The following is a 54,774-nucleotide window of genomic DNA, read 5'->3' on the forward strand; positions in this document are numbered from 1 at the left end:
TTTTTTTCGCCGCCTCGCGTCGACCGGGTATGGATATCGGAGTTGTCGGCGACGGGCCCGCGGTCGAGGCCGTCGAGGCCGCGCTCGCCGACGTCGACGTGAACGCGATGCCCGTCGAGGCGGACCTGCTCGACGGGTTCGACGCCGCGGTCGTCGTCGACACCGCCGGCTCGTCGACGTTCGCGGCCGCGAACGAACTGCTCGACCGGTGGGTCGCCGTCGAGGTCGGCGGGCTCGGCGCCGTCCCCCTCGCCGACCTCGACGCCGCCGTGACGGTCTTCGACGACGCCTGCTACGACTGCCTGCGCGCCCGCGTCGAGAGCGGCGGGGCGGAGCCGGCCGACGCGCCGGCCGGCCGCCGGTCCGCCGTACGCTACGCCGGCGCGGTGGCCGGCCGCCGGACGATCCGACTGCTCGCCGGCGACCCGGTGGCGGACACCGTCGTCGAGGTGCCCGGCGGCGAGCGGCACCTCCTGCCCGCGCCGGGGTGCGGCTGCGGCGTCGAGCCCGGGGACGCGCTGCCGCGCGAGCACGTCGACCGCGGGCTCGACGAGACGCTCGACCGGGCGGAGCGCGCCGTCGACCCCCGGATCGGCGCGCTGAGCGAGGTCGGCGAGCAGGAGTCGTTCCCCGTGCCGTACTACGTCGCGCGGGTCGCGGACACGACGCCCTTCTCCGACGCGGACGCGGCCGACTTCGGCGGCGGCGCGGCCGCCGACTGGGACGCCGCGTTCATGAAGGCGCTCGGCGAGGGGTTAGAGCGGTACGCGGCGGGCGTCTACCGCGAGGCCGAGTTCACGCGCGCGCCGGCCGCGAACGTCCCGAACCCGGTCACGCCGGACGCGTTCGTCCGCCCCGACGACGCCGAGGCGTACGACCGCGGCGACCGGCTCCCGTGGGTCCGCGGCGAGCGCCTCGGCACGGGCGAGCCGGCGAGCCTCCCGGCGGAGTTCGTCGGCTTCCCGCCGCCGGAGCGGCGGTACCGCCCGCCGATCACGACCGGGCTCGGGCTCGGGAGCTCCGGGCCGGACGCCGCGCTCTCCGGACTGTACGAGGCGATCGAGCGCGACGCGACGATGACCGGCTGGTACTCCACGACGGAGCCGCTCGGGCTCGACGTCGGCGACCCCGAGTTCGCCGAACTGGAGAAGCGGGCGCGGGCGGAGTCGCTGTCGGTGACGCCGCTGCTCGTCACGACCGACGTGGACGTGCCCGTCGTCGCGGTCGGCGTCAGCCGCGAGGGCGACTGGCCGCGGTTCGCCGCGGGGTCGGGGGCCGACCTCGACCCGACCGCGGCGGCGCGGAGCGCGCTCGCCGAGGCGCTCCAGAACTGGACCGAGCTCCGCTCGATGGGGCGCGAGACGGCCGACGAGCAGGGGGCCGCGATCGGCCACCACGCCGACCTGCCCGCGGAGACGGCCGCGTTCTTCGACCCGGACGCGACCGTCTCGGCCGAGGGACTGGGAGAGCCGGCGCTGTCGGGAACCGAGGAGCTGGCGGCCGTCGTCGACCGCGTCGAGGGCGTCGGGCTCGACCCGTACGTCGCCCGGGTGACCACCCGCGACCTCGCGGCGCTGGGCTTCGAGGCGGTGCGGGTGCTCGTGCCGGGCGCGCAGCCGCTGTTCACCGGCGACCCGTTCTTCGGCGAGCGCGCGAGCACCGTACCGCGCTCGATGGGGTTCGAGCCCGCGCTCGACCGCCCGTACCACCCGTTCCCGTGACGGCCCGCGGCCGGTGACCTCGGCGGCGAGGACCGGCCTCGGCGTCGGCTGCCCGTGCCCGCGGATTTAGGTGGCTCGGGGTCGCGGGAGACCGTATGGACGTCGTACCCGACGCGGACGTGGAGGCGGTCGAGGCGGTCGACGGCGTGTTCCTCACGCAGGGGGCCGTCGGCGAGGACGTGAGCATCCAGCGCTTCGAGATCGAGCCGGGCGAGACGGTGCCCGAACACGACCACCCGCACGAGCAGATCGGGCTGGTCGCGGCCGGGACGCTGACGTTCGCGGTCGGCGGCGAGGACCGCGTGGTCGAGGCCGGAGACACGTACGTGATCCCCGGCGGCGAGCCCCACGCCGCGGCGAACCGCGGCGACGAGCGCGTCGTCGGCTACGACATCTTCTCGCCGCCGCGGGCGAACCCGGACTGGCAGGAGTAGGCGGGGGCGGGAGCCGGTTGGGGCGAGTCGGGTTCGGGGCGCGAACCGCCGTGGACCGGCCGATATGGCGCGTCCGCGATACCCGCAAGACGTACCGGACCGAAGGTGTGTTAGTGCTCGGGGCCCGACAACGGGTAATGGGAGTTCAAGGACAGTACCCGTTCGACGTGGAGGCGCTCCGGGCCGATTTCCCGATCCTCGACCGAAAGGTCGGCGGGGATCCGGAGACGCCCGGCGAGGGCGAGGGCGACGACACCCCGCTCGTCTACCTCGACAACGCGGCCACCTCGCACACGCCCGACCCGGTCGTCGACGCCATCTCCGACTACTACCGAAGTTACAACGCGAACGTTCACCGAGGTATCCACCAGCTGAGTCAGGAGGCCTCCGTCGCCTACGAGGAGGCCCACGACGCGGTCGCCGACTTCGTCGGCGCGGCGGGCCGCGAGGAGATCGTCTTCACCAAGAACACGACGGAGGCGATGAACCTCGTCGCGTACGCCTGGGGGCTCGAGGAGCTCGGCCCCGGCGACAACGTCGTCCTCTCCGAGATGGAGCACCACGCCTCGCTCGTCACCTGGCAGCAGATCGGTAAGCGGACCGGTGCCGACGTGCGCTTCATCGACGTCACCGACGGGGGGCGACTGGACATGGACCACGCGGCGACGCTGATCGACGACGACACCGAGATGGTGTCGGTCGTCCACGTGTCGAACACGCTCGGGACGATCAACCCGATCGGCGAGCTGGCCGACTTGGCGCACGATCACGACGCGTACGTCTTCGCCGACGGCGCGCAGTCGGTGCCGACGCGCCCGGTCGACGTCGGCGACCTCGGCGTCGACTTCCTCGCCTTCTCCGGCCACAAGATGTGCGGGCCGACCGGGATCGGCGTCCTCTACGGCCGCGAGGAGGTCCTCGACGAGATGAGCCCGTACCTCTACGGCGGCGACATGATCCGCCGGGTCTCCTTCGAGGACTCCACCTGGGAGGACCTGCCGTGGAAGTTCGAGGCCGGGACGCCCTCGATCGCACAGGGGATCGGTCTCGCGGCCGCGATAGAGTACGTCGAGGAGATCGGCATGGACCGGATCGAGGCCCACGAGGACCTGCTGGCCGAGTACGCCTACGACGAGCTGGCGGCGCTCGGCGGCGTCGAGATCTACGGCCCGCCGGGCGACGACCGCGGCGGCCTCGTCGCGTTCAACGTCGACGGCGTCCACGCCCACGACCTCTCCAGCATCCTCAACGACTACGGCGTCGCGATCCGCGCCGGCGACCACTGTACGCAGCCGCTCCACGAGGAGATGGGCGTCGCCGCCTCCGCGCGCGCCTCCTTCTACTTCTACAACACCGTCGAGGAGGTCGACGCGCTCGTCGACGCGGTCCGCGAGGCCCGCGACCTGTTCGCCTGAGACCCCTCGGGCGGCGGCGGTCGGCTCCGACCGTGCGCCCGCCGACGGCGTCCGACTTCGCTTACGGTCGCCCGCGCCGAACCGCGCGCCGTCCGCAGCGTTCCATCTCGGTCTCAGTGCCCGTCGCGTCCGGGTATCAGTCCTGAATACCACCGGATAATCGCGTTTGAGGGGCGTGACAACGGTGATCGCGGAATTATTATTCCCTTCCCGCGGCAACCATTGTGCGAAGAAGAATTACAACCGCCGTAGTGAGTTGCTCCCTGCCGAGCCGTCGCCCGCTCCAAACCGCATGACCGATCACACACCGCCGCCGACCGACACGCGCGCAGACGCGAACGCGGCTCCGAACGGGGCCGACGCGACCGCAGACGGGTCCGTAAAGCCTCGCGAGGCCCCGATCGCCGTTCTCCAAGTCGAGCCGGACGCGCGCTCCGCCGAGCTCTTGGAGGCGTTCGCGTCGCGACACACCGACCGCGTCCGCGTTCGCTCCGTCGAGAGCGCGGGAGCCGCGCTCGACGCGCTCGAAGCGGGGGTCGACGTCGGCGGCGAGCGGGTCGCGGTCGACTGCGTCGTGACCGAACAGCTGCTCCCCGACCGCGACGGACTCGCCCTCACCGAACGGCTGCGCGAGGCGGGCGGCGGGCTGCCGGTCGTCTTCCACACCACGTGTCCGGGCGAGGAGCGCGAGGCGGCGGCGTTCGGGGCCGGCGCGGACGCGTACTTCGAGAAGGGGGCCGACCGCGGCCGGTACGACGCGATCCTCGACCGGATCCGCGCGCTCGTCGACGAGCGCCGCGACCGCGGGGGCGACGCGGGGCGGGCGGCCGCGACGACGCCGGCGTCGCCGCGCTCGGAGGAGTGACGCCGGCGTCGCCGGGCGGCGGGGAAAGAGCGCGACGCCGCGAACGCCGACCGAGTCTGTTACCGCTTCAGATCGACCGTGAGGTCGGTCGCGATCCACGCGTCGGTGTTGCCCTGTTCTGCGAAGACAGTCCGCTCCTGCGAGCAGCGGGTCGCGGCGACGGTCGGTCGGTCGTCGGCCGCCGGCTCGGCGTCCCGCTCGATCCGGTCTCCCGTTGTCATTACACCCCGCTCGGGGACCGGCGGTGTTATAGATTTCGGTCGGCCTAAACCATCGGCGGCGATCCGCGCGGGGGATCGGAGGGCCTTACCTCGCTGCGGTCGTTCGCCGAGCCGTGACCGACACGCTGTTCACGCCGCTCACGCTCCGCGACACCGAGTTCCGAAACCGCGTGATGCTGTCGCCGATGTGCCAGTACTCCGCCGAGGACGGCCTCGCGACCGACTGGCACCGGGTCCACCTCGGCTCGCGCGCCGCCGGAGGGGCCGGGGTCGTGATGACGGAGGCGACCGCGGTCGAGGCCCGCGGGCGGATCACGCCGGACTGCCTCGGGATCTGGTCCGACGACCACGCGGAAGCGATCGAACCGATCGTCGAGTTCGTCCGTTCGCAGGGCGCGACGCCGGGGATCCAGCTGGCCCACGCCGGTCGGAAAGCCTCGCACCGTCCGCCCGCCGAGGGCAGCGCCCCGATTCAGGCGGACGAACCGGACGGGTGGGAGACCGTCTCCGCGACCGACGAGCCGTATCCGAGCGGCGACCGCGGCGGCGGGGAAGGCGAATCCGGCCGGCCGGCGACCCCCCGCCGGCTCGACACCGACGAGGTCGGGGACGTGGTCGACGCGTTCGCGGCCGCCGCGGAGCGCGCACGCAACGTCGGGTTCGAGGTCGCAGAGGTCCACGCGGCCCACGGCTACCTGCTCCACCAGTTCCTCTCGCCCGTCGCCAACGACCGCGACGACGAGTACGGCGGGAGCTTCGAGAACCGCACGCGGCTCCTGCGCGAGGTCGTCGCGGCCGTCCGCGACGTCTGGCCCGACGGGAAGCCGATCTTCGTCCGCATCTCGGCGACCGACTGGCTCCCGGACCGCGACTCGTGGGACGTGGACGACTCGGTGCGGCTGGCCCCCCGCCTCGCCGACGCCGGGGCCGACCTGATCGACGTCTCCGGCGGCGGCATCCACCCAGACCAAGAGCTCCCGAGCGCGGGTCCCGGCTATCAGGTGCCGTACGCAGAGGCGATCCGCGAGGGGACCGACGTGCCCGTCGCCGCGGTCGGCGGGGTCACGGAGCCGACCCACGCCGACGCGCTCGTGCGGAACGAGCGGGCGGACCTCGTGGCGCTGGGCCGCGAGCTGCTCCGGCACCCGCACTGGCCGCTGGAGGCCGCCCACGAGCTCGACGCGGACGTCGAGTGGCCGGTCCAGTACCGTCGCGGCCGCTTCGACTGAGCGGGCCGCGCGGTCCGTCGCGGCCGGCGGTGGCGTGAGAACTTCACGCAGAGACCGAGAACACTTATGCGGCTCCCGGATGCCGACGGCGTATGGGCGACCTCGACTACCGGCCGTTCCCGGAGGAGCGCGAGGACGAGTTCAGCGCGTTCATGCGGTACGCCTTCTCCCCCGAGCAGGGGCCGTACGACCCGGAGGCCGACGACGACGACCGCGAACACCTCGCCGAGTACCGCGGGCTGTTCGACGGCGAGGAGCCGGTCGCGGTGTGCGGTCACCACGATTTCACGCTCCGGATCCGCGGGCGGGACCGCGACGCCGCCGGTCTCTCCGCCGTCGCGTCCCCGCCGGAACACCGACGCCGGGGGCACATCGAGCGGCTCCTCCGCGAGTCGCTGACCGAGTACCGGAGCGACGGCGTCCGGTACTCCGTGCTGTGGCCCTTCGAGCACCCGTTTTACCGTCGGTACGGCTGGGCGACGGTGAACCGGTACCGGTGGGCGAAGACGCCCCCCGAACAGCTGGCGTTCGCGGCCGACGCGGCCGACGGAAGCGACGAGGCGGGCGAGTTCAGGCGGCTGGACGCGGACGACCACGAGCGGGCCGCCGACCTCCTCGCCGCGACCGCGGACCGGTACGACTTCACGATGGCGCGGACGGCGGCGTGGTGGCGCGAGCGCACCCTCCGCGGGTGGCAGACGGACCCGTTCGTCTACGGCCTCGACCGGGACGGCGACCTCCGCGCGCTGCTGTCGTACACGTTCACCGAGCGCGACGACGGCGACGGGAAGGCGATGGTCGTCTCCGACGCCGCCGTCGCCGACCCGGCCGCGTGGGACGAGGTGTTCCGCTTCTGTCGGGACCACGACTCGCAGGTCGAGCGCGTCCGGCTCCGCCTCCCCGCCGACGTGAGCCTCCTCGACCGCGTCGACGACCCGCGGGCGGTGACGGAGGAGGTCCGCGCCGGTCCCATGTTCCGGCTCGTCGACGTCCCGGCGGCGCTGCGAGAGCTGGCCCCCGACCCGGACCTCGACGCCGCGTTCACGCTCGCGGTCGACGACCCGCTCGTCGACTGGCACGACCGACTGGTCCGGGTGACCGTCGCGGACGGCGAGGTCGCGGCCGAGCGGGTCGGCGGCGGGAACGACTCCGGAGGGGTCGACGGCGACGCGGACGTGACCGCCGAGATCGGCCCGCTCTCGCAGCTGTACGCCGGGTACCGCGACGTCGACGACCTCCGGGCGCACGCCGCGCTGGACGTCGACGGCGGTCCCGGGGAGGACCTCGCGGCCGACCTCGCCGCGCTCTTTCCGCCGCGACGGACGTTCCTGCGCGAGGGCTTCTGACCGGCGACGGTGCGGCCGGTCCGGGCCGGCCGGAGGCGGGCGCGAGCCCTGCCGGGCTTTTTATCTGCGCGCGCCGTAGCGAGCGGTATGAGTTCCCGCAACCGACGCGACGACGACCTCGAGGAGCGGCTCGACGAGCTCGAGGACGTGCTCGGCGAGCTCCGGACCGACCTCCGAGAGAGCGAGCGCGACCGTCGCGGCCCCCCGCGACCGCCGCGGCTCTCGGAGCTCGTGCGGTTCACCGAGCAGTACACCATCCCGACGATCATCGCGCTGCTGGAGACGACGATCAAGTCGCTCGAACTGTTACGGGGGACGCTCCGGCTCGCGGACCCCGGCCGGAGCGTCGCCGAGGGGACCGAGGGGGCGGGCGACCGCCTCGCGGACGTGCGCGACGGGGCGACCGCCGGGCTCTCGCGGTCGCTCTCGGAGCTCCGGACCGCGCTCTCTGAGGCCGACCTCCCGGAGGAGGCCGCCTCACGGTCGATCATCGCCGACGCGCGCGACCTCACCGCGGAGATCGAGTCCCGCATCGACGAGGGGCGACGGGAGGCGGACGCGGCGCGCGACCGACGACCGGGCGGCGACCGCGACGCGCGGCGTCCTGAAGACGACGAGAGGCGGTCCGAGCGCGACGAGGGGGCGAGTCCCGTCCGGATCGACGTGACGGAGCCGGGCGAGGACGACGCGGACGGGCAAGACGATGCCGGCGACGACGCGGCCGACGACCCCCCGGAGGTCGACGTCGAGTCCGAGCTGGAGTCGATAAAGCGACAGATCGACGGCGACGAGACCAACGCGGCCGACGCGGCCGGAGACGCGTCCGAAGCGGACGACACGGGTGACGGCGACGCGGACGACGCGGGCGACGCGAACGCGGACGACCGGTCGGCCTGAACGACTATTAAAAGGCGACGCCGAGCCGGTCGGCGACGCGCTCGGCCGAGTCGACGAGCAGCGACTCGTCGTCGGTGAACACCTCCAGAGCGACCGTCCCGTCGAAGCCGTCGAGTTCGGACGCCACGACCCCGTAGTCGACCTCGCCGGCCCCGACCGGGAGGTGCGTGTCGCCCCGGCGGCGCACGTCGTGGCAGTGGAGGTGCGAGACCCGGTCGCCGTGGCTCCGGAGGAACCGCCGTATCGCCTTGTTGCCGCCCTCCATGTACGCGTGGCCCACGTCGAAGCAGACCGGGGTGCCGGTCTCGCGCGCGAGGTCGCCGAGGACGGAGAGCTGGAGCCCCGCGTGCTGGTGCCCGACGTTCTCGACGACGACCTCGACGCCCGCCTCGCGGCCCGCGTCCGCGACCTGGCGGAGCTGGTCGGCGGCGGTCTCCCGGAAGTCGACGTCGTCGCGGTCGGCGGAGGTGGCGTGGAGGACCGCCTTCTCCGCGCCGAGGTCGCCGGCCGCGCTCAAGAGGCGGCGCTGGTAGCCGACGATGGCGTCGTTCACCTCGGGGACGTAGCTGGCCAGCCGCTGGCTGTACGGGAGGTGAACGAGCAGGTCCCGACCGGCGAGCGCGTCGGTCAGGCGGCCGGGATCGATCTCTCCGGGGACGAGCGTCGGCTCGCCGACGCCGAGTTCACAGAAGTCGAACCGCGCCGGCGACGTCGCGAGGCGGTCGAGGTCGTCGCCGACGGTCACGCCGATGTCCATGTCGGCTCTGGGGTCGGCGGGGTGTATAAATGCTGGTCGCCGAGCCGGGTGGGGCCGTCTACTCGCTCGCCTTGATGACGAACGTCGCACCGAACGGGTTGAGTCGGTACTCGTACGTGTTGTAGAGCTCGTCGTTGTCGCTCCCGGTCGTGACGGTGGTCTCCGACCCGGCGGGCACGCGGGCGGAGAGCTGCGCGTTCCCCTCGAGTAGTCCGTCCCACTCCCCGCTCGTACCCTCGCGCCACTCGATCTCACCGCGGAAGGTGCCGACGCCGTCGCCCGCGTTGCGGATGGTGAACTCGAACTCCTGCGTCCCCTCCGCGCGCTCGGAGGGAACGTCCATATCCACGAGCTCGAAGGCGGGGAGATCGACCTCGCCGAGCGCGACGTCCCAGATGACATCTGCGGGTGCGGCGGTGGAGTCGCGGTGGAACGCGAGGGACGCGTCGTCGAGGGCGTCGCGAGGGACGTTGAACAGGAGCCATCCGCTGACCGAGCTCCCGGGGTTTACCGACGCGCCGTCGAGGGGAGAGCCGTCGACGTCGCGGACGCTGTCGAGCGACGAGCCGCCGAGGTCCCGTAGCGGCCTCTCGCCGGCGAACGTGAATTTCCCGCCGTCGAGTGTTGTTCCGTTGTTTCCGGCGTTTTCGACCGTCGCGTGGACGAGGGCCAAGGTCTGGTCGTTCAGTGCGCTGTGGACTCCGACCCGTTCGTCGCTGCTGAAGAAGCCGGTGCGGACGGTGGTGTAGTGGAGGTGTTGCTCGAATGTGACCTCCTCGACGGTGAGCCGGAGTTCGTTCCCTAACTGCTGTGTCTCTTCCCCTGACGCACGTCGGGGAAGGATGTCGATCTCGGTGTCCCCGTCCGCGGTGTCGGCCGTCGGGATCCGGTCGTCGGACCCGTCCGCACCGGTGACCTCGTACCGACCGGCGTATCCGAAGTCGAGGGTCTCGGTCGTCACCGTGACGGTGTCACCGCTTCCGATCGGCTCTTCGATCGTGGAGGTTTCGGCCCGAACGGGCGGCGCGGCTTCGCTTTCTAGGCTCTCGATTACCGCCTGAAACTCCAGTTCGCCCGGCTCGCCGCCGCGGTTTCCGATGACGATATCGAGGGTGGCACCCGTGTCGACCGCAACGTCGGTGCCGTCGCTCCAACTGACGTCGTACACCGCGAACTCGGCCGGACCGTCCGTCGTTTCGATGTCGGGCTCGGCCGCTTCTCCAGACGTGTCGTCTCCGCTACATCCGGCGGTCGAAGCGAGCACACTTGCGCCCGCCGCAGCGACGAAATGTCTTCTTCCAACTATCATATTATTCTTGATAAGTTTGTTTATAAGCATTTGGATCGAGCTATCGGAGACAGTACCGGACCGACGGATCGGGCGGCACGCCCGAGTTCATCGGGCGGGGGGTTTGGGCGTCGATGCGACCGACCGCGCTCGGTAGTTCGTATACCCGACGCGCGCTCGCGTCCGGGCGACGGGAGGGCCGGTCGCCGACGGGGTGCTCGTCGCGGACACGTAGGGAGAAACGAGCGGCCGGCGCGGCGCGAGGTGCGCAGACCGAGTTCGACGGCTCGGGCTCAGTCGTCCGCGAGCGGGTCGTCGAGGTCGATCGCGCCGGAGTCGATCGCCGCCTCGACCTCGCGGACGGCGGTCACCATGTTCTCGGTCTTGCCGTACGCGACCTCGCGCGGGAGCAGCTTCAGGCCGCAGTCGGGCGAGATCGTGAGCTTCTCCGGCGGCACGACGCGGAGCCCCTGCCGGATGTTCGCTTTGATCTCCTCGACCGGCTCGACCTCGGCGGTGTGGGCGTCGACGACGCCGAGCGCGAGGTCGGGCTCGAACTCGGGGTCGGTGAACGTCGGGATCTGCTCGAAGTCGCCGTTACACAGCTCCACGTCGAACTCGTCGATCGGGTAGTCGTTGATCTCGGGGTAGATCCGGGAGTAGTCGCCGTAACAGACGTGGAGGCCGATCCGGACGTCCTCGTCGATCCCCGAGACGATGCGTTCGAGCGCCTCGCCGACGATGGCGTGGTCCTCCGGCGTCGTCGCCAGCGCGGGCTCGTCGATCTGGATGTAGCGCGCGCCCGCCTCGACCAGCTTCTCGACCTCCTCGTTGACGAGGTCCGCGAGGTCGTACACCAGCTCCTCGGTGGAGGGGTACGCCTCGTTGAACGCCCAGAAGCCGAGCGTGTACGGGCCCGTGATCGGGACCTTCACCGGGCGCTCGGCGGCGTTCGAGGTGAACTCGAACTCGTCGACGAGCCACGGCTCGTCGTACTCGACCTCCTCGACCACGCTCGGCTTGTCGAAGTAGTTGTGGCCCCACACTTTCACCGGCCCGTTGAACTCGTAGCCGTCGATGCGGTCGGCGAAGAACTCCACCATCTCGCTGCGGCGCATCTCGCCGTCGACGACCGTGTCGAGGCCGGCGCGCTCGTGTTCGTGGGTGATGAGCCGGCAGGCGTCGTCGTGCGCCTCCTCGAGGTCGGCCGCGTCGAACTTCGAGTCGGGGTCGTCGACGAGCTCGTCGGCGCGGTTGAGCCACTTCGGCTTCGGGTACGAGCCGACGACGGTCGTCAGCAGGAACGCGTCGTTCGGGTGATCGGTCGGGCGGAACTGGTCGCGGTTGGCTTCGGGGTTTCGGACCATCAGTCGAGCACCTCCGCGGCGGCGGCGAGCGCGTTCAGCTTCTCGCGGTACTTGTTCGTCGGCAGGTAGAACAGCTCGGTGTTCGGCGTGAGGTATGTCCGGTCGAACCCCTCCAGCGGGATCTGCGACTCGAACCACTCGACGCGCTCCGCGATCGTCTCCGGCTCCTCGACGAGCGTGTTCTGTCCGTCGACGAGCCCGAGCGACAGCGAGTCCGTGGAGCCGAACTCCTGGACGTTGTAGACGGTGTCGTCGCGGTCGCCGGCGACCAGGTCGAGGCCGAGCGCGTCCGCCCCCGCCTCGTCGACGAGGTGCGCGTACAGCTTCTCGCCGAGCGCGCCGTAGAACGTCTGGACGACCACGTCGGCGTCGGTGGCGTCGGCGACAGTCGATATCGCGTCGGTCGCGGTCGACTCGTCGCCCTCGGCGGGCGGGTTCGTGACGAGCGACGGTTCGAGGAGGAACAGCGTCTCGTGTTCGGGGAACGCCTCGACCTCGCCCGCGAGGAACTCGGCGATGGCGGCCTGGAACTCGGCCGCGTCGCCGTAGCGCTCGTCCGTCGCGAGGTCCGCGAGCGAGTACGGCCCGGGGAGCGTCGCCGCGAGCGACGCGTCGTCGGCCTCGTCGGCGTCGGCGAGCAGGTCCGCGGCCTTCGCCAGTTCGCCGGCCACGTCACCCGAGAAGTCGAGGTCGTCGACGACCCGTGGGTCGCGGTAGAAGTTGTTGTTGTCGTAGTACCGGACGATGCCGCCGGTCTCGACGGCGTCGCTGACGGTCAGCGGGTGCGCGATCACGTCGTCCCAGCGGCCCTGGCCCTCGCTGATCAGGTCGAGGCCGGCGTCCAGCTGGTCGTCGACGTACTCGGCGCGTACCTCGTCGTACTCCACCACGATCGCCTCGCTCTCATCGCCGCTCAGGAGGTCCCCCTTCTGGTGCCCCTTCAGGTCCGAGAGCGTCTCTTTCGCCCGGTCCGGGAGCGGATACAGCCCCGGCGTCGCCGCGACACGTTCGGTCATCACCGATTGTTGGATATACCGTCGTATAATATTTGCTAATGTCTGTTATGTCCTGTGGTAATCCGACGCCGTGGGACCTCGCTACGCCCGGCGCAGCGCCAGCACCGTGAGCGTCTCGAAGGGGAACGACTCCTCGACGACCGGGTCGGCCGCGAAACCGGCCTCCTCGATCAGGGCGAGGACCTCGTCGTACCCGGTGAGCGAGGAGACGAGCAGGAGGACGACCCCGTCGGGCGCGAGGACGCGGCCCACGTCCGCGAGGAACGGCTCGATGAGCTCCCGCCCGGACTCGCCGCCCGAGAGCGCGCGTTCCATCCAGTCGCCCCACTCGTTCTCGGGGTCGGTCGGCAGGTACGGCGGGTTGAAACACACCGTGTCGAACGCGTCCGCGCGGAACGGCGAGAGGAGGTCGGCGACCGCGGCCTCGACGCCGCGGTCGCGCGCCTGTCGCGCGGCGTGCGGGTTGAGGTCGCTGCCGACCACGTCGAGGTCGCGCTCGGTCGCCACCCGCGCGGCGACCCACCCCGACCCCGTGCCCACCTCCAGCACGCGGCCGTGCGCCTCCGCGACCGCCGCCTCCGCGAGCAGGCCGGAGTCCTCGGCCGGCTGGTAGACGACGGCGTCGTCGAGGCCGCGGCGCGCCGCGAGGTCGCCCTCGCTCGCGTCGCCGGTCATCGGTCGGCCCCCCCTCCGTCGCCCTCGCTCGCGCCGCCGGACTCGCCGGTCGTCGGTTCCGCGTCACCGTCCGCGCCGGCGGAGCCGGGACGCGTCGCCGCGCGACCCTCCACCGACGCGTCCAACTGCGGCCCGGAGGCCCCCTCCGCGCGAGCGGAGAGCGTCTGCTGCGGGAACGGGATGACGATCCCCTCGGCTTCGAGCGCGCCCTTCACCGCGTTCATCGCGGCGGTCTGGGTCCGCCAGCGCTTCCGCATGCTCGGGTTGCGGATCCAGTAGCGGAGCCCGAGGACGACCGCCGAGTCGCCGAACCGCTTCGTCACGGCGTTCGGCTCGGGCATCTCGGCGACATCCTCGACGCCCGCGGCGGCCGCCTCGACGACCGCGGCCGCGCGCTCGACGTCGGTGTCGTAGTCGACGCCGACCTCGACTTCGATCCGGAGCCGATTCCGGCGCGAGCGGTCGACGATCGACCCCGAGCGGACCTCGTCGTTCGGCATCGTGATCACCTCGCCGTCGAACGACCGCAGCCGCGTGCTCATGATCGATATCTCCGTCACCGTCCCCTCGTGGTCGCCGACCTCGACCCAGTCGCCGACCTCGAACGGCCGGGAGAACATCAGCACGAACCCGGCCAGTATCGCGCCGAGCGTCTGGCGGGCCGCCATCCCGACCACGATGCCGAGGAACCCCGCGCCGACGAGGAGGCCCCCGACGTTGTCGGTGAACAGGCCGACGACCGCGACCAGCGCGGTCGTGTAGACGGTCAGCTGCGTGATCCGGAGGATCACCTCCTGTTGGTGTTGGGAGATCGACGCGCTCTCGCCGCCGATCTCGCGGATGACGCCCCCGAGGAAGTCCGTGAGCGCGTACGCGATCGCCAGGAGGATCACGCCGAGGACGACGTTCGACAGCTGGTTCGCGGTCAGCGCCGACCGGGCGGTCTCGAAGAGCGCGCCGCTCTGGTCCCACACCGCGATCAGCGCGATCGCTCCCGCGGCGGTGGCGACGCCGACCGCGGTCGACAACAGGAGCCGCTGCGTGGAGCTGAGGTCGCGGTCGCCGCGCTTCAGCCACCGGGTGAGCAGCCGGACCGCGACGACGCCCGCGACGATACCCACCGAAGCGGCGAACCGCCCGAAGTTGCCCGCGAGCGCGCGCTGAAAATCCGCCAGCAGCCCGATCCACCCGGTCATCGTCACGCCTCCGTGGGGGAGCCGTGCTCGCGGGCCAACTCCGCCAGCGCGGCGAACGCCGCCGGGTCCAGCGTGCCCGGCCGACTGCTCAGCAGCTCCTCGTCGGCCGCGTCGACGACGGCCTCCGGCTCGTCGAGCCCGGAGATGTGCGCCGTGTTCCGCACCGCGTTCCGCACCGTCTTTCGCCGCTGGGTGAACAGCGCCTTCACGAACCGGAGGAAGAACGCCTCGTCGCCGACGACGTAGTCGGGGTCCCGCGGCGTACAGCGGACGACGGCGCTCTCGACGGCCGGCTGCGGGTCGAACGCCTCCTTGGGGACGCGCTCGACGACCTCCACGTCGGCGTAGTGCTGCGCCGACACCGAGAGGCGGCCGTACTCGGACTCGCCCGCCGACGCGACCATCCGGTCGGCGAACTCGGCCTGGAACATCAACACGAGCGGCTTCTTCTCGGGGAGCAGGCGGAAGGCGATCTCCGAGGAGACGCCGTACGGGAGGTTGGCGACGCAGGCCGAGAACGGGGGGAGGTCGACGTCGAGCGCGTCGCGCTCGACCACGTCGAGGAGGCCGCCGTCGACCGCGGCGGCGAACTCCTCGCGGAGGAAGTCGGCGAAGGTCCCGTCGCGCTCGATCACGGTGACGCGGCCGGGGTCCGCGGCCGAGTCGGCCGTCGCCGCCGCCAGCAGGCGGTCCGTGAGCGCGCCCGCGCCGCCGCCGATCTCGAGGAGGTGGCTCCCGTCGGCGTCGGCCGGGAGGTAGCCGGGGATCCGGTCGAGGACCCGGTCGTCGACGAGGAAGTGCTGGTCGCGGTCGGGGTCCGCCCGCGCGCCGGCCCGCCGCGCGAGCGCGTCGGGGTCGCGGCTCCCGTAGCCGGCGGCTTCACCCGTCGGTGAGTCGGTCATGGCCGAGATACGCGCGGTGTTCGGGTAAAAGTCTCGTTTCGGGGGCGTCGCGGCGGCTCCCCGGTCGTGTCTCCGCTCGCGAGGGGCGCGAGCCCGCAGTCGGTCAGTCCTCGCGGCCGACGAACGTCCGGTATTTCAGGTCGGACTCGCGGACCTCCTCGACGATCCGTTCGAGGATCACCTCTCGGGGCCGGTGGAGGCCGGCGATGCGCTCCTCGACGTCCTCGAAGCTCTCGAACGGGCCGCGCTTCCGCTCGTCCAGCAGGTCGTTCCGCAGCTTCTTGCCGATCCCCGGCAGCAGGTTCAGCTGGTGGAGCCGGAGGGTGATCGGTCCAGCCTCGTTGTAGAAGTCGACGAACCGCCCCTCGTCGGCCTCGACGATCGCCTCGGCCGCGTACTCGATCTCCGCGGCCGCGTTCCGGGTGAGGTCGTCGAAGGCCACCTCCTTGTATCGCCCGACGTCGGGGCCGTCCAGCCCGATCCGGTCGCCGACCGAGACGTCCGCGCCGTCGGCGAGCATCAGTTCGTACAGCGCGAACGAGTCGGCACCGAGCCCGTACGCCACCGGCGACTTGCGGGACTGCGGGCGGTCGTCGTCCGGACGGCCGTTGACCAACACGTCGAGCAGGACGGCGGTCGGCCCGTCGTCGCCGTCGCCGCCCGCGTCTTCGTCCGGCGTCTCCCCGGCGTCCGCGGCGGCGTCGCCGCCCGTTCGATCGTCCTCCGGCGTCCCGCCGCCGTCGGCGTGGTTCATGTATCGTTTAACGCTCCGAGCGGTGAAAAAACCGCTGGCGAGCCCGAGGCGACCGCGACCCCCGACGGGCGGATTCAAGAGCGTCGAGTGCCACATGGTACCATGGCGAAACCGGAGCCGGCGGCGGTGGTGCGGCTCGTCGAGGCGTTCCCCGGAGCGACCGCCGAGACGGGCGAAGCGAACGGGGCGGGCCGCGGCGGGACGGGCGAGGCGGATCGCGGCGAGGCGAACGGGGCAGCGGACCTCGGACGGGTCGACGACCTCCTCGACGGCGCGTACGGCGCGCTGATTCGGGACTGGTACCCCGAACTCCGCCGACGCGCCGCGGCGCACGCGGACGGCGACTGCCTCCGCGAGCGGGTGCTCGAACACGTCGAGGCGGTGCCGTCGTTCCGCCTCTCCGACGGTCCCACGGCCCTGACAGAGCGGCGGGCAGCGCTCGCGGAGGCCGCGGCGCTGCGCGACGACGTCCGCGAGATAGCGGAGTGGTACGGCACCCTGCGGTCGCGGCTGGAGGGGGAGCGGGCGTCGCTGACGCGGGGCGAGCGGCTGCTCCACGACTTCGGGTACGCGCTCGCGCACGGGCTGTTCCTCGGCGCGTCGTCGCCGAGCGCGGTCGTCCGGCGGCTCCGGCTCGCGTACCGGGCCGTCGGCGTGCGGATCGACGAGACCGCGTCGGAGAGCGGGGCCGAACGCACGACGTTCACCTGCCCGTACCGGAACGTCGCGGCCGGGACGTGCGGCGACCGCTGGGTGTGTCACGAGAAGCTGGACCGCGTCGACGACGGGTACGTGTCGTACCTGGCCGAGCGGGGGATCGCCTACCAGCGGCCGCGGGGCTGTACGGACTCGGAGCAGTGTCACTCGACGGTCGCCCGCGACGGGCCGGCGCGGTGGTGGCCGAAGACGCCGCCGGCGGCCCTCGGCGTCGACTCGTGACCCCCGACGGCGGCTCAGGGGACACCGCGCCGCGAGATGGGACGCGACTGCGCCGGATCCGCCGCAGCTACGACGCGTGGGCCCGCGCCTACGACTGGTTCGCGCGGGCCACGGCGTCCGTCGGCGGCGTCCGCGCCGCCTGCGTCGACGCGCTGGATCTCGCCCCGGGCGACGCGGTCGTCGAGTTCGGCTGCGGGCCGGGAGTGAACCTCCCCGCGCTCCGCGGCGCCGTCGGCCGGCGCGGGCGCGTCGTCGGCGTCGACGTCTCGCCGCGGATGCTCGACCGCGCGGCGGGGCTCGTCGAGCGGCGCGGCTGGGAGAACGTCTCGCTCGTCGAGGCCGACGCCGAGCGCCCGCCGGTCGCGGCCGCGGACGGCGTCCTCGCGACGTTCGTCACGTCGCTCTTCGCCGACCCGTACCGGGTGGTGAGCCGGTGGTGCGACCTCGCGGACGCGGTCGTCGTCGCAGCGTTCGTCCCGGAGGGAAACCGGGCGGCGAACGCCGCGCTCCGGACGTTCGTGGCGCTGAACGGTCGCCTCTTCGACGCGCGGACCGACGATCCCCTCGGCGAACTGGCGGCGCGGACCGCCGCGGCGCGGCGGGCGCTCGACGACCGCGCCGCGGTCCGCGAGCGCGAGCGGCGCGTCTTCGGGACGATCGCCGTCGAGGCCGGTCGCGACCGATGACGGGCGCGGGTCCGGGGCGTGCGACCCGCTCTGCGGGCGGACGTCTGAGAGAACGCGTCGGCGAGCCGCCTCGCCCCGTCGGGCCGGAGGGACCCGCGGTCAGGCGTACTTCGCGACGACGTCGAGGATCTCGTCGAGCTCCTCGCCGTCGAGCGAGTAGCGCTCCTGCGCGAACACCGAGCGGAGCTCCGTGCGGTCCTCGGGGAGCAGGTCGGTGATCTTCACGGCGGTCGGCACGTCGACCTGATCGAGGTCGGTCAGCTCCTCGACGAGTTCGCGGGACTCGTCGGCGTCGAGCTCCGCGAAGCGGTTGACGTGTTCGATCGCGCGGGCCAGCTCGTAGCGGAGATCGCGCTCCTCGTCGGCCGCGCGCTCGTCTTCGATCTCCACGAGGATCTCCTTGGCCTCGGAGGTGGTGACGTACTCCTCGTCGATCTTCTCTTTGAAGATCGTCATCTCAGTTCTGCTGGGCCCGCATGTGGGCGGCGGTGACGATGAGGGTCTTCGTCTTGCCGCCGTCCGGAATCTCGACTTTGAACGCCGACCCCTGCTTGCCGACGACGGTGCCCGTCCGGCCATCGAAGCGCGGGTGGAAGCGGCCCTTGGGGACGCTCGGGTCGATCTTGAGGTGGACCTGCGACCCCTCGTCGAACTCCTGGATCGCTCGCTGCGGCGGGGAGGTGCCGCGGTTGCGGGGTTTGTTCGAGAGCTTGTCGCGAGTCGCCTTCTGTGGCCCATTGGAACTCGGCATGGTCTTGGGACACCTTCCGCTGCCGCCGTTATAAATCGTGCGTTACGACCCGCGGAACGTGGGCGTCTCACACGCGGGAACCGGCGGTGCGTCCGGCTCGCACGCGCGACCGGAATCGCACGCGCGACCGGAGCGCACGCGCGCGACTACCAGACGTACCTCCCCCTTTCGAAAGGGCTAATCCCGAGAGTCCCTATCATGTTGGTAATGAGTCATCAGCTGCCGGACGTACAGGCGTCGTCCCCCGACGTCACGGTCGGGCTCTCGCAGGTCGGCGTCACCGGCGTGGAGAAACTCGTCAAGCTGGCGCGCGGCGACAAGCGGCCGATCGTCCTCATGGCAGAGTTCGAAGTGTTCGTCGACCTCCCGAGCGGTCGCAAGGGGATCGACATGTCGCGGAACCTCGCGACGGTCGACGAGATCCTCGAGGACATCACCCGGGAAGAGGCGTACCGCGTCGAGGACGTCTGCGGCGACGCCGCCGAGCGGCTCCTCGAGAAGCACGACTACACCACCACCGCCGAGGTGTCGATGACGGCGGAGCTCGTCACCCGCGAGAACACCCCCGCCTCCGACATCGAGACGCAGAGCACGGCGACCATCGTCGCCAGCGCCGAGGCGACGGAGGACGGGACGCGCGAGGAGATCGGCGCGGAGGTCACCGGGATGACCGTCTGCCCCTGCTCGCAGGGGATGAGCGAGTCGCGAGCCCGCGACAAGCTCGCTCAGCTGGGCGTCGACGAGGAGACGACCGAGGAGTTCCTCGACGCCGTCCCGCAGCCGGGCCACTCCCAGCGCGGCCACGCGACGCTGACGATCACGACCGACGGACACCCGGACGTCGACCTCCGAGACGTGATCGACATCGCCCGCGACTCGATGAGCGCGCGCATCTACAACATGGCGAAGCGGCCCGACGAGGACCACATGACCTACGAGGCCCACGCCGACGCGAAGTTCGTCGAGGACTGCGTCCGCGCGCTCGCCGAGGGGACCGTCGAGGAGTTCGGCCACCTCTCCGACGACGCCGTGATCCGCATGAAACAGTCGAACGACGAGTCGATCCACCAGCACAACGCTCACGCGGAACGCGAGGTCACGATGGGCGACCTCCGCGGCGAACTCGACCGATAAGTGCGTCCTGTCGCGGTCGCTGAGCGTTGCTGAGTAAGTCGACGCGTTTCCGGTGGTTGGTTATAAGCAGCCAGTAGCGCTGGGGAGAACAGTTCCAAAGCCCCAGCCGCGAGGCGGGCGCACGCTCGTTGCGCGCTTCAGTCGCTCACTTCGTTCGCTCCTTCCAGTGCTTACGTCGTCATCAGAACGCAAAGCGTTCTGATTGGCTCACGAGAGCTTCGCTCTCGTGAACGCCTGCGCCCGCCTCGCGGCTGCCCATTTGAGTCCCGCCCCGCACAGCACCGCGACCGCACCTCACGCCTCCCCAGCCTCGTCAGTCGCCCTCGCTTCGCTCCGGCGACTGACTCCAGCAAGAATCGAAGATTCTCTGGCAGTCGGGCGCAGCCCGACGACCTCGCGCGTGCGACTCGCAGCCTCCGGCCGCTCGTCGGCACGCGCCGCCGCACCCTCGTTCATAAACAGTCGTCGCCAGTCGCTTATCCGAACGTTAGCGGCTCCGCCTCGGCCCACCGCGGCTCAAACTGCTCTTTCACGCTCGTCGCAAACTCCACGTCTTTCACGTCGATCATCGCGAACGGCTCGTCGGCCGACAGCGGGTGCGGCACCTCGATACACACCTCTATCTCGTCGAACACGTTGAATGTCCCGTCGACGCCCGGCGACGTGCGGACCTCGAACCCGTCCACCTCGGCCAGCTCCGAGGTGTACCGGCGGCCGACGCTCCGCGGGAGCTCGTCGACCGTCGCCGGCGACAGCAGGACGCGGATCTCCACGCCGCGTTCGAGCGCGGACTCCAGCTCGGCGGTCACGCGCTCGCCGACCGTCCCGAGGTCGAAGCCGGTCGCCGGCGCGCCCGCGACCACGACCACGCGGCGCTCCGCCGCGGCGATCCGCTCCAAGAGGAGGTCCGTCGCCTCCTCCGCGCCGACCGCCGCGGTCCAGAACTGGCCGTCGACGGGCTCGCCGGCGTCGAGCTCGGACGACAGCTCGTCGACCACCGACTCGTACTGCTCGGCCTGCGTCCGGAGCTCCCGCTTCTTCTCGTCGAGCAGGCGGTCGAGCGCGGCGTCCGGCTCGACCGCGACGTACTTCTTCGGCCGGCTGGCGGCCTGGCTACGGACGAGGTTGTGCTGCTCCAAGCTGTTGAGCACGTCGTATATCCGGCCCATCGGGACCTCGCTGGCCCGCGAGAGGTCCTTGGCCGTCGTCGGGCCGGTCCGGAGGAGCGCGCGGTACGCCCGGGCCTCGTACTCGGAGAGCCCCAGGTCGCGGAGAGATGCCATACACGGGGATGCCCCGGCACCGGTATAAACGCGTCGCCCGTTTACGATCCGAGCCGACACGGACCGGGCGAGCCGCCGTTCGACGTGGAGCCCGCCGACGGGTCGGCGGGGCGCCTCCGCGACCCTTACCGCACCGCGTCGCCGACCCGGTCCATCAACTCGGCCGGCGTTTCCGCCGGCTCGGAGGCGGCGTCGCCCGCGAGGACGACCGCGGTCCCCTCGGGGACCGTCCGCGGCGCGGGCGCGTCGGCCTCGTGGGCGCTCGGCGCGACCACCTTCTCGTGGTCGGCGACCCGCCACGCGGCGCGGTGGAGGTCGCTGCCGGGCTCGGTCCCGACCGCGATGACGGTCGTGCCCCGCCGGAGCCGACCGGCGAGGCTCCCGTAGGCGGCGACCTGAACGCCGAGCCGCTCGGTCGCGCCGGCGAACGCCTCGGCCGTCTCCCGGGCGACCTCGCGGTAGCGGTCCTCGCCGGTCAGCGCCGCCAGGTCGAGGAGCGCCGTCGCCATCTCGACGTTGGCGTCGAGCGGGCGGAACGCCCGGTCGAGCAGCCCCGAGCCGGAGCGCGGGCCGTCGACGAACGAGCCGTCGACGCGCAGCCGGTCGATCGCTCGGTCCGCGACCGCGCGGGCGACGTCGACGCCCTCGCCGCGGACGCCGGCGGCGCGGACGTACGCCCCGACGACGCGGGCGGCGTCCTCCAGCAGGTCGGTCTCGCCGGCGTCGTCGCCGCCGCGGTAGTGGGTCACCGCGCCGGTCTCGACGTCGATCAGGTCGCGTTCGAGCCCGTCGAGGATCCGGTCCGCGTACTCCCGCGCCGCCTCGTTGTCGGTGTAGGCGGCCACCGCGAGCAGCGCGTCCGCGGCGAGCGCGTTGCCGCCGGCGAACACCGTCAGGTCGCGGCGGGGCTCGTCGAGGTCCGCGCGGTCCGCGGCGGGCGCGGCGTAGTAGGCGCGACCGAGCCCGGGGCCGAGGCTGCCGCCGACGCCGTAGCCGGTCCAGAGGTCGTCGGTGAGGAAGCCGACGGCGTCGAGCGCGGGGTCGAGATAGACCTCGTCGCCGGTGTAGAGGAAGGCGTTCGCGAACGCGCGAGTCACGGCGGCGTTCGTGTCGAGCGGCTTCTCGTAGGCGACGTCGCCCCAGTCGGGCGTCCCCGCGTAGCGGAAGAACCCGCCGTCGACGTCGTCGGTGAGGTGGTCGCGGACCGCGTCGAGCGTGCGGAGCGCGCGGTTCCGGTCGCGCTTCAGCGCGAACTCGACGGTGCGGGGTACGGGGAACTTCGCGTCCGTCCCCCAGCCGGCGTGGTCCGCGTCGTACTTCACCTCCAGCTGCCCGGCCAAGTGGCTCTCTATCTCGTCGGTCAGCTCGCCGCTCGGCGGCAGGTCGGCGTCGAGCGCGCGGGGGACGCGCCCCGCGTCGCGACCCTTGTCGGTCCACATCTGTCGGACGGACTCCAAGACCTGCCGCATCCCGTCGACGTCGAGGTAGCCCGCGCCCGTCAGCAGTTTCCCCCCGGGCGTGAGGAAGGCGGTGGTCGGGAACCCGCCCATGTTGTACCGCTCGCGCACCCGCGGGTGGCGGTCGACGTCGACGCGGACGGGGACGAACCCCTCGTTGACGTTGGCGGCGATCCGCGGCTCCGCGTAGGTGATCGCGTCCATCTCGTGACAGCCCTCGCACCACGTGGCCGACAGCGAGAGCAGCACCGGGCGGTCGCGCTCGTCAGCCTCGGCGAACGCCTCCGGGCCCCAGTCGCACCACTCGACGCGAGTCTCGTCGCTCATACCCGTCGTCGGACCGGGGCCGGGGTAAGCGCTTCGAGAGCGGAAGGGAACGGCGCGAGAGGGACACAGAGGAACTCCGCGAAGACGGCCCGGAGGGGCGGCGAAACGCGGCGGCGGGGCCGCGGAGAACGGGCCGAAGGAGGGCGGGAGGGCGCGGCGTCGGTGTCCACGCGACGCCTCGGCGGTCGGACGGGCGGGCGGGTCGGGCTCGGCGCGGGTCTCAGCGCTTGTGATCGTGGCCCAGCGCGAGCGCGAGCGCGTTCGCGAACAGCAGGGCGACGAACAGCCGTCCGGTGCCGCCGTCGAGTCCCGCGTACAGGAGGGCCGGGTACGCGGCCGGGATGGCGATGGCCGCCCAGAAGGCGGCGGCTTTGACGGTGCCGGTCATCAGCCCGGCGAGTCGTTCGCCGGAGGCGATCTGCGTGGGAGCGGGGGTTGACATGGACGCTTCTGCGTACAGCGGGGGACCACATATACCCCGCCGAGGGTTCGACGAATTTCACGGCGTTTCTCGACCGATCGGGTCGTTTTACAAACCGTTCAGAGACGTTTTAACCGTTTATCGAGTCAGCTAACACTTTGTTTCGAGATCCGCCCCGATCCGCTCGGTTCGGCGCGGTCCGGCGGCCGCGCCGCGGCGGACCCGGGGTCGAGCGACTGCCGCGGCACCAACCGCTTTGTCCGTCGGCGGTGAGGGTGGACCGTGACCGACCCCGACAGCCGCGATCGACGCGAGGACCGAAGAGACCCAGACCGCCCCGCCGCGCGCGCCGACGGCGGCCGCCCGCGGGTGGCGGTCGTCGCCTGCGGCGGCACCATCGCCTCGGAGCCGAGCGCCGACGGCGCAGCTCCGGAGAAGACCGGCGACGACCTCGTGGCGGCGGTGCCGGCCGTCTCCGACCACGCGCGGGTGACGACTCGGGAGGTGTGTTCACGGCCCGGGTTCGACGTCCGGTGGGAAGACGTGCTCGCGACCGCGGCCGCCGCGCGCGAGGCGGTCGACGGGGCGGACGGCGAGCCCGCGGACGGCGTCGTCGTCACGCACGGGACCGACACCCTCGCGGACACCGCGTTCGCGCTGGACCTCCTCACGGACCTCGACGCGCCGGTCGTCGTCACGGGGGCGCAGCGCCGGCTCGACGAGCCCGCCAGCGACGTGCCCGCGAACCTCGCGCTCGCGGTCCGGGCGGCCGCCGACGGCCGGTTCGCGCCGGGCGTCCACGTCGCGTTCGACGACGAGCTCCACGCCGCCCGCGACGTGGTGAAGGCCCACAGCAACGCGCTGTCGACGATGACCTCGCCGGGGACGGGACCGGTCGCGACGTTCACCCGCGCCGCCTCGCGTCTGGTCCGCACGCCCGAGCGCGGCGTCTCAGTCGACCCGCTCGCGGACGCGGTCGAGTCCGCGGCGGCCGTCCCCGAGGTGCCAGTGATCCACTCCGGGACGGGCGTCGGCGCGGGCGCGGTCGAACGCGCGCTCGACGCGGACGTGGGCGGGGTCGTCGTCGAGGGCACCGGACTCGGAAACGTCACCGGCGCGCTCGGCGACGCGCTCGGCGAGGCGGTCGAGTCGGTCCCGGTCGTCGTCGCCGGGCGTCCGCCGGTGGGGCCGACGGAACCGGTGTACGGCACCCCCGGCGGTGCCGTCACGCTCGCGGAGCACGGCGTGACGTTCGCCGGCGACCTCCCGGCCGCGAAGGCGCGCGTCGCGCTCGCGCTCGGCCTCGCCGCCGGGCTCGACGGCGGCCGCAACGGCGAGGCGATCGAGGCGCTGTTCGCTCCGGCGTAACCGGTCGTCGCCGGCCGAACGCCGCGGCATCGCCCGAGGCGATTGGTGAGACAGGCGTTTACGCCTACACGAAGTCCTTATGTGTCGGCCGCGTACCCCGTGGTATGACCGATATCACGCGACGAACGACCCTCTACGGTATCGCGACCGGTAGCGCCGCCGCGCTCGCCGGGTGTACCGGGGCCGGCGATCCGGGTACGGACGGGAGCGGGACCGACGGCGGCGACGGAGGCGGGGGCGGAAGCGACGGAACCAACGGCGACGGGACCGACGGCGAGGTCGAGACCGCGGTCAAGCGGGTCGAGACCGCGCTCCTCCGCGAAGAGTGGAGCCGGACGGAACGGCGCGGCTACTGCGTGGTGATCGCCGAGGAGGGCGACGCGGAGTGGCTGCTCGCCGAGGCGTCCGACCCGGTCCGCGCCTTCGTCGAGGAGACCGATTTCGAGGAGTCCGTGCTCTGTTACCTCGAGTCCGTCGGGCCGACCACCTGTCACGACGAGGTCGCGTTCGGCGGGGTCGCCGTCGAGGACGGAACCCTCGTCGCGGACGCGACGGTTCGGGGGCCGCAAGACGAGGAGGTGGCCTGCGGCGAGGCGATCACCTACCCGGCCGCGCTGCTCCGAGTCACGAGCGACCCGCTCCCGGAGGCGGCGCGGCTGTCCGTCACCGACGGCTGGGGCGAGACGGGGACGGTGCGGAACGACGACTGAGTCCGCGGCGGCGGGCGACCCCTCGGCAGCGGCGTGGCGGACGCCTCAGGCGCGGACCTCGATGAGGAGGTCCGTCTCGGGTGACTCGCCCATCGTCTCGCGGACGCGGTCCCACGAGAGGTCGGTCCGCGCCGTCACGGACTCGGTCGCGACCGCGCCGCAGGCGTTGCCGACCAGGATCGGCACCTGATAGTCGCGCGGGTCGTGCGAGAACCCGTCGGCGGTGATCTCCGGTTCCCGCAGCGCGGCCGCGAGGAACCCGGCCGCGAAGGCGTCGCCCGCGCCGGTGGTGTCGACCGGGTCGACGTCGAACCCGGGGTGCGAGACGCTACCGTGCGGCGTGCGGACCGTCGCCCCCTCGTCGCCGAGCTTGATCGCGACGACGCGGTCGTCCGGCTCCCACGGGTCGACGTCGGTCGCGGCCGCGAGCGCGTCGGCCTCCCGGTCGTTGAGGAAGAGCACGTCGCTGGCGTGGAGCGCGGCGTCGAACTCGCGGTCCGCGACGCGCCGCCCGGGGTCGAAGCTCCGGGTCGCGCCCGCCTCGGCGGCCGCCGTCGCGAGCGCCGCGGCGGTCTCCGGCTGCTGCCCGGTGAGGTGGAGGTGGTCGGCGGCCGCGAGCGTGTCGCGGTCGAGCCCGGCCGCGGAGAACGACTCGTTCGCGCCGTCGTTCGCGAGCATGAGCAGCTCGCCGTCGCCGTCGACGACGACGTACTTCACCGAGGTCGGCTCGGCGGCGTCGACGAGCACCTGCCCGGGGTCGACGCCGGCGCTGGCGAGCTCGCGCAGCGCCAGCGCGCCCGACTCGTCGCCGCCGACGCTGCCGTAGACGACCGACTGGCCGCCGAGGTCGACGAGCCCGACCGCGACGTTCGCGGCGCTGCCGCCGCCGGACTGTTCGAGCCGGTCGATCCGCGTCTCGCCGTCCGGTTCGGGGAGCCGGTCGACGTGGATCGTCACGTCCCAGTTGATGTGGCCCGCGGCGACGACCTTCGGCACGCGGGCGTCGCCGGGGCTGAGGTCGGGGTCGCGGTCGACGGCAGGGTCCGCGTCGTCGCCCCCGAGCCCCTCGTGGGCGGCGTCCGCGTCGTCGTCCGCGAGTCCCCCGTTCGCGGCGTCCGCGGCACCCGCGTCGTCCGCGGCGTCGGGGGCGTCGCCCTCCCACTCGTCGACCTCGCGGTCCCACTCCGCGACGGTCTCGTCCCAGTCGTCGACCCCGCCGTCGTCCGGGGACCCCGCGTCGCCTCCTCCGCCCTCGTCGGGGGCGGCGGAGCCGTCCGCGGGACGCTCGCCCTCGCTCATGGTTCCGCCCACGGCTCGGCGGCGCCCTCGCCGAACAGCTCCCGCATCAGCGTCACGATGCTCTCCGGCGGGAACTGCCCCTGTTCGGTGACGATCGCGTCCATGTACCGCGGCGGCGTCACGTCGAACGCGGGGTTCTCGACCGCGATCTCGCCGACCTCGTCGCGGGTCTCGGGCGCGATCACCTCGCTCTCGTCGCGCATCTCGATCTCGACGGTGTGGCCCGTCAGCGTCTCGGGGTGGAGCTTGATCGTCTGCGCCGCGGTCATGATCGGCACCCCGCGCTCGCGGGCGTTGACCGCGAGCCCCGACGTGCCGATCTTGTTTATGACGCCGCCGTCGGCGGCGATCGAGTCCGCGCCGACGACGACGTGGTCGACCTCGTCGAGGTACCGCCGCGCCGCGGAGTCGACGATGAGCGTGACGGGGACGCCCGCGTCGCGGAGCTGCTCGGCGGTGATGTGGCCCTGCTGTCGGGGGCGCGTCTCCTTGACGACCGCCGAGATCGACTTCCCCTGCTCGACGGCCGCCTCGATACACGCGAGCGCGTCGGTGGAGTGACAGTGCGTCATCACCGTGTCGCCGTCGGTGAGGCGGTTCGCCCCGACCCGCCCGAGGTCCTCCTGCGCGCGGTCGAGCTGCCGGACGAACGCCTCGCTCGCGTCGACGACGCTCCGGCGGAGCCGGTCGACCGAGTCGCCCTCCATCCGCTGGAGGACGTACCGGAGCGCGTTCGGCAGCGACACCGCCGTCGGGCGCGTCTCGCGGAGGGTCCGGGCCGCGGCGCGCATCGAGGCGCGGAACGCCTCGGGGTCGGCCGCGGTCGCGTCCGCCTCGGCCGCCGCCTCCGCCTGCTCGGCGAGCGCCTCGGCGGCCGCGGAGGCGATGGTCGCCGCCCCGCGGATCTCCATCGTCGCGATCGACTCGGCGGTCTCGGCGACCGCCGGTGCCGGCTCCGTGTCTGTCATACCGATCCCGTAACCTGCCCCTGTATTTATAAGGCCGGTCGACTGCCGGAGCGGCCGGGATCCACTCCGCGTCCGGCTGCCCTACTCCGCGTCCGGCTGCTGCCCGTAGCTCTCGAAGCGCTCCTCGACGGCCGCCATCTGCTCGTCGGAGAGGACGTGCGGCTCGCCGACGGCCGACGCGCGCAGGTAGAGCCGGCAGATGTCCTCGACGTGACGGGTGTTCTCGACCGCCGTCTCGACGTCCGGCCCCGTGACGACCAAGCCGTGGTTCGCTAAGATCGCGGCGTCGGAGTCGGCCTCGGCCATCGCGGCGACGACGTTCGCGGCCAGTTCCTCGGTCCCGTACGGCGCGTAGTCGGCGAGGGGCACCTCCCGGCCGACCGCGGCGATCATGTAGTGGACCGGTGGGAGCTTCCGGCCGAGCGTCGCCATCGTCGTCGCCCACGGCGAGTGCGTGTGGACGATCGCGCCCGGTCGGTCGTGCTGGTAGATGCCCGTGTGCATCGGGACCTCGCTCGACGGAGCCATGCGGCCGGCGAGCCGCGCGCCGTCCAGCGACACCACGGGCACGTCCGCCGCGTCGAAGGAGTCGTAGGGGACGCCGGTCGGCGTGACCGCCACCCTATCGCCGTCGCGGACGCTCAGGTTTCCGGTCCGGGCGGGCGTCAGTTCGGCGAGCGCGGGCGCGTGCTCGACGACCGCCTCGCGCGCCCCGCGCAGGAGCTCCGGGTCCGCGTCCGGGTCGACGTCCGCGTCGGAGTCGTCGCGAGTCACGTCGCCACCTCCGTCAGGTCGGCGAACGCGTCGAGTCGGTGGTCCGAGCGCTGCCGCGCGGTCAGGTCCGCCTCCGCGGGCGCGTCGCCGTCGGCGACGAACAGCGCCGAGTCGATCCCGAGGGCGTTCGCGCCGACCACGTCCGTCTCGACGTTGTCCCCGACCGCCAACACCTCGCTCGGTCGGCGGTCGAGTTCGGCGAGCGCGGTCGTGAAGGGGAGCGCGCTCGGCTTCTCGCGGCCCACCTCCTCGGAGGTGACGAGCAGGTCGATCCGGTCACCGACCCCGAGGCGCGTGAGCTTCCGCAGTTGGACCCGAGTCGTGTGGTTCGTCACGACCGCGACGTCCGTCCCCGCCGCGTCGAGCGCGTCGAAGACCGCCTCGACGCCGTCACAGAGTGACATGGCGTCGAGGTAGCCGTCCCAGTAGGCGTCGCCGGCCGCCAGCGCGCTCGCGGAGTCTGGCGCGTCGGCGTATAGGGACAGCCCGCGCTTGAAGTAGACGTGGCGGTCGTGGGAGGCGGCCGTGGTGCGCGTCTCGCGTTTCGCCTCGCGCCGCCCCCTCGCGTACAGGTCGTCGAACGCCGCGCGGTCGAGGTCGTACCCGCGCTCGCGGAGGGCGTCGAGCGCGGCCCGCTTGCCCGCCTCGTTACACGGGGCGTACGGGTACAGCGTGTTGTCGAGGTCGAAGAGCACCGCCTCGTAGGTCATGGGCCGACTCGGCGCGGCTCCGACTTAAGAGTGGTTCGACGCGGCGACGCCGGCGCGGTCGGCGGGTACGAGGAGACAGGCGTTCCGCTACTGCTCGTTCATCGCCTCGCTGGCGATGTTGCGCCCGCGGGAGTTGAGCGCGACCTCGCGGCGGATCCGCACCTCCTCGACAACTTCGAGCTCGACCAGCCGCTCGAACGTCTCCTCGACGTCGTCGACGTCCATCCCGAGGAACGAGGGGATCTCGAACGGCGAGACGCCGGAGTACAGCGCCATCAGCACCTCGCGGTCGCGGCTGGAGAGGTCGACGTTCGTCGAGCTCCGCTCCTCGCCCTTCCGGAGCCAGGACTCGACGAACCGCATCCGGTTCGGGTCGCCGGCGACGTGGGTCTCGATGCTCGTCCCCTCGTCGTCCGTGTGTGACACCTCGATGACGGGCTTCTTCTCGCCGTTCACCGTGCGCTTCGCCGCGTCGAGCCCGCTGATGTCGTCGAGGTCGAACTTCACGAACACGCCGCGCTCTAAGGCGGCGTTGAGCCCGTTGTCGTCGATCTTCACGCGGGCCTGCTCCCACTCGGTGTCCTGGACGACGCCGCCCTCGATGGCGGGGTGTTTCGCCATCACCGTCTTCTGGTCGAGCAGCGCGCGGTAGACGTCGCGCTCGAACGGCTCGTGGTCGGCGGCCGCGACGAGCAGCACCTGCTCGCCCAGGTCGAAGCTCACGTAGTTGGAGACGCGCGCGACCGACTGGTTCGCGTCGTGGCGGCCGCCGAGCCGCTCCAGCTTCGACAGCGGGACCGTCCGTTTCCCGTCGTTGCCGGCGAGGATCAGCCGCCGGTTCGAGAGCAGGACGCGCCCCGGCGTCCACGAGACGTCGCTCACCTTGCGCCCCTCGCGGACCGCGACCGCGAACTTCGCCTGCGTGTCGGTGATCTTGTACTCGTCGCCCTGTTGCGCCATCTAGGGGCCCCCCGCGCGGAGCTTCGAGACGGCCGAGAACACGCGCTTTCTGACGGCCTGACTGTCGTCGTCGGCGTACTCTTCGAGGCGGTTGAGCGTCTCCTGCCCGCCGATCTGTCCGAGGACGAACACCGCCTTCGCGCGGGCGTCCTCCGGGTGTTCCGGGCCGAGCTTGTCGAGCAGGCGGTCCTCGACGACCGGCCCGCCGAGGCTCTTGAGGCTCGTGGCCGCGAACTGCGCGGTCTGCGGGTCCTCGTCCGCGAGCGCGCCCGCCAGCGCCTCCACCGCCGCCGACGCGTCCGGGTCCGCAACGCGGCCGAGGATCCACGCCGCGTTCCGCCGCTGGCGGGGCTGTTGCCCGTCGGTCAGGATCTCGACGAGCGGCTCGACGACGGTCGCGTCGTCCGCCGCCTTCAGCTCCGAGACGACCTGGTCACGGACCGCGTGGCTCTGCTGGGTCGGCACGTTCGAGAGCAGTTCGATCACCGAGTACACCGCCGCGTTGCGCACGACCGCGCTCTCGTCGCCGAGCGCGCGAGCGAGCGGTTCGACCGGCTCCGGCGTGCTGGCCTTGCCGAGCGCGCCGGCCGCGATCCGGCGGATCGACTCGTCGCCGTCGTCGAGCAGGTCCAACAGCGGCGACAGCGCCTCGTCGGTGCCGATGGTCCCCAGCCCGTTGGCCGCGGCCCGCCGCACGCGCGGCTCCTCGTCCTCCAACCGCTCGCGCAGGCCGGGAACCGCCCGCGCGTCGGCGAAGGTCCCGCAGGCTTGCGCCGCCCGGAGCCGGACGCGGGGGTCCTCGTCGTCGAGCGCCCCGACCAGCGGTTGGAGCCCGCTCGCGTCGTCGAGCCGCCCGAGCGCGTTCGCCGCCGCCATCCGGAGCTCCGGTCGGTCGGCCTCGAGGGCGCGCGCGAACTTGCGCGCGGTGACCCACTCGGCCTCGGAGTCGCCGCCGCCGCCGGTGAGCTCTTCGAGCAGCTGTTGGAGCGCCGCCTCGCCGATCTCGTCGAGCGCGTCGACCGCCGCGCCGCGGACCTCGGGGTCGTCGTCGGTCGTCGCGGTGCGGAGCAGCCCCTCGACCGTCGGCTGGTCGCTCTCCTCGCCGACCTCGCCGAGGAACTCCGCCGCGCGCCGCCTGACGGCCGCGCTGTCGCTACCGAGCGCGTCCCGGAGGCGCTCCGCGTTCCCGTCCCGGGCGTGCTGGTACAGCGACATCAGCGCCTCCCGAACACCCGCCGCCGCTTGTCGATCGGTTCGTAACGGTCGCTCCTGTCCGGGGGGACGCTCTCGGTCATCCCCAACACGAGGACGCCGTCCTCCGCCAGCGACGCCTCGAGCGTGTCGAACAGCGCGGCCTTGTGGTCGACGTCGATGTAGATCAGCAGGTTCCGACACAACACCACGTCGAACGGGTCGCGAGCGCCGTCGCGGATCAGGTCGTGCGTCTCGAAGTCGACGAGGCGCTTGACCGCCGGCCGCACCCGAAACGCGTCCTCGTCGCGCTCGACGTACTCGTCGGGGTCGGAGAGCGGCTCCAGTTCCTCGGCGATGTCGGTCGTGCGCGTCGTGTGGTAGACGCCCTCGCGGGCGTTGTCGAGCGCCTCCTCGCTGATGTCGGAGCCGAGGACCTCGACGCGCGACTCGTCTATCTCCGGGTCGTCGCAGGCCAACATCGCGACGGAGTACGGCTCCCGGCCGTCGGCCGAGGGCGCGGACCAGACGCGGACGCGCCGCTGGTCCGCGGTCCGGTCGCGCAACACATCGCGGAGGACGTCCCACATCTCCGGGTTGCGGAAGAACTCCGTCACGTTGATCGTGAGCGCGTCCATCAGCGCCTGCCGCTCGTCGGCGTCCTCGCGGAGGATGCGCTCGTACTCGGCGTGCGACTCCGTGTCGCGCCGGCGCATCCGCGCGGTGATCCGGCGGTCGAGGTACGACTCGTTGTAGTACCCCGGCTCGAACGGCACCGTGTCGTCGATCTGTCGGAGGACGCCTTCGAACTCCGTCTCCTCGTCTCTCGATCGGCTCATAGGCTCACCACGTCGAGCACGGCCACGACGTCCCCGTCGCCGAGGACCGCCGTGCCGCTGAGGCCGGGGGTCCCCGAGAGCGGCCCGTCGAGGGGTTTGACGACGACCTCCTCCTGATCTAACACCGCGTCGCAGTGGAGCGCGACCTGCCGCGTCTCCTCGCGGATCCGGACGAGCATCCCGTCGTCGGTCGGCCCCTCGCCGGCGTCGCCGGGACCGGAGTCAGTCGTCGGGTCCGCCGGGACGAACCCGTCGTCGCCCGGCTCGTCGGCCGCCACGCCGCCGTCGGCGGCGGGCGTCTCGGTCGGCCGCTCCGCCGCGGTCGGATCGATCTCGCCGAGGCGCTCGTTCAACCGGACGACCGGGTAGAGGTCGTCCTCGTGTCTGACGACCTCGTCGCCGTGGACCTCCTCGACGTCGTCGGCGCGGGCGACCTCCGCGATCGACTTGATCGGGATGCCGTACTCCGTGCCGCCCACGTCGACGAACATCACCTTCACGATCGCGACGGTGACCGGGAGCCGGAACCGGACCGTGCTCCCCTCGCCGGGCTCGCTCTCGATCGAGACGGAGCCGTCGAGGTCGCGCGCGGTCGTCCGGACGACGTCCATGCCGACGCCGCGGCCGGAGACGTCCGTGACCTCCTCCGCGGTGGAGAAGCCGGGGTGGAAGACGAGGTCGTACACCTCGTCGTCCTCCATCGCCTCGACCGCCTCGCGGCTCTTGACGTCCTCGTCGACCGCCTTCTCGCGGAGCTGGTCGGGGTCGAGCCCGCCGCCGTCGTCCGAGACCTCGATGATCACGTGGTCGCGCTCGCGCTCCGCCGTGAGCGACACGTGGCCGGTGGGGTCCTTCCCGGCCGCCTCGCGCTCCTCGGGCGACTCGATCCCGTGGTCGACCGCGTTCCGCAGGACGTGGACGAGCGGGTCGCGCATCTCCGTGAGGATGGTGCGGTCCAGCTCCACGTCGTCGCCCTCGATCTCGAACTCGATCCGCTTGTCGAGGTCCCGCGAGATGTCGCGCACGAGCCGCGGGAACGAGTCGGACACCTGCGAGAACGGGATGAGCCGCATGTCCATCGCCGTGTCCTGGAGGCTGGAGGCGAGCTTGTCGAGCTCGTCTAGGGCGTCGGACTCCGCGTCCGTCCCCTCTATCTCGCGGCGGAGCTTGATCCGGCTCGTCACCAGCTGCTCGACGAGCCCGTACAGCTCGTCCACCTGGTCGACGTCGACCCGGATCGACTTGATCTCGTCGGCGGACTTCGAGTCGGAGCCCCCGGCCGACCCGGAGTCGCCTTCGTCGTCGGACTCCTCGGTCGCTTCGTCCGCGTCCGCCGCGGCGGGCTCCGGCGCGTCTTCGGCGTCGTCTTCCATCAAGTCGGCGTCGTCCGGTTCGGCGTCGACGGGCTCGGTGTCGTCCGGTTCTGGCTCGGCCGCCGCCGGCTCGGAGTCGGCCGCTTCGGCGTCTGAGTCGGCCGGTTCGCTGGCCTCCTCGCCGCCGACCGCGACCGCGGTAACGGCCTCGACCTGCGTGAGCGCTCGGAGCCCCTCGGCGACGACCTCGGGGTCGTCGCCGCCGACGAACGCGTCGAACGACTCGTCGTACTCGCCCTCCTCCAGCGCCTCCGGCGCGGGATCGGTGACGTGGTCGTCGAACTGCTCGTCGAGCGCCTGAAGGACGAGCGCGGCGTCGACGCCCGGCATCTGGGCGTCGCCGATCGTCACGTCCGCGTACGCGACCGGCTCCGGCAGGTCGGCTGCGCCCGCGGGCGGTTCCGGCACCTCGACGTCGGGAACACCTTCGTCCGCGTCGTCGTCGGCCGCGTCGTCTTCGGCGGGATCGGCGTCGTCAGCGTCGGCGTCGACCGAGTCGTCGGTTTCGGTTTCGTCTTCGGCGTCGTCCTCCCCGGCGTCGCTCCCGCCGACGGTGCCGCGTTCCTCCATCTCGCGCAGGCGCGATTCGAGGTCGGAGGGGTCGGTCGACACCTCGCCGGTGTCGGCGATCTCCGAGACCATCGCCTCGACGGCGTCGACCCCCTCGAAGAGGAGGTCCATCAGCTCGGGCGTCACCTCGCGGTCGCCCTGCCGGACCGCGTCCAGCAGGTCCTCGAGGGCGTGCCCGAAGTCGGAGACATCCTCGTACCCCATCGCCGCGGCGTTCCCCTTCAGGGTGTGGGCGACGCGGAACACGTCGTCCATCGCCTCGGCGTCCTCGGGGTCCGCTTCGAGCGCGAGCAGCGCGTTGTTAAGATCGGTGATCCCGTCTTCGGCCTCGGCGACGAACGCGGCGCGGTGGGAGTCCATCAGGCCTCACCCCCCACGATCGCGCCGGCGACGTCGTCGAGGTCGTACACCGCGTCGATCCCGCCCGTCTCGACCGCGCGCTTCGGCATGCCGTAGATGACGCAGGTGTCCTCGCTCTGCGCCAGCGTCCGCGCCCCGGCGTCGGCCATCGCGCGGATCCCCGCCGCGGCGTCCGAGCCCATCCCGGTCAGCACGACGCCGACGAGCGGGTCGTCGACCACCTCGGCCGCGGAGCGCATCGTCACGTCCGCCGCGGGGGTGACCGTGTGGGAGTCGTCGTCCTCGTCGAGCTTCACCCGGAGCCGCCCCGAGCGGTAGCTGTCGATGCGGGTGTGGCTGCCGCCGCGGGCGACCAGCGCCTCGCCGGCCCCGATCCGCGCGCCGTCGCTGGCCTCCCGCACGTCGTACGCGGACGCGGCGTCGAGCCGGTTCGCGAACCGCGAGGTGAACGCCTCCGGCATGTGCTGGACGATCACCACGCGGCAGTCCGCCATCGGGAGCGCCGACAGCACGCGCTCGACGGCGTTCGGGCCCCCGGTCGAGGCCGCGATCACCACGGTCAGCGGCCCGTCGACGTCGGCCGCGTCCGCGTCGGTCCCGGCGTCGGGCGAACGCGTGCTGTCGGCGGTCGGGTCGTCGCGCTCGCGGGTCGCGGCGTCGAGGTCGGCGTCCGCCACCGAGCGCACCGCCTCGACGAGCCGGTCGGACTCCCGCGAGACGCCCGTCGACACCTCGCCGCCGGGCTTCGCGAAGAAGTCGACCGCTCCGCGGTCGAGCGCCTCGAAGGTGACCTCCGCGCCCTCGTCCGTGTGCGCGGACAGCATCAACACCGGCGTCGGCGTCTCCTCCATCAGCCGCTCGACGGCTTCGAGCCCGCCCATCCCGGGCATCTCGACGTCCATCGTCACGACGTCGGGACGCGTCTCGGCGACCACCGAGAGCGCCTCTTCTCCGTCCCCCGCCTCGCCGACGACCGCGACCCCGGCGTCGCTCAAGAGGTCGCTTATCAGTCCCCGCATGAACGGGGAGTCGTCGACGACCACCACCCGCGGCGACCCGTCCCGACCGCCGCGCCGATCCGTCGTCCTGCTCATGTACCAGAGCGCGCCCAGAATCAGCATAAATCCACGGACCCAGTAATCACCCCTGATAATTCAGGGGACACGATTATTTGTCGGTTGACCGCAGCAGAGGTATGGCAGCCACAGAGGCGGAGGACGAACCGACCAAGGTGTTGGAGTTCGGGCTGGGCGACGGGACGTACTGTCTGGACATCGGCGTCATCGACGAGATCGTCGACGCGGGCGAGCTCACGCGGATCCCCAACTCGCCGGACCACGTCGAGGGCGTGATGGACCTCCGGGGCCGGACGACGACGATCGTCGACCCGAAGACGCTGTACGACATCGACGAGGACGGCCCGCGCGAGCGGATCGTCGTGTTCGACGACGACGAGATCGACGAGGGCGGGACCGTCGGCTGGATGGTCGACGAAGTGTTCCAGGTCCGCGACGTCTCGCCGGAGGACGTCGACCAGAGCACGACCGTCGAGGACGAGGGCGTCCGCGGCATCGTCAAGTCCGACGACCGGTTCGTCGTGTGGGTCTCGCCGGACGTCGACGACGCGCTCGCCGCCGACCTCGACGACGTCGAGGCCGCGGAAGCGTAATCGCGAGGTGCGGCCGACGGTCGGGCGACCGCGTCGGCGTCGTCCGGCGATCGGTTCTCACCCGTGAGAACCGGGAGCCAACGCTTATCAGCCGCCCAACGGGTTCCTACGTATGCGCGTCTCAAGCGGCGTCCCAGGGTTCGACGATGTCGTCGACGGTGGGTTCCCCGAGGAGCGCCTCTACGTGGTGAGCGGTCCGCCCGGGAGCGGGAAAACGACGTTCTGTTCGCAGTTCGCGGCCCAGGGTGCCCGAAACGGCGAGGACGTCCTGTACATCAGTATGCACGAGACCAAGGCGGGGATCCGCGAGGACATGAGCGGCTACGAGTTCGGGTTCGACCGCGCGCTCGACTCCGACCGCGTCACCTTCCTCGACTCCTTCTCCTCGGACGGCCGGCGCTTCTTCGGCCTCCCCGGCGACCGCCGCGACCGGTCCGGCGTCACCAACCGCCTCACCGGGTTCATCAACTCCCGCGACATCGACCGCGTCGTCTTCGACTCGACGATGCTGCTCCGGTTCCTCTTAGACGACGACGAGGACACGATGATCCAGCTCCTCTCCTCGCTGAAGCGGACCGACGCCACGACGCTGTTGATCTCCGAGATGACCGACCCGAGCGCCTACTCCGAGGAGCACTACCTCGCGCACGGCGTCGTCTTCATGCACAACTACCTCGAAGACGAGGGGATGCGCCGCGGGGTTCAGGTGCTGAAGATGCGGGGCACGGACGTCGACACGGACATCCAAGACGTGGAGTTCACCGACGGCGGGCTCCGCGTCGGCCCGGCGGCGAGGGTGACCCACTGATGTACGAGCGCACGTTCGGCACGGAGTGGAACGACATCTCCCGCGAGGAGGCGATCGAGCGCGCGTTCGCGCTGGGCGTCTCCGCCGGGATGGACAGCCCCCGGCCGGACGAGTTAGACCGGGTGCTGGCGGCGTTCCCGGGGAGCTACGACCAGAGCATCGTGGAGCTGGCGTACGACGAGGGCCGGACGAAGGCGTTGGAGGCGAAGGCGGAGCGGGACGACCCCGACGACGAGGACGTCTGGGAGTCGCTCGTCGACGGCGCGGGAGCCCCGCGCGACGCGCCGGTCCCCGCCGCGCTCCCCGGTGCGATACGCGAACTGACACTCACCGACGGGCCGCGGGAGGGGCCGCCGTCCTCGCTCGACCTCCCCTCCATGCTCCGAAAGTGACCCCTCGGAAGGGTTTTACCGAACACTCTCTCACGATCACCAAATGACTGTGCTTCCCGACGCTGTCCGCGGTGCCGACAGCGTCCTCATCAGCGGTCCCCCGATGAGCGGGAAGTACGACCTGTTCAACAAGCTGCTCGCGTCGTGGTCCGACGGCCCGGTCGTGATATCGACGGGGCGGACCGCGGAGAAGGTCCGCGGCGATTACGAGCAGCTGACGGGGGGCGACGGCGACGACGTGGTCGTCGTCGACTGCGTCACCCACGAGCAGGGCGACAAGCGCGACGACACGCCCACGACGAAGTACGTCGGCAGCGCTGGAAACCTCACCGACATCGGGATCAAGTTCACCGACGTCGTCGAGTCCTCGGCGGGCCGCGACCGCGCCGTCGGCATCTACTCGCTCTCCCAGCTGTTGATGTACTGGGACCCCGAGCGGATCTACCGGTTCACGCGGGTGATGACCTCGCAGACCTCGGGGGAGGGGTGGCCGTTCGTCGGCGTCGTCGGCTCGACCGCCCACGACGAACAGGTCGTCCACACCCTCCACGAGCCGTTCGAGGTCGTCGTCGAGACGCGCGTCGACGACGACGCGCGGGAGTTCCGCGTCCGCGGCCGCGTCGGGCAGCCCTCCGAATGGCAGCCCTTCTGAGCGGGGCCGGTGACGGGCGTCCGCCTCCTCACCCGATCAGTTCGAACTCGACGCCGACCGGCGGCCCGTCGACGAGCCCCCAGTAGACGAAGCGGTGGGTCCCCGCCCCGAGCGGGGGGCAGACGTCGAGGTCGACCCCGTCGACCGCCTCGGCGAGGCCGCGCTCCGTCAGCGTGAGGTCCCACGAGTACGCCGTGCTCCTGTCGAGCGACGACTCGGTTCGGGGGAGCGCGACCGCCTCGCCGGTGGTCGAGCCGCGGACGTCGAGCCACCCCGCCTCGGTCTCGCGCTGGAGCGAGTACGCCTGTTCGCCGAGGGTGGCCGCCGGAGCGTCGCCGGTGTTGCGGAGGACGAGCCGGAGCGACTGGCCGTACGTCTCGGCTGTGCCCTCGACGGAGAGCTCCAAGGCGGTCTCGTCCGTCTCGACCGGCGTACCGGCGACCGACGCCTCGAACGGTTGATCGAGGCGGACGAACGCGTCGTCGTCGCAGGTCAGCGTCGCCGGCGTCCCCTCGGGGCCCTGCGGTCCGTCGCCCGCCGCGAAGTCGAGACAGCCTGCCGCGGCGACTGACAGCGCGAGCGCGCTCCCGGCGAGCGCGTCGCGTCGCGTGAAGTCCATACGGGACGAACGGACGCCACCGCCATGAACCGCACGCGTCGTCGCGACGGGGCGGGCGTCGGATCCGTCGGACGCCTCGGTCGCGGCGGTTCGGAACCGCTTTCCCCTCGGCCGGCGGATGGCCTCGCATGGAGCTGTTCGGATCGAGCGGTATCCGCGGGGTCGCGCTGCGGTACCTCACGCCCGCGCTCGTCCTCGACATCGCGAAGGCGGCCGGGACGGTGTGGGACGCCGACCGCGTCGCCGTCGCCCGCGACACGCGAACGACCGGCGAGCTGTTCGCGAACGCGGCCGCGAGCGGGCTCGCCGCGGTCGGCTGCGACGTCGACCGCCTCGGCGTCGTCCCCACCCCCGCGGTCGGCAACTACTGCGAGGCGGCCGGGGTCCCGGCCGTCCTCGTCACCGCCTCGCACAACCCGCCCGAGTTCAACGGGATCAAGCTCGTCGGCGACGACGGCGTGGAGCTCTCCGTCGACGTGTTAGAGCGGATCGAGCGCCGCGTCCTCGACGACGAGTACGACCACGCCGACTGGCGGTCGGCCGGCGCGACGACGCCGGTCGAGGGGGCCGTCGACGACTACGTCGACCAGCTGACCGCCGCCGTCGACCGCGGGGCGGTCGCCGACGCGGACCTCACGGTCGCGGTCGATCCTGGCCACGGCGCGGCCTCCGTCGCCTCCCCGCGGATCTACCGCGAGCTCGGCTGCGAGGTCCTGACCGTGAACGCGACGCCCGACGGCCACTTCCCCGGCCGCGACTCCGAGCCGGTCCCGGAGAACTTGACGGCGCTCTCGCGGCTGGTCGCGACCTCCGACGCGGACGTGGGGATCGCCCACGACGGCGACGCGGACCGGGCGGTCTTCGTCGACGAGGACGGGGGGTTCGTCGACGGCGACACCTCCTTCGCGGCGCTGGCGGACGCCGGCCTCGAACCGGGCGACGCCGTCGTCAGCGCGGTCAACGTCTCGCAGCGCCTCGTCGACGTCTGCGCCGCCAACGACGCCGACCTCGAGCTCACGCCCATCGGGGCGACGAACATCATCACTCGGACGCGCGAGCTTCACGAGGCGGGGACGAACGTCCCCATCGCGGGCGAGGGGAACGGCGGGGTGTTCTTCCCGCCGTACCGGCTCTCCCGGGACGGCGCGTACATCGGCGCGCGGTTCCTCGAACTGCTCGCGGCCGCGGACGGCGCGCCCGTCAGCGAGGTCGTCGCCCCGTACAGCGACTACCACTTCGTGCGGGTGAACGTCGAGTACGAGGACGACGACGAGCGCGACGAGATGCTCTCTGCCGCCCGCGCCTACGTCGAGACCGCCGACGCGGAGCCGAACACGACCGACGGCTATCGGCTCGACTACGGCGACGCGTGGGTGCTCGTCCGCCCCTCGGGCACCGAGCCGAAGATCCGGATCTACGCCGAGTCCGCCGACGCCGACCGCGCCGAGCGGCTGGCGACGGACATGCGCGTCGCCGTCGAGAGCGGACGATAACGACGGGCTGTTTTATGTGTAGAACTGCGGTGGTGCGTGCCTTCGAACGCCTGTAAGGCGTGAGAAGCACGCCCGAGGTCGTCGGGCTGCGCCCGACTGCCAGAGAATCTTCGATTCTCGCTGGAGTCGGCCGACCGGAGCGAAGCGGAGGGAGGCCGACGAGGCTGTGGAGGCGCGAGGTGCGGTCACGGTGCTGTGCGGGACGGTTTTAAAAGGGCAGTCGCGAGGCCGCAGTAGGCGACGAAAGCACCGCAGCGAGCGTACTGCGGCCTCGCGACTGAGGCTTTGGCGGTGTTCTCCGAGGACCTGCTGGGAGCGAGTTGTCAGTAAACAGTCGTAATTTCAACAGGCACCGCCACGCGAAAACAGACGTCTACGCAGTATCAGTCCAGTGCCGCGAGCGCCTCGGCCGCCTCGCGGGCCGCTTCGAGGTGGTCGCGGGCGCGCCGGGGGTCGTCCGTCTCCTCGGCCGCGCGGGCGAACCGCGTCAGCGTCCGCGTCAGCGACGCGCGGGCGGCCCCGACGCCGTCGGCGTCGGACCGCGGCGGACTCGACTGCGGGGACTCGGCGGCCCCGGAGCCGGATCGCTGGGGGGCGGAGCCGCCGGTCGACGGCGACGCCTGCGGCGAGGACTCTCGTGGTGACCTCGTATCCTGCGACGTCGGCGACCCTTGTGCCGGTACGGTCGCCGACGGGGGCGACTGCGGCTGGCGGGTCTCGGTCGCACCGGAGTCGACCGCCCCGGAACCGGCGGCCCGGTTCTCGGCCGCGGCGTCGGCCCCGCTTTGCTCGCTCGCGGCCGCGGCGTCCGCGGTCTCGTCCGCGCTGGTCGGCTCCGCGGCGGCGGACCCGTCACCGGCGTCCGCGCCCGCCGCGCTCCCGGCCTCGTTCCCGCAGGTGGGACAGAACTCGCGGCCGTCGTGGCGGAAGATCGGGTCGCCGCACTCCTCGCAGTGGCGGTTCGTCATCGTCGCGCCTTTTAAGAGGAGCTCCGACATCCGCTGGGTGTGCTCGCGCTTCTGCTCGTCGTCCGCGTACTTCTCGCGGAGCTTCTCGCGTTCCGCCTCCTTGTCGAAGCCGTCGCTCATAGGCAGACGAACGTGGTTCGCGGGCAAAAGTCCGGTGGGCTCGGGACGAGCCAGGAGCCGACGACCGCTGTCGGCCCGCGGCCGGCTACTCCTCGGTGGCCGTGCGGTCGTCGGGGTCAAGCTCGCCGCGGTGGATCTTCGCGCCGTCCTGTGCGACCTGTCGCCCCAGCACCGCGCACTTCACGCGCATCGGCGAGATGTCGACGCCGAGCATCTCGGTGACGTCGTCGGTGTCGAGCGCGTCGAGGTCGTCGACGGCCATCCCGTGGAGCCGCTCGGAGAGCATGCTCGCGGAGGCCATCGAGATGGCGCAGCCGTCGCCGGTGAACCGCACCGCCTCGACGGTCTCGCCGGCGTCGTCGAGTTGGACGTCCATCTGGATGGTGTCGCCGCAGGAGGGGTTCTCGCCGACGTGCGTGAAGTCCGGGTCCTCGAGTTCCCCGTAGTTGCGCGGGTTCTTGTAGTGGTCGAGGATCTGCTGTCGGTACATGTCCGAGCCCAGTCCCATACTGATTCCGAGTAGGCCGGTCCGGCTCAAAAGGGTTCCGTCGGTCCGAACGCCGACCGTAATCGGCGACGGTTCACCGCCGGATCGGGGCCGCGTTACGCCGCGTACTCGTCGACCCAGGCCGCGAGGTCCTCGCCCGGGATGAACCCCTCCGCGCGCCGGGCGACGGGCTCGCCGTCGACGAAGAGGACGAACAGCGGGACGCTTCGCACCTCGAACCGATCGACGAGGGGCGGGTCGTCGCGGGGGTTCACCAGCCCGACGGCCACGTCCGCCTCGACGCCGCGAGCGACGTTCCCCAGCACCGGCTCCATGCTCGCGCAGATCCCGCAGCCGTCGGTGTAGAACTCCACGAGCGCGACGTCCGCGTCGTCGACGAAGGCGTCGAGCGCGTCCTCGTCGGCTAGATCCGTCGGTCGCGACGCTGCCGCCGCGCCCTCGCCGCCCGGCGCGTCGGACCCGTCCGCGCTCTCCGAAGTAGTATTGATTGTCATACGCATTATTGTCGCCGGAGGCTCATAAGTACTCGCGTCGCTCGGAAGTCCGGAACCGGGCCGCGGGCCGGCCGCCGATCCAGCTCACTCCTCGGCGGCCTCGCCGCGTTCGCGGCCGATGGCCTTTGCGACCGCGAGCAGGTAGCCGAGCCCGTGCTTGACCTCGGGGTCGCGGACGCTGCGCGCGAGCCCGACCGCGCCGACCGGCTGCGGGTCGCTCCGCTGGGCCGTGCCGACGCCTCGAAGCAGCGTCGTCAGTCCCTCGCGGGTGTCGTCGCTCGCGGCGGTGTCGGCCACCTCGCCCAGCGACGATCCGGTGGCGGCGAGCGAGCGGACCATCTCGTCGTCGAGCGCCGCGGCCGCGAGCGAGCCGACGCCGCCCAGCTCCGCGAGCTCGTCGAGCGTACCGCTCCGCTGGAGCTCGACGAGGGTCTCCATCGCCTCGCGGAGCTCGTCGCCGTTCTCGCCGACCGACGCGGCGAGTCGGACCGTCTCGTCGGTCGCGATGCCGTCCGCGGACTCCGCGAGCGTGGAGGCGGTCCCGGCGAGTTCGACGGCCATCTCGTCGGTGAGCGCGCCCTCGCCGAGCGCGATCACGTCGAGCAGCTCGTTGACCGCGTCGAGCCGGTCGACGAAGGCGGCGACCGCCTCCGGGTTCTCGGCGACCGCCGCTTCGAGCTCGTCGCGGTCGATGTCGTCGGGGGCGGCGTCGCCCCCGGCCGTGTCGTCGTCCGCCGCGTCGCTCCCCGCGCCGCCCGTGCCGTCGGCCTCGGGCTCGCCCGCGGCCGCGTCGTCGCCCGACATCTCAGAGCAACCCCCGTGCGGTGAGCCAGTACGACTCGTTGTACGCCAGCTTCGACCAGTGGAGCTTCTCCGAGGGCGGCGCGGGCGACGGCGGGCTCTCGTAGTCGAACTCGACGAACGAGGCGGCGTCCGTGCCGGTCTCGATGAAGCAGAGCGTCTTCCCGTCGTACGTCGCGGTCGCGGGGCGGCCGCGGACCTCGCTGGCAAGCCGCCGCGCCACGACGCCCGCCTGGTAGTGCGCGACGCTGCCGGCCTTCGGGACGCCGGTCGTCGCGGCGTCGCCGAGCGCGTACACGTCCTCGGCGCGCTCGGCCGCCAGCGTGTGCTTGTCGACGTCGACCCAGCCGCGGTCGCCGAGCCCGGCGGCCTCGACGACGTCGACGCCGCGGTGCGGCGGGATCGCGGCTAACAGGTCGTAGTCGATCTCCGTCCCCTCCATCGAGGTGAGCGTCTCCGCGTCCGGGTCGACCGAGTCGGCGTTGAAGAACGTCTCCACTCCGATGTCGCGGTCGGTCATGATCGGCTTCGCCCACTCGGCGATGTGGGGGTTCCCGTGGACGCGGTTGATCGGATACGTGTAGGTGATGTCGACGTCCTCGCGCAGTCCGCGCTCGCGGAGCCAGTCGTCGGCCATGAACACGAACTCAAGCGGCGCGGCGGGGCACATGTGCGGCGTCCCGACGACGCTGAGCACGAGGTGGCCCTCGGTCATCGAGAGGAGTTCGTCCCTGAGCGCCAGCGCGCCGGACTCGGAGTAGTAGTCGTGGCTCCCCTCGGCGAGCCCCGGCACCTCGTCGGCGGCGAGTGTCGAGCCGGTCGCCACGACGAGGTGGTCGTAGGCGAGGGGGCCGCCGGCGTCGCGGAGCGCGAGCGACTCGTCGTCCGTGTCGATCTCGGTGACGCGGTCGATCACGAGGTCGACCCGGTCGTCGACCAGTTCGTCGAGCGGCCGACGCCCGTCCGCGGGCTCGCGCTGCCCGAACGCGACGTACAGCCACACGGGCTTGTACACGTGGTCCGGGTCGTCGTTGATCAGCGCGACCTCGACGTCGCCGGCGTCGATCTCGGGCGCGAGCCGCTCCGCGAGGTCGTTCGCGAGCACCGTGCCGCCCGTGCCGCCCCCGAGGATCGCGATTCGGTGGGTCATCTCACGCGACCTCCACGTAGAAACCGTAGTCGTCGCCCGACTCGTCGACCCCGAGCAGTTCGTTGTCGGTCTCGTCGACCCACTCGGGAACGTCGGTCATCGACCGGTCGCTGTCGCTCAACAGGAGGACGACGTCGCCGGCGGTCGCCGACCGGATGCGGCCGATGAGGTCCATCAGCGGTCCGGGGCAGGCCGCCCCGCGAGCGTCGACCGTGTCGGTGGGTTCGATATCGGTAGCTGACATGGTTACGGGCGATCGTTCGACCGCCGCGGAGATAATATTGGTTGCTAATCCCAATATTCTGGTATTCCGTGCGAGGCTATATATACGAGGGAGTCTGTCGCGCGCGCAGTAACCGCCTCCGCGGTGACGCGGACGACCACGCCAACGCCGGGAGACGCTAGGAGTCCGACTCCGGCGGTGCGGGGTCGACGAGCGGAGAGTCCTCGTTCGCGCACTCGGGCCGACCGCAGACGCCGGCGTCGGCACCGGCCTGCGAGACGCCCGGATCGACCGATTCGATGGTCCAGTCGACCCGGTGGCCCGTCGTCGACTCGTGGTCGTTCAGGGCGACTCGGGCGTCGCGGAGGCTCTCGTGGGCCGTCGCGAGCGAACAGTCGCGACACCGGACCGTCACGCGCGTTTTGTTCATACCGGTGTCTTGTGACGGAGGAACATAACCGTCGCGGTCGGAACGAGCCCGACCGCAGAGAAGAGCCGTGACCGCTGGGCCGTGCGGGGGTCGACGCGGCTACGCCGGCTCGTCGCGTTCGGGCTCGGTCCGCCATCCGCCCCTCAGGGTGATGTACCAGACCGAGGCCCCGGCGAGGACGAAGACGGCGGCCATGTACGGGATGATCGGCAGTTCGACGCCGACGAAGTCGAGCACCGTCCGCATCTCGTAGACGATCACGCCGAAGATGGCGAGCGTCACGAGCAGCCCGCCGCGGGAGATGTCGACGCTCACCGAATCACCTCGACGAGCGCGCCCGACGCGTCGGTGATCGCGCCGAGAAGCGGCGTCGCCGCGTTCGTCAGCGCGTCGAACAACGGCGCGGCCCACACCGGGTACGTGCCGACGCCCGGCCCGAGCAGCCCGCCGCGGTTGATGATCGCCGCGATCGGGAGCGCGTACGCGAGGACGACGAGCGTGAGCGCGATGCCGACCCACAGGCGGAGGTTATCGAGCACCTGCGGGGCGTCCTCCGCGCCGGAGACCGGGCTGGGAAGCGGCTCCGCGAGCCCGGACACCGTCGGGTTCCCCATCGTCAGGACGAGGTTGCCGAGGAAGAGGACCGTCGAGACGAACAGCAGGGTCCCGCCGATCGCGATCTGGATGTTGAGCTCCTCGAAGCCGCCGAACATCGTCGGGTAGTCGAAGCCGGAGTACTCCGGCTCGGCGGTGCGCCGCGGGACGCCGAGCAGCCCCTGCGCGTGCATCGCGTTCGACATCAGCGCCATGCCGATGAACCAGAGCACGACCTGGAACAGCCCGATCTGGCTGCTGAATATCGGCTTGTTGCTGATCTGCGGCCAGATCCAGTAGGTCCCGGCCATCATCGTCAGCGCCACCGCGGTCCCGACGGTGAGGTGGAAGTGGCCGGGCACCCACAGCGTGTTGTGGATGAGGTAGTTGATGTTCATCCCGGCGTTGACCATCCCGGAGAAGCCGCCGGCCGCGAACATGAGTCCGGCGAGCATCATGCCGGTGAACTCCGGCTTCCGCCACGGGAGGTTGGTGAGCCAGCCCAGCAGCCCGGTGCCGCCGTTCTTGCGAGCGCCGTACTCGACGCTCGCGACGACGGTGAACGCGGTGAGCAGGCTGGGAAGCAGCAGGAACATCGTGTTCGTCATCGAGATGAACTTGAACCCCTCGGCGATCCCCGGGTCGAGGTACTGGTGGTGGATCCCGACCGGCGTCGAGAGGAGGACGAACAGCACGAACACGACCCGCGCCAGCGGGTCGCTGAAGAGGCGACCGCCCGCGATCTTCGGCAGGACGGTGTACCAGAGCATGTACGCCGGCATGAGCCAGAAGTAGACGACCGGGTGGCCGAAGAACCAGAACAGCGTCCGGGTGAGCGTCGGGTTCACCTGGTCGATGAAGCCGAGCGACCACGGGAGCAGGAACAGCAGCACGGAGGCGGCGACGGCGGACGAGGCGATGTACCACATCGTCATCGTCGTCAGCACCATGAACGTCTGCAGCGGGATCCGCTCGTCGGGGTGCTCGCGCCGCCACGCGAGGAACGTCCGGAACCAGTCCGCGCCCGCGATCCACGTGCCGACGATGAACACGGTGAGGCCGGCGTAGAACAGCGGGTGGGCCTGGAGCGGCGCGTAGAAGGTGTACAGCACGTCCGCGCTCATGTCGATGGAGTCGACGAACCCGGCGAGGATCGAGATCCCGGTGAGCGTCATGCCGGCCGCCATCAGCCCGTACCACGTCCACGTGATCTTGATGTTCAGGAGCGGGCGGTCCAGACTGCGCGTCAGCGCCCAAGTGAACAGCCCGACGAGGAAGAAGATCGTGAAGCTGATCACCATGAAGACACCGTGCGCGGTGAGGACGGTGTAGTAGTCGGTCGAGGGGATGATCCGCGCGACGTCGGTCCGATGGAGCGTCTGGATGATCCCGAAGATCGCGCCGAGCAACAGGGCGAAGAAGGAGCTCATGAAGGCCGCGCGGACCACCCGGGCCTCGTCCGGGAACTTGTCGACGAACGTCGGCTCCGACTCGATGGCGGTGCTCATTCGGAGTCACCTCCGCGGTTCTCGAACTCGGACTGACTCACGACGTTGAGCTTCCCTTCCATGACGTGGTGTCCGGCTCCGCAGTACTCGTTACAGACGATACCGTACTCGGTCGGCTCGTCGGTCTCGACCGTGATCTCAGAGACCTCGCCGGGGACTGCCATCGCGTTCGCGCTCGTGCCGGCCACCTCGAAGCCGTGTATCACGTCGCGAGAGGTGACGTGTAACGTCACGGTGCTGTTCGCCGGCACGACGATCGGCGTGGGTTCGAAGCCGAACTGGTAGGCGACGACGTACGCCTCGTACTCGTTCTCGCCGACCTGCTCGACCCGGGGCTCGGAGAACCGATCGTCCTCGTCGAGCGCCCCGGGGTCGACCGTCGACTGCGAGTCGGCGACCATCGCCACCCCGGGGCCGACGGCGCCGTACGTCACGGTGCCGATGAGCGCGAGGATCAGCACGATCGACAGCGCCAGCCAGAGCTTCTCGTAGGCGTGGATGTGCACGTCTGATCACCCCACCACGACGAGGTCCCGGCCGAGGAACTCGATGAAGTAGATGTACACCCACGCGAGCACCAGAATGGTGAAGTAGATCCCGATGAGCGTGAGCGTGCCGATCGGGTCGAACTCCTCTCCGTCACCGCCGACGTCGTCCGTCGGAGCGTTAACTGCCTCGCTTTGGCCCATAGGCGGCCTTGACAACAGAGAGGCAAATAAGATCTATCCGTTCTCGCACCCTGAAAACACGGGTATTATATATTTCCGGCGGGCCCTTGGCTACGGCATGGAACTCTCGTTACAACGGGCCGTACTCCTCGTACTCGGGGGGCTGATCCCCGCGGTGGTGTTCATCGCCGATCGGGCGGAGTTCGTCGTGCTCGTCACGCTGGTGAACGTGCTCCTCATCTGGGGGAGCCTCCGGGTCGCGACCGGCGGGAGCCTCCCGGGGGTCGCCGGCGACTCGACCGACACCGAGCACGCGTAACCGACCCGAAGCGCACCGCGGGAACGGCCCCCCCGGTCCGCGAACCGCCCGGACGAACGCGAACGGACCACCAATGACAGGCTGTACGCTCTGTGACCTCCCGACGGGGGACGACCCGCATACCGCGCCCGACGTCGACGGCGAGTTCTGCTGCCGCGGGTGCCTGACCGTCGCGCGCTCGCTCGACGACGTGGAGGACCTCGACGACCTCGACGAGCGGCGACCCGACGCGACCCCCGCGGACGAGTTCGACGGCGAGACGACGTTCCTCCACGTCGACGGGATGCACTGCGCGACCTGCGAGTCGTTCCTCGAGATGACGGCCGGCGAGCAGGAGGGGGTCGCGGCCGCCGAGGCGAGCTACGCCACGGACACCATCCGGGTGGACTACGACCCCGACGCCGTGAGCCCCGACGACCTCCCCGACCGGCTCTCCGTCGCGGGCTACTCGGCGAGCGATCGCGCGGACCCGGAGACGGAGGACGACGACGCGGTCGTCAGGTTCCTGATCGGCGGCGGCTTCTTCGGGATGATGGCGATGCTGTGGTACGTCGTCTTCCTGTATCCGACCTACTTCGGCTACGAGCCGATCCTCGACCTCGGCGGCGTGTCGGGGACCTACCTCTTCGCGCAGATCTGGCTGTTCTCTTCGATCGTGCTGTTCTACACCGGGTATCCGATCCTGCGGGGCGCGTACGTGAGCCTCCGGGCGCGACAGCCCAACATGGACCTGTTGGTGTCGCTCGCGGCGGGGAGCTCGTACGCGTACAGCACGCTCGCGCTGCTCGTCGGCCGGACCGACCTCTACTTCGACGTGACCATCGCCGTCATCCTGGTCGTCACCGCCGGCAACCACTACGAGTCGATCATCAAGCGGCGGGCGACCGGAATGCTCGCCGACCTGACGACGACCGAGGACCGCACCGTCCGGACGGAGGCGGGCGAGACCCTCGCGGCCGACGAGGTCGCCCCCGGCGACCGCCTCCTCGTGCGGCCCGGCGAGCGCGTCCCGTTCGACGGGGCCGTCGCCGAGGGGACCGCCGCGGTCGACGAGGCGCTCGTCACCGGCGAGTCGCTGCCGGCGACGAAGCGCGTGGGGGACGCGGTCCGCGGCGGGACCGTCGTCACCGACTCGCCCGTCGTCGTCGAGGTCGGCGAGGACGCGGCGAACACCCTCGGCACGCTCGTCCGCCTCCTGTGGGAGATACAGAGCTCCCGGTCGGGGATCCAACGGCTCGTCGACCGGCTGGCGACCGTGTTCGTCCCCCTCGTCGTCGTGGTCGCGGCCGTCGGCGCGACCGCGACCCTGGCGCTCGGGTCGGCCCCGGTCGACGCCGCGCTCGTCGGGCTGACGGTGCTCATCGTCTCCTGTCCGTGCGCGCTCGGGCTGGCGACGCCGCTCGCGGTCGCCGCCGGGATCCGCGACGCCGCCGAGCGCGGCATCGTCGTCGTCTCCGACGCGGTCTTCGAGGCGGCGGCCGACATCGACACCGTCGTCCTCGACAAGACCGGGACGCTCACCGACGGCGAGATGCGGCTGCTCGACGCGACCGCCGAGGCGGACGCCTCGGTCGAGCGGGTCCGAGAGCGCGCGGCCGCCGTCGAGCGGGCCTCGGTCCACCCGGTCGCCGAGGCGGTCGTCGCGGGCGTGCTGGGCGAGGAGGATGGCTCGGGCGGCGGGCGACCGGCGGCCGACGGCGGCACGGCCGCCGCGGACTCGGCGGAGGGCGGCCCCGCCGGAGCCGACGCGCTCGGCGGCGCGGCCGCGACCGACGTGGACGTCTTCGACCGCGGCGTGGCCGGTCGCGTCGACGGCGACGAGGTCGTCGTCGGCCACCCCGACCTGTTCGCCGAGCGCGACTGGTCGGTCTCTGCCCGACTCCGCGAGGCGGGGACGGCCGCCCGCGACCGCGGGAACGTCCCCGTCTACGTCGGCTGGGAGGGGCGCGTGCGCGGCGTCCTCGCGGTCGGCGACGAGGTGCGCGACGGGTGGGAAGACGTGGTCTCCGACCTCGACGCGGACGGCCGCCGCGTGGTCGTTCTCACCGGCGACGCGCCAGCGGCCGCGAGGCGGTTCGCGGACCACCCCGCGATCGACGAGGTGTTCGCCGAGGTCCCGCCGGAGGCGAAGGCCGAGACGGTCAGGCGGCTCGGAGCCGACAGCTCGGTCGCGATGGTGGGCGACGGGAGCAACGACGCGCCCGCGCTCGCCGCGGCCGACCTCGGCGTCTCGATCGCCTCGGGCACCGACCTCGCCGCGGACGCCGCCGACGCGGTCCTGCTGGAGGACCGGCTCTCGGCGGTCCCCGAGCTGTTCGCCGTCACGCGCGGGACGAACCGGCGGCTGAAACAGAACCTCGGCTGGGCGTTCGTCTACAACGCGGTCGCGATCCCGATGGCGCTCTCCGGCGTCCTCAACCCGCTGCTGGCGGCGCTCGCGATGGCGTCGAGCAGCATCCTCGTGGTGACGAACTCCGCGCGGGTGGTGTTCGACCCCGACTGAGTCGTCGCGCGCCGCGGGCCCTCATCCCTCGCCGCCGGAACCGTCGCCGTTCTCCCCACGACCGCCGCTCGTGGGGAGCAGCCGGCGCGCAAGCGCCCCGAGGCGCTCGTACGCGAGGTTCACGTACAGCCCCGAGAGGAAGACGACCCCGCGACGAGCGGGGCGGCGGCGCTCTGCCCGAGAACGATGTCGGAGAGCAGGTAGACCCCGACCGCGAGCGGCAGCGCGGCCGGGGGAGCCGCGACCGGCTCTCGGGGGCCGCGGCGTCCGCCTCGAACGGCCGGTCCGCGGGAGCGGCGGTCTCGGTCCGCGTCCGTTCCGACGAGTCGGCCATCGTCGGTCCGATCTATCGGCGAAGCACAATTACCTTGCGGCGTGGTAACGCGGATAGCTGTCGCTCGGAGACGGGAGTCGACGGGCCTGCGGCCTGGTGGAACGAGTTACGCCGTCGCGCCGACGTGCGGCTTGACCGCTCGGAGACGGGAGTCGACGGGCCTGCGGCCTGGTGGAACGAGTTACGCCGTCGCGCCGACGTGCGGCTTGACCGCTCGGACGATGGCGTCGACGTCGTACTCGTCCTCGGTCTTGTCGAAGACGACCTCGTCGTCGGCGCGGACGACGAACACGCCGTCGTCGCCGGTCACCAGGGCGACCTCGTCGACGCCCTCGCCGAACTGCTTGAGGATCGCTTCGGAGACGTCTTGCGCGCGGTTCAACATGCCGCAGGGGACGCAGTACTCGACTTCGACGCGTGTCATGTGTCGGGGTACGCGGCGGACCGGATTAAAATGGCGGGTCCGCGACCCGTCCGAGCCGGGGGGCGAGGGCCGCGGTCAGACGACCAGCGCGTCGAAGACGACGGCGAAGAGCAGCAGGCCGAGGTAGGCGTTCGAGGCGTGGAACGCGCGGAACGCGGCTCCCTCGGTCTGCTCGTAGTGGAGCCGGACGACCATCCAGAGGAAGACGCCGCCGACGCCGACGCCGACGACCGCGTACAGCGCGCCGAGCGGGTCGGCGGCCGCGGCGAGCGCGACCGCGGCGACCAGCGTCGCGCCGAGGTACCAGAGGATGTGGCGGCGCGTCGCGGTCTCGCCGCGGACGACTGGCATCATCGGGAAGCCGCCGCGCTCGTAGTCGTCCTTGTACGCCAGCGCGAGGTTGTAGAAGTGCGCGGGCGTCCACAGGAAGATGACCGCGGCGAGCAGCAGCCCGCCGCCGCCGACCTCGCCCGTGACCGCGGCCCACCCGATGAGCGCGGGGAGCGCGCCGGCCGCGCCGCCGATGACGGTGTTCTGGACCGTGTTCGGCTTGAGGACGAGCGTGTAGACGACGCTGTAGAACAGGATCGCGACGAGGCCGAGCGCGGCCGTCAGCGCGTTCACCGTCCAGAACAGCCCGAGCGAGACGAGCGTCAGCAGGCCGCCGAACGCGAGAGCGTGGGAGACCGGGACGAGGTCCGTCGCGAGCGGGCGGTCGCTGGTGCGCTGCATCCGCTTGTCCACATCGCGTTCGAGGACGTGGTTGAACGTCCCGGACGCGCCGATCGAGAGCGCGCCGCCGGCGAGCGTCGCCGCCACGACGGGGGGCGTGAAGCCGGTTCCGCCCGCCAGCGCCATCGCGGCGGCGGCGACGAGACAGAGCAGCCACATCAGGCGCGGCTTCATCAGCCGGAAGTACGCGGTCGCGGTCGCCTTCAGCCGCGGGAGCGTCGCGGACGGGATGTCCGGCTCCGGGGCCTCCTCGATCGGCGGCAGGTCGTCGGTCCCGGGCTCGAAGTCGTCGGGCGCGTCGTCCGGGTCGCCGGTCTCCGACTCCAGCCACCAGGCGAGCGCGGCGAGGACGGTGCCGAAGATCCCGATTCCGAGGAGGAGGTGCGCGGAGCCGAGCGCGGCCGGCAGGTCGCCGAGCGCGACGAGCGCGCCGACGCCGGCCTGCGCGGGGTAGACGACGAGCGCGACCGCGAGCGCGACTCGGACCCGGCGGTCGGCACCGTCGCGCCACGCGAGCGCGGCGGAGAGCGCGACGAGGAGCCCGACGACGGCCGCGAGGGCGCGGTGGCCGAGGGCGATCCACCCCTCGGTCGCCGCCGGAAGGGCCGCGCCGGTCCCGCAGGCGGGCCACCCGCCGCAGGCCGCCGCCGCCTCCGTGAGGGAGGTGGTCGCGCCGACGACGACGAGGAGGTACACGCCCATCGCGGCCGCGGCCAACACGGCGGGGAATCTGTCTGGGAGCGTCACGTTGCGTGGATTACGAATCGGACCCATATATGTTCCGCGCTTCGATAAAACGACGGCGAGCGGGGGCGAAAACGCGAGCCCGAGCGGTCGGCGACCGTCCGCGACTCAGTCCCGGTTCGCGTCCGCCTCGCCGCCGCGCTCTCGCAGGATCCGGTCGACGATGTCGCCGCTGGAGAGCAGTTCGTCCTCGTGCTTCGGCTCGCGGCCGGACGCCCGCTCGACCCGGCAGTCGATGCCGCGGTCCGCGAGCGCGTCGGCGATGTCGCCCTCGTCGTGGTGCTGGTCGAACCCCAACACGATCACGTCGGGGTCGAGCCGCTCGATGGGGACGAACACGTCCGCCGGGTCGCCGAGGTGCGCCTCGTCGACCGCGTCGAGCGCCGCGACCATGTCGCGCCGCTGGCGGGCACAGAGCACCGGCGCGGGCTTGTGCGTGACGTTGGTGCGGCGGGCGACGATGGCGTGGAGCTCGTCGCCGTGGGCCGCGGCGTCCTCCAAGTAGTGGACGTGGCCGGGGTGGAGCAGGTCGAACGTCCCCTGCGCGACGACCCGCGTCATCGGAACCACGAGAGGAAGCCGCCGCGGTCGCGCTCGTCGAGCTCTCGGTCGATGTCCTCCTGGGTAAAATCGAAGAAGTGCTCGTCGGGCACCTCCACGTCGAGGACGTCGAGGGTGGTCTGCCGCCCCTCGTTGTCGAACGCCTTCCAGTCGCCCCAGCCGTAGGGGGCCCCGACGATGATGTGGACCTTCCCCTGCCCGAACGTCGCGAGGTCGGCGTCGCTCGGGCGCAGCGCGCCGTTCGGGTGCGAGTGGACGGAGCCGACCGCGCGCATGTCGTTCGGTTTCATGTGACTCCGGACGCTGGCGCTCGTCGGGCTCGACTCCGTCCCGGGGATCACGAGCACGTCGGTGATCACCTGCCCGTCCCGGTCGAGGTCGAGCTTCCGGGCGTCGTCCGCGCGGAGGAACCCCATGTACTCGTTAGGGTGCGTCTCCTCGCTCGCCTCGAGGACGAAGTCGAGGGTCTCTCGGGCGATGCCGAGGAGCTCGTCCGAGCGGAACAGTCGCATGAACGAGACAAGTCGCCGTCGCCTCATAGGGGTTCCGGACCGCGTGACGCGGGGCGTCTCTCCCGCCGAGCCCCGAGAGAACAGGCTTAACATCGGCCGTTCCCGAGACCTGTCTATGAGCGAAAACACCGCCGGGGATTCCGGCACGCGGGGCGATTCGAGCCCCGAACCCGACGCCGACGAGGCGGAGGGGACGGTCGAGGGCCGGTCGGAGAGCGCGACCGACGACCGCCCGACCGTCTACGATCTGGCACCGGACTGTACGCTCGAAGACGCCGCGGTCGGCGACCTGTATCACGCCGAGGTCAACGGCGTCGTCGACTACGGCGTCTTCGTCGACCTCTCGGACGCCGTGAGCGGGCTGGTCCACGAGTCGAACCTCGACGGCGACTACGCGGTCGGCGACCGGCTGATCGTCCGGCTCACCGAGGTGAAGGAGAACGGTGACGTCGCGTTCGACGACGCCGATCCCGACGACTACCGCACCGAGACCGTCGCGCACGAACCGACAGTCTCGCGGGTCCACGGCCTCGCCCCGGGCGACGAGGTGACCGTCGAGGGCGAGGTCGTCCAGGCGAAACAGACCGGCGGCCCCACCATCTTCGCCGTCGCGGACGCCTCCGGCGTCGTCTCCTGTGCCGCCTTCGAGTCCGCCGGCGTCCGGGCGTACCCCGAGGTCGAGGTCGGCGACATGGTCCACGTCACGGGGACGATCGAGAGTCGCAAGAACGCGCTCCAGCTCGAGGTCGACTCGCTGACGCGACTCCCCGACGGGCGCGCCGCCGAGGCGCGCGATCGGTTCGAGGCCGCGCTCGACGAGCGCGCCGAGCCGGCCGACGTCGACCCGCTCGTCGAGTGGGAGGCGTTCGAGCCGATCCACGAGGACCTGCGCGACCTCGCGCGGCTGATCCGCCGGACCGTCCTCGCCGGCCGCCCGATCCGCGTCCGCCACCACGCGGACGGCGACGGGATGTGCGCCGCGATCCCGGTCCAGCTCGCCGTCGAGAACTTCGTCGAGGCGGTCCATGAGGACCCGGACGCGTCGCGACACCTGTTCAAGCGCCTCCCGAGCAAGGCCCCGTACTACGAGATGGAGGACGTCACCCGCGACCTCAACTTCGCCCTTGAGGGCCGCGCCCGCCACGGGCAGAAGCTCCCCTTCCTCCTGATGCTCGACAACGGGTCGACCGAGGAGGACGTGCCGGCCTACGAGAACCTCGCGCACTACGACATCCCCATCGCAGCCGTCGACCACCACCACCCCGACCCCGAGGCGGTCGACCCGCTGCTCGACGCCCACGTGAACCCGTACCTCCACGGCGAGGACTACCGGGTCACCACGGGG

The 54,774-nt window shown here is 71.7% G+C and carries 59 protein-coding genes (1 of these 59 only partly in view); 20 read left to right on the forward strand and 39 right to left on the reverse strand.

The window, feature by feature from the left end:
- The first annotated feature begins 29 nt into the window (after positions 1-29).
- From C464_RS06750 to C464_RS06765, 4 genes are all read left to right on the forward strand, one after another.
- Entirely contained in the window at positions 30-1,721 is a 1,692-nt protein-coding gene (locus tag C464_RS06750) for a YcaO-like family protein (protein ID WP_006112882.1), read from the forward strand.
- Positions 1,722-1,816: 95 nt separating this feature from the next.
- Positions 1,817-2,155 (forward strand): cupin domain-containing protein, encoded by a 339-nt coding sequence (locus tag C464_RS06755; protein ID WP_006112883.1) that lies wholly within the window; start codon positions 1,817-1,819, stop codon positions 2,153-2,155.
- Positions 2,156-2,292: 137 nt separating this feature from the next.
- Positions 2,293-3,570 carry an aminotransferase class V-fold PLP-dependent enzyme gene (locus C464_RS06760; RefSeq protein ID WP_006112884.1) on the forward strand — a complete coding sequence of 426 codons (1,278 nt, stop codon included), beginning with the start codon at positions 2,293-2,295 and terminating at the stop codon, positions 3,568-3,570.
- A gap of 292 nt (positions 3,571-3,862) precedes the next feature.
- Positions 3,863-4,435, forward strand: a complete 573-nt coding sequence (locus C464_RS06765; RefSeq protein ID WP_006112885.1) for a response regulator — start codon at positions 3,863-3,865, stop codon at positions 4,433-4,435.
- A 59-nt stretch (positions 4,436-4,494) separates the two neighbouring features.
- Here C464_RS06765 and C464_RS19180 read toward each other — a convergent pair whose 3' ends face one another.
- Entirely contained in the window at positions 4,495-4,656 is a 162-nt protein-coding gene (locus tag C464_RS19180; RefSeq protein WP_006112886.1) for a DUF7331 family protein, read from the reverse strand.
- Positions 4,657-4,769: 113 nt separating this feature from the next.
- Here C464_RS19180 and C464_RS06770 point away from each other — a divergent pair, with 113 nt between their 5' ends.
- The 3 genes from C464_RS06770 to C464_RS06780 all read left to right on the forward strand — a co-directional run bounded on the left by C464_RS06770 (position 4,770) and on the right by C464_RS06780 (position 8,128).
- The gene (locus tag C464_RS06770; protein ID WP_006112887.1) at positions 4,770-5,885 is read left to right on the forward strand and encodes an NADH:flavin oxidoreductase/NADH oxidase; all 1,116 of its coding nucleotides are present in this window, start codon (positions 4,770-4,772) and stop codon (positions 5,883-5,885) included.
- A 92-nt stretch (positions 5,886-5,977) separates the two neighbouring features.
- Positions 5,978-7,231 (forward strand): GNAT family N-acetyltransferase, encoded by a 1,254-nt coding sequence (locus C464_RS06775; protein WP_006112888.1) that lies wholly within the window; start codon positions 5,978-5,980, stop codon positions 7,229-7,231.
- Positions 7,232-7,318: 87 nt separating this feature from the next.
- Positions 7,319-8,128 (forward strand): DUF7547 family protein, encoded by an 810-nt coding sequence (locus C464_RS06780; RefSeq protein WP_006112889.1) that lies wholly within the window; start codon positions 7,319-7,321, stop codon positions 8,126-8,128.
- A gap of 7 nt (positions 8,129-8,135) precedes the next feature.
- Here C464_RS06780 and C464_RS06785 read toward each other — a convergent pair whose 3' ends face one another.
- From C464_RS06785 to C464_RS06820, 8 genes are all read right to left on the reverse strand, one after another.
- Positions 8,136-8,885 carry a sugar phosphate isomerase/epimerase family protein gene (locus tag C464_RS06785; RefSeq protein ID WP_006112890.1) on the reverse strand — a complete coding sequence of 250 codons (750 nt, stop codon included), beginning with the start codon at positions 8,883-8,885 and terminating at the stop codon, positions 8,136-8,138.
- A 58-nt stretch (positions 8,886-8,943) separates the two neighbouring features.
- A complete protein-coding gene (locus C464_RS06790; protein WP_006112891.1) occupies positions 8,944-10,149 on the reverse strand; it encodes a DUF4352 domain-containing protein in 1,206 nt (401 codons plus the stop codon).
- Positions 10,150-10,466: 317 nt separating this feature from the next.
- Positions 10,467-11,540, reverse strand: a complete 1,074-nt coding sequence (locus tag C464_RS06795; RefSeq protein ID WP_006112892.1) for a methionine synthase — start codon at positions 11,538-11,540, stop codon at positions 10,467-10,469.
- On the reverse strand, positions 11,540-12,556 hold the full coding sequence (locus C464_RS06800; RefSeq protein WP_006112893.1) for a hypothetical protein: 1,017 nt from the start codon (positions 12,554-12,556) through the stop codon (positions 11,540-11,542). The genes C464_RS06795 and C464_RS06800 overlap by 1 nt, the downstream gene beginning before the upstream one ends.
- Positions 12,557-12,637: 81 nt before the next feature.
- Positions 12,638-13,231: a HemK2/MTQ2 family protein methyltransferase gene (locus tag C464_RS06805; protein WP_006112894.1), complete on the reverse strand. Its 594-nt coding sequence runs from the start codon at positions 13,229-13,231 to the stop codon at positions 12,638-12,640.
- Positions 13,228-14,427, reverse strand: a complete 1,200-nt coding sequence (locus tag C464_RS06810) for a mechanosensitive ion channel family protein (RefSeq protein ID WP_049910937.1) — start codon at positions 14,425-14,427, stop codon at positions 13,228-13,230. The genes C464_RS06805 and C464_RS06810 overlap by 4 nt, the downstream gene beginning before the upstream one ends.
- A gap of 2 nt (positions 14,428-14,429) precedes the next feature.
- A complete protein-coding gene (locus tag C464_RS06815; protein WP_006112896.1) occupies positions 14,430-15,329 on the reverse strand; it encodes a 16S ribosomal RNA methyltransferase A in 900 nt (299 codons plus the stop codon).
- A 103-nt stretch (positions 15,330-15,432) separates the two neighbouring features.
- Positions 15,433-16,083, reverse strand: coding sequence for a DUF655 domain-containing protein (locus tag C464_RS06820; protein ID WP_006112897.1), 651 nt, complete (start codon positions 16,081-16,083; stop codon positions 15,433-15,435).
- A gap of 102 nt (positions 16,084-16,185) precedes the next feature.
- Between C464_RS06820 and C464_RS06825 the strand changes: the two genes are divergently transcribed.
- Positions 16,186-17,022: a hypothetical protein gene (locus tag C464_RS06825; protein ID WP_006112898.1), complete on the forward strand. Its 837-nt coding sequence runs from the start codon at positions 16,186-16,188 to the stop codon at positions 17,020-17,022.
- On the forward strand, positions 16,980-17,708 hold the full coding sequence (locus C464_RS06830) for a class I SAM-dependent methyltransferase (RefSeq protein WP_006112899.1): 729 nt from the start codon (positions 16,980-16,982) through the stop codon (positions 17,706-17,708). Before C464_RS06825 ends, C464_RS06830 begins: the two co-directional genes overlap by 43 nt.
- A gap of 99 nt (positions 17,709-17,807) precedes the next feature.
- Here the strand turns inward: C464_RS06830 and C464_RS06835 are convergent, their stop codons facing one another.
- Positions 17,808-18,164, reverse strand: coding sequence for an RNA polymerase Rpb4 family protein (locus C464_RS06835; protein WP_006112900.1), 357 nt, complete (start codon positions 18,162-18,164; stop codon positions 17,808-17,810).
- Position 18,165: 1 nt separating this feature from the next.
- Positions 18,166-18,459 (reverse strand): 50S ribosomal protein L21e, encoded by a 294-nt coding sequence (locus C464_RS06840; RefSeq protein WP_006112901.1) that lies wholly within the window; start codon positions 18,457-18,459, stop codon positions 18,166-18,168.
- A 207-nt stretch (positions 18,460-18,666) separates the two neighbouring features.
- Between C464_RS06840 and mptA the strand changes: the two genes are divergently transcribed.
- On the forward strand, positions 18,667-19,593 hold the full coding sequence (gene mptA / locus C464_RS06845) for a GTP cyclohydrolase MptA (RefSeq protein WP_006112902.1): 927 nt from the start codon (positions 18,667-18,669) through the stop codon (positions 19,591-19,593).
- Positions 19,594-20,069: 476 nt separating this feature from the next.
- Here mptA and C464_RS06850 read toward each other — a convergent pair whose 3' ends face one another.
- From C464_RS06850 to C464_RS06860, 3 genes are all read right to left on the reverse strand, one after another.
- The gene (locus C464_RS06850; RefSeq protein WP_006112903.1) at positions 20,070-20,876 is read right to left on the reverse strand and encodes a TrmB family transcriptional regulator; all 807 of its coding nucleotides are present in this window, start codon (positions 20,874-20,876) and stop codon (positions 20,070-20,072) included.
- 125 nt (positions 20,877-21,001) lie between these two features.
- A complete protein-coding gene (locus C464_RS06855; RefSeq protein ID WP_006112904.1) occupies positions 21,002-22,660 on the reverse strand; it encodes a DUF255 domain-containing protein in 1,659 nt (552 codons plus the stop codon).
- A gap of 220 nt (positions 22,661-22,880) precedes the next feature.
- Positions 22,881-23,102 (reverse strand): hypothetical protein, encoded by a 222-nt coding sequence (locus C464_RS06860; protein WP_049910931.1) that lies wholly within the window; start codon positions 23,100-23,102, stop codon positions 22,881-22,883.
- Between the two features lie 261 nt (positions 23,103-23,363).
- Between C464_RS06860 and C464_RS06865 the strand changes: the two genes are divergently transcribed.
- Both C464_RS06865 and C464_RS06870 read left to right on the forward strand, forming a co-directional pair.
- Entirely contained in the window at positions 23,364-24,449 is a 1,086-nt protein-coding gene (locus C464_RS06865; protein ID WP_006112906.1) for an asparaginase, read from the forward strand.
- A gap of 104 nt (positions 24,450-24,553) precedes the next feature.
- A complete protein-coding gene (locus C464_RS06870) occupies positions 24,554-25,159 on the forward strand; it encodes a hypothetical protein (RefSeq protein ID WP_006112907.1) in 606 nt (201 codons plus the stop codon).
- Positions 25,160-25,204: 45 nt separating this feature from the next.
- Here C464_RS06870 and C464_RS06875 read toward each other — a convergent pair whose 3' ends face one another.
- The 9 genes from C464_RS06875 to cheB form a co-directional block, all read right to left on the reverse strand.
- Positions 25,205-26,458, reverse strand: a complete 1,254-nt coding sequence (locus C464_RS06875; protein WP_006112908.1) for a carbohydrate kinase family protein — start codon at positions 26,456-26,458, stop codon at positions 25,205-25,207.
- Positions 26,455-27,426: a ribose 1,5-bisphosphate isomerase gene (locus C464_RS06880; RefSeq protein ID WP_006112909.1), complete on the reverse strand. Its 972-nt coding sequence runs from the start codon at positions 27,424-27,426 to the stop codon at positions 26,455-26,457. The genes C464_RS06875 and C464_RS06880 overlap by 4 nt, the downstream gene beginning before the upstream one ends.
- Positions 27,427-27,507: 81 nt before the next feature.
- The gene (locus C464_RS06885) at positions 27,508-28,200 is read right to left on the reverse strand and encodes a class II aldolase/adducin family protein (protein ID WP_006112910.1); all 693 of its coding nucleotides are present in this window, start codon (positions 28,198-28,200) and stop codon (positions 27,508-27,510) included.
- The gene (locus C464_RS06890; protein ID WP_006112911.1) at positions 28,197-28,910 is read right to left on the reverse strand and encodes an HAD family hydrolase; all 714 of its coding nucleotides are present in this window, start codon (positions 28,908-28,910) and stop codon (positions 28,197-28,199) included. Before C464_RS06890 ends, C464_RS06885 begins: the two co-directional genes overlap by 4 nt.
- A gap of 87 nt (positions 28,911-28,997) precedes the next feature.
- The gene (locus tag C464_RS06895) at positions 28,998-29,870 is read right to left on the reverse strand and encodes a CheF family chemotaxis protein (protein ID WP_006112912.1); all 873 of its coding nucleotides are present in this window, start codon (positions 29,868-29,870) and stop codon (positions 28,998-29,000) included.
- The gene (locus tag C464_RS06900; protein ID WP_006112913.1) at positions 29,871-31,085 is read right to left on the reverse strand and encodes a HEAT repeat domain-containing protein; all 1,215 of its coding nucleotides are present in this window, start codon (positions 31,083-31,085) and stop codon (positions 29,871-29,873) included.
- Complete coding sequence (locus tag C464_RS06905) at positions 31,085-31,900, reverse strand: CheR family methyltransferase (RefSeq protein WP_006112914.1); 816 nt, start codon at positions 31,898-31,900, stop codon at positions 31,085-31,087. Before C464_RS06905 ends, C464_RS06900 begins: the two co-directional genes overlap by 1 nt.
- Positions 31,897-34,203, reverse strand: coding sequence for a chemotaxis protein CheA (locus C464_RS06910; protein ID WP_006112915.1), 2,307 nt, complete (start codon positions 34,201-34,203; stop codon positions 31,897-31,899). Before C464_RS06910 ends, C464_RS06905 begins: the two co-directional genes overlap by 4 nt.
- Positions 34,203-35,297 carry a chemotaxis-specific protein-glutamate methyltransferase CheB gene (gene cheB, locus C464_RS06915; RefSeq protein ID WP_193366013.1) on the reverse strand — a complete coding sequence of 365 codons (1,095 nt, stop codon included), beginning with the start codon at positions 35,295-35,297 and terminating at the stop codon, positions 34,203-34,205. Before cheB ends, C464_RS06910 begins: the two co-directional genes overlap by 1 nt.
- A gap of 101 nt (positions 35,298-35,398) precedes the next feature.
- On the opposite strand from cheB, the gene C464_RS06920 reads away from it, so the two are divergent.
- The 4 genes from C464_RS06920 to C464_RS06935 all read left to right on the forward strand — a co-directional run bounded on the left by C464_RS06920 (position 35,399) and on the right by C464_RS06935 (position 37,724).
- Positions 35,399-35,872: a chemotaxis protein CheW gene (locus C464_RS06920; protein ID WP_006112917.1), complete on the forward strand. Its 474-nt coding sequence runs from the start codon at positions 35,399-35,401 to the stop codon at positions 35,870-35,872.
- Positions 35,873-35,984: 112 nt separating this feature from the next.
- Positions 35,985-36,680 (forward strand): RAD55 family ATPase, encoded by a 696-nt coding sequence (locus tag C464_RS06925; protein WP_006112918.1) that lies wholly within the window; start codon positions 35,985-35,987, stop codon positions 36,678-36,680.
- Positions 36,680-37,072: a hypothetical protein gene (locus C464_RS06930; protein ID WP_006112919.1), complete on the forward strand. Its 393-nt coding sequence runs from the start codon at positions 36,680-36,682 to the stop codon at positions 37,070-37,072. Before C464_RS06925 ends, C464_RS06930 begins: the two co-directional genes overlap by 1 nt.
- 43 nt (positions 37,073-37,115) lie before the next feature.
- Positions 37,116-37,724, forward strand: a complete 609-nt coding sequence (locus C464_RS06935; RefSeq protein WP_006112920.1) for a DUF7504 family protein — start codon at positions 37,116-37,118, stop codon at positions 37,722-37,724.
- A gap of 28 nt (positions 37,725-37,752) precedes the next feature.
- Here C464_RS06935 and C464_RS06940 read toward each other — a convergent pair whose 3' ends face one another.
- A complete protein-coding gene (locus tag C464_RS06940) occupies positions 37,753-38,343 on the reverse strand; it encodes a hypothetical protein (RefSeq protein WP_006112921.1) in 591 nt (196 codons plus the stop codon).
- 128 nt (positions 38,344-38,471) lie between these two features.
- Between C464_RS06940 and glmM the strand changes: the two genes are divergently transcribed.
- Entirely contained in the window at positions 38,472-39,836 is a 1,365-nt protein-coding gene (glmM, locus tag C464_RS06945) for a phosphoglucosamine mutase (RefSeq protein WP_006112922.1), read from the forward strand.
- Positions 39,837-40,219: 383 nt separating this feature from the next.
- Here glmM and C464_RS06950 read toward each other — a convergent pair whose 3' ends face one another.
- The 11 genes from C464_RS06950 to C464_RS19185 form a co-directional block, all read right to left on the reverse strand.
- Entirely contained in the window at positions 40,220-40,924 is a 705-nt protein-coding gene (locus C464_RS06950; RefSeq protein WP_006112923.1) for an Sjogren's syndrome/scleroderma autoantigen 1 family protein, read from the reverse strand.
- 85 nt (positions 40,925-41,009) lie between these two features.
- The gene (sufU, locus tag C464_RS06955) at positions 41,010-41,432 is read right to left on the reverse strand and encodes a Fe-S cluster assembly sulfur transfer protein SufU (protein WP_006112924.1); all 423 of its coding nucleotides are present in this window, start codon (positions 41,430-41,432) and stop codon (positions 41,010-41,012) included.
- A 95-nt stretch (positions 41,433-41,527) separates the two neighbouring features.
- Complete coding sequence (locus tag C464_RS06960) at positions 41,528-41,926, reverse strand: thioredoxin family protein (RefSeq protein ID WP_006112925.1); 399 nt, start codon at positions 41,924-41,926, stop codon at positions 41,528-41,530.
- An 84-nt stretch (positions 41,927-42,010) separates the two neighbouring features.
- Positions 42,011-42,730, reverse strand: a complete 720-nt coding sequence (locus C464_RS06965) for a DUF1641 domain-containing protein (protein ID WP_006112926.1) — start codon at positions 42,728-42,730, stop codon at positions 42,011-42,013.
- 1 nt (position 42,731) lies between these two features.
- On the reverse strand, positions 42,732-43,877 hold the full coding sequence (locus C464_RS06970; RefSeq protein ID WP_006112927.1) for an NAD(P)/FAD-dependent oxidoreductase: 1,146 nt from the start codon (positions 43,875-43,877) through the stop codon (positions 42,732-42,734).
- Between the two features lies 1 nt (position 43,878).
- A complete protein-coding gene (locus tag C464_RS06975; RefSeq protein WP_006112928.1) occupies positions 43,879-44,121 on the reverse strand; it encodes a sulfurtransferase TusA family protein in 243 nt (80 codons plus the stop codon).
- Between the two features lie 157 nt (positions 44,122-44,278).
- Positions 44,279-44,530, reverse strand: a complete 252-nt coding sequence (locus C464_RS06980) for a DUF7542 family protein (RefSeq protein WP_006112929.1) — start codon at positions 44,528-44,530, stop codon at positions 44,279-44,281.
- 99 nt (positions 44,531-44,629) lie between these two features.
- A complete protein-coding gene (locus C464_RS06985) occupies positions 44,630-44,845 on the reverse strand; it encodes a hypothetical protein (RefSeq protein WP_006112930.1) in 216 nt (71 codons plus the stop codon).
- Entirely contained in the window at positions 44,842-46,632 is a 1,791-nt protein-coding gene (locus tag C464_RS06990) for a b(o/a)3-type cytochrome-c oxidase subunit 1 (RefSeq protein WP_006112931.1), read from the reverse strand. The genes C464_RS06985 and C464_RS06990 overlap by 4 nt, the downstream gene beginning before the upstream one ends.
- A complete protein-coding gene (locus C464_RS06995; protein WP_006112932.1) occupies positions 46,629-47,138 on the reverse strand; it encodes a cytochrome c oxidase subunit II in 510 nt (169 codons plus the stop codon). The genes C464_RS06990 and C464_RS06995 overlap by 4 nt, the downstream gene beginning before the upstream one ends.
- Positions 47,139-47,144: 6 nt before the next feature.
- A complete protein-coding gene (locus C464_RS19185) occupies positions 47,145-47,321 on the reverse strand; it encodes a hypothetical protein (RefSeq protein ID WP_006112933.1) in 177 nt (58 codons plus the stop codon).
- Between the two features lie 97 nt (positions 47,322-47,418).
- Here C464_RS19185 and C464_RS07000 point away from each other — a divergent pair, with 97 nt between their 5' ends.
- Together C464_RS07000 and C464_RS07005 are read left to right on the forward strand one after the other, a co-directional pair.
- Positions 47,419-47,619, forward strand: a complete 201-nt coding sequence (locus C464_RS07000) for a hypothetical protein (RefSeq protein WP_006112934.1) — start codon at positions 47,419-47,421, stop codon at positions 47,617-47,619.
- 73 nt (positions 47,620-47,692) lie between these two features.
- Positions 47,693-50,122 (forward strand): heavy metal translocating P-type ATPase, encoded by a 2,430-nt coding sequence (locus C464_RS07005; RefSeq protein ID WP_006112935.1) that lies wholly within the window; start codon positions 47,693-47,695, stop codon positions 50,120-50,122.
- Between the two features lie 515 nt (positions 50,123-50,637).
- On the opposite strand, the gene C464_RS07010 is transcribed toward C464_RS07005, so the two are convergent.
- The 4 genes from C464_RS07010 to C464_RS07025 all read right to left on the reverse strand — a co-directional run bounded on the left by C464_RS07010 (position 50,638) and on the right by C464_RS07025 (position 53,429).
- Positions 50,638-50,880: a SelT/SelW/SelH family protein gene (locus C464_RS07010; protein WP_006112936.1), complete on the reverse strand. Its 243-nt coding sequence runs from the start codon at positions 50,878-50,880 to the stop codon at positions 50,638-50,640.
- A gap of 75 nt (positions 50,881-50,955) precedes the next feature.
- Positions 50,956-52,359, reverse strand: coding sequence for a heme o synthase (locus tag C464_RS07015; protein ID WP_049910934.1), 1,404 nt, complete (start codon positions 52,357-52,359; stop codon positions 50,956-50,958).
- Between the two features lie 105 nt (positions 52,360-52,464).
- Entirely contained in the window at positions 52,465-52,917 is a 453-nt protein-coding gene (locus C464_RS07020; protein WP_049910939.1) for an adenylyltransferase/cytidyltransferase family protein, read from the reverse strand.
- Entirely contained in the window at positions 52,914-53,429 is a 516-nt protein-coding gene (locus C464_RS07025; protein WP_006112939.1) for a Mov34/MPN/PAD-1 family protein, read from the reverse strand. The genes C464_RS07020 and C464_RS07025 overlap by 4 nt, the downstream gene beginning before the upstream one ends.
- A gap of 115 nt (positions 53,430-53,544) precedes the next feature.
- Between C464_RS07025 and C464_RS07030 the strand changes: the two genes are divergently transcribed.
- Positions 53,545-54,774 carry the 5' portion of a DHH family phosphoesterase gene (locus C464_RS07030; protein ID WP_006112940.1) on the forward strand. The gene runs 741 nt beyond the window's last position, so only the first 1,230 of its 1,971 coding nucleotides appear in the window; the start codon lies at positions 53,545-53,547; its stop codon lies beyond the right edge, outside the window.

It is taken from the genome of Halorubrum coriense DSM 10284 (assembly GCF_000337035.1).
Classification (GTDB): Archaea; Halobacteriota; Halobacteria; order Halobacteriales; family Haloferacaceae; genus Halorubrum; species Halorubrum coriense.

Bases quoted from the DNA above. Each gene is read 5' to 3' on its own strand.
- C464_RS06750 (WP_006112882.1), top strand. From the start codon at position 30: ATGGATATCGGAGTTGTCGGCGACGGGCCCGCGGTCGAGGCCGTCGAG.
- C464_RS06755 (WP_006112883.1), top strand. From the start codon at position 1,817: ATGGACGTCGTACCCGACGCGGACGTGGAGGCGGTCGAGGCGGTCGAC.
- C464_RS06760 (WP_006112884.1), top strand. From the start codon at position 2,293: ATGGGAGTTCAAGGACAGTACCCGTTCGACGTGGAGGCGCTCCGGGCC.
- C464_RS06765 (WP_006112885.1), top strand. From the start codon at position 3,863: ATGACCGATCACACACCGCCGCCGACCGACACGCGCGCAGACGCGAAC.
- C464_RS19180 (WP_006112886.1), bottom strand. From the start codon at position 4,656: ATGACAACGGGAGACCGGATCGAGCGGGACGCCGAGCCGGCGGCCGAC.
- C464_RS06775 (WP_006112888.1), top strand. From the start codon at position 5,978: ATGGGCGACCTCGACTACCGGCCGTTCCCGGAGGAGCGCGAGGACGAG.
- C464_RS06780 (WP_006112889.1), top strand. From the start codon at position 7,319: ATGAGTTCCCGCAACCGACGCGACGACGACCTCGAGGAGCGGCTCGAC.
- C464_RS06785 (WP_006112890.1), bottom strand. From the start codon at position 8,885: ATGGACATCGGCGTGACCGTCGGCGACGACCTCGACCGCCTCGCGACG.
- C464_RS06795 (WP_006112892.1), bottom strand. From the start codon at position 11,540: ATGGTCCGAAACCCCGAAGCCAACCGCGACCAGTTCCGCCCGACCGAT.
- C464_RS06800 (WP_006112893.1), bottom strand. From the start codon at position 12,556: ATGACCGAACGTGTCGCGGCGACGCCGGGGCTGTATCCGCTCCCGGAC.
- C464_RS06805 (WP_006112894.1), bottom strand. From the start codon at position 13,231: ATGACCGGCGACGCGAGCGAGGGCGACCTCGCGGCGCGCCGCGGCCTC.
- C464_RS06810 (WP_049910937.1), bottom strand. From the start codon at position 14,427: ATGACCGGGTGGATCGGGCTGCTGGCGGATTTTCAGCGCGCGCTCGCG.
- C464_RS06815 (WP_006112896.1), bottom strand. From the start codon at position 15,329: ATGACCGACTCACCGACGGGTGAAGCCGCCGGCTACGGGAGCCGCGAC.
- C464_RS06820 (WP_006112897.1), bottom strand. From the start codon at position 16,083: ATGAACCACGCCGACGGCGGCGGGACGCCGGAGGACGATCGAACGGGC.
- C464_RS06825 (WP_006112898.1), top strand. From the start codon at position 16,186: ATGGCGAAACCGGAGCCGGCGGCGGTGGTGCGGCTCGTCGAGGCGTTC.
- C464_RS06835 (WP_006112900.1), bottom strand. From the start codon at position 18,164: ATGACGATCTTCAAAGAGAAGATCGACGAGGAGTACGTCACCACCTCC.
- C464_RS06840 (WP_006112901.1), bottom strand. From the start codon at position 18,459: ATGCCGAGTTCCAATGGGCCACAGAAGGCGACTCGCGACAAGCTCTCG.
- mptA (WP_006112902.1), top strand. From the start codon at position 18,667: ATGAGTCATCAGCTGCCGGACGTACAGGCGTCGTCCCCCGACGTCACG.
- C464_RS06850 (WP_006112903.1), bottom strand. From the start codon at position 20,876: ATGGCATCTCTCCGCGACCTGGGGCTCTCCGAGTACGAGGCCCGGGCG.
- C464_RS06855 (WP_006112904.1), bottom strand. From the start codon at position 22,660: ATGAGCGACGAGACTCGCGTCGAGTGGTGCGACTGGGGCCCGGAGGCG.
- C464_RS06860 (WP_049910931.1), bottom strand. From the start codon at position 23,102: ATGTCAACCCCCGCTCCCACGCAGATCGCCTCCGGCGAACGACTCGCC.
- C464_RS06870 (WP_006112907.1), top strand. From the start codon at position 24,554: ATGACCGATATCACGCGACGAACGACCCTCTACGGTATCGCGACCGGT.
- C464_RS06875 (WP_006112908.1), bottom strand. From the start codon at position 26,458: ATGAGCGAGGGCGAGCGTCCCGCGGACGGCTCCGCCGCCCCCGACGAG.
- C464_RS06880 (WP_006112909.1), bottom strand. From the start codon at position 27,426: ATGACAGACACGGAGCCGGCACCGGCGGTCGCCGAGACCGCCGAGTCG.
- C464_RS06890 (WP_006112911.1), bottom strand. From the start codon at position 28,910: ATGACCTACGAGGCGGTGCTCTTCGACCTCGACAACACGCTGTACCCG.
- C464_RS06895 (WP_006112912.1), bottom strand. From the start codon at position 29,870: ATGGCGCAACAGGGCGACGAGTACAAGATCACCGACACGCAGGCGAAG.
- C464_RS06900 (WP_006112913.1), bottom strand. From the start codon at position 31,085: ATGTCGCTGTACCAGCACGCCCGGGACGGGAACGCGGAGCGCCTCCGG.
- C464_RS06905 (WP_006112914.1), bottom strand. From the start codon at position 31,900: ATGAGCCGATCGAGAGACGAGGAGACGGAGTTCGAAGGCGTCCTCCGA.
- C464_RS06910 (WP_006112915.1), bottom strand. From the start codon at position 34,203: ATGGACTCCCACCGCGCCGCGTTCGTCGCCGAGGCCGAAGACGGGATC.
- cheB (WP_193366013.1), bottom strand. From the start codon at position 35,297: ATGAGCAGGACGACGGATCGGCGCGGCGGTCGGGACGGGTCGCCGCGG.
- C464_RS06920 (WP_006112917.1), top strand. From the start codon at position 35,399: ATGGCAGCCACAGAGGCGGAGGACGAACCGACCAAGGTGTTGGAGTTC.
- C464_RS06925 (WP_006112918.1), top strand. From the start codon at position 35,985: ATGCGCGTCTCAAGCGGCGTCCCAGGGTTCGACGATGTCGTCGACGGT.
- C464_RS06930 (WP_006112919.1), top strand. From the start codon at position 36,680: ATGTACGAGCGCACGTTCGGCACGGAGTGGAACGACATCTCCCGCGAG.
- C464_RS06935 (WP_006112920.1), top strand. From the start codon at position 37,116: ATGACTGTGCTTCCCGACGCTGTCCGCGGTGCCGACAGCGTCCTCATC.
- C464_RS06940 (WP_006112921.1), bottom strand. From the start codon at position 38,343: ATGGACTTCACGCGACGCGACGCGCTCGCCGGGAGCGCGCTCGCGCTG.
- glmM (WP_006112922.1), top strand. From the start codon at position 38,472: ATGGAGCTGTTCGGATCGAGCGGTATCCGCGGGGTCGCGCTGCGGTAC.
- C464_RS06950 (WP_006112923.1), bottom strand. From the start codon at position 40,924: ATGAGCGACGGCTTCGACAAGGAGGCGGAACGCGAGAAGCTCCGCGAG.
- sufU (WP_006112924.1), bottom strand. From the start codon at position 41,432: ATGGGACTGGGCTCGGACATGTACCGACAGCAGATCCTCGACCACTAC.
- C464_RS06960 (WP_006112925.1), bottom strand. From the start codon at position 41,926: ATGACAATCAATACTACTTCGGAGAGCGCGGACGGGTCCGACGCGCCG.
- C464_RS06965 (WP_006112926.1), bottom strand. From the start codon at position 42,730: ATGTCGGGCGACGACGCGGCCGCGGGCGAGCCCGAGGCCGACGGCACG.
- C464_RS06970 (WP_006112927.1), bottom strand. From the start codon at position 43,877: ATGACCCACCGAATCGCGATCCTCGGGGGCGGCACGGGCGGCACGGTG.
- C464_RS06975 (WP_006112928.1), bottom strand. From the start codon at position 44,121: ATGTCAGCTACCGATATCGAACCCACCGACACGGTCGACGCTCGCGGG.
- C464_RS06980 (WP_006112929.1), bottom strand. From the start codon at position 44,530: ATGAACAAAACGCGCGTGACGGTCCGGTGTCGCGACTGTTCGCTCGCG.
- C464_RS06990 (WP_006112931.1), bottom strand. From the start codon at position 46,632: ATGAGCACCGCCATCGAGTCGGAGCCGACGTTCGTCGACAAGTTCCCG.
- C464_RS19185 (WP_006112933.1), bottom strand. From the start codon at position 47,321: ATGGGCCAAAGCGAGGCAGTTAACGCTCCGACGGACGACGTCGGCGGT.
- C464_RS07000 (WP_006112934.1), top strand. From the start codon at position 47,419: ATGGAACTCTCGTTACAACGGGCCGTACTCCTCGTACTCGGGGGGCTG.
- C464_RS07005 (WP_006112935.1), top strand. From the start codon at position 47,693: ATGACAGGCTGTACGCTCTGTGACCTCCCGACGGGGGACGACCCGCAT.
- C464_RS07010 (WP_006112936.1), bottom strand. From the start codon at position 50,880: ATGACACGCGTCGAAGTCGAGTACTGCGTCCCCTGCGGCATGTTGAAC.
- C464_RS07020 (WP_049910939.1), bottom strand. From the start codon at position 52,917: ATGACGCGGGTCGTCGCGCAGGGGACGTTCGACCTGCTCCACCCCGGC.
- C464_RS07025 (WP_006112939.1), bottom strand. From the start codon at position 53,429: ATGCGACTGTTCCGCTCGGACGAGCTCCTCGGCATCGCCCGAGAGACC.